Below are 57,671 nucleotides of genomic sequence, written 5' to 3'. Positions count from 1 at the left end.
CGACGGCATGGTTTGGCACCTCGATGTCGGCTCGTCGCATCCTGGGGCTGGAGTAGGTCCCAAGGGTTGGGCTGTTCGCCCATTAAAGCGGTACGCGAGCTGGGTTTAGAACGTCGTGAGACAGTTCGGTCCCTATCCGCTGCGCGCGCAGGAAATTTGAGAAGATCTATCCCTAGTACGAGAGGACCGGGATGGACGAACCTCTGGTGTGTCAGTTGTTCCGCCAGGAGCACCGCTGATTAGCTACGTTCGGAACGGATAACCGCTGAAAGCATCTAAGCGGGAAGCCGGCTTCGAGATGAGATTTCCATCCCTTCGGGGGAGAGGCTCGCAGCTAGACTACTGCGTTGATAGGCCGGATGTGGAAGAGGGGACTAAAGACCCTTGGAGCTGACCGGTACTAATAAGCCAATAATTTGATAACACACCAGTTTGAATAAGCTGCAAGCGTCCACTATGTGGTTCTCGACGTACGGTCGAGAACAACCCCGGCATAACAGCCGGGATCTATAACTGAAAAATATAGAATCGATCCATCGAAAGATGTTTCGGCGGCTATAGCGAGAGGGAAACGCCCGGTCACATTCCGAACCCGGAAGCTAAGACTCTCAGCGCCGATGGTACTGCAGGGGGGACCCTGTGGGAGAGTAGGACACCGCCGGACTTAACTTAGAAACACCAGAAAAGCCACCCCACGGGGTGGCTTTTCTGCTTTAACCCGCGAAACGCAGCCGACATCCGCAGGCCACCCGTCGGCCCCGCGCGACACTTACGCCGCTACGCACCAGGCACGCCTGGCGCGTAACGGCGCAACTGGCGCCCAACCCGCGGAGGTCAGCGGGAGGGGTCAGCGGGCGGGGACGGCGTCGAGGGCGTCGCGGTCGTTGTCGAGGTCGTCTGTGGCCGTCAGCACCTCGCCGTTGAGTACCTGGAGCGACCAGTCGGTGTCGTCCAGGCTGGCCACGGTCAGGGCCGCGTTTGCGATGGTGCCGACGAACTCGCCGAGGGCCTTCATCAGGGTCAGGCGGATCAGCGTGCCGTGGGAGACGACGATGATCCGGGCCCCGGGGTGCGCTGCGGCGAGCTCACGCAAGGCCTCGAGGCCGCGCGCGGCGACATCCGCTTCGGGCTCCGCGCCGATGAAGCCGCCGTTGCCGGTCGGACCGCCATCGATGCGCAGGGCGTCGAGCTCAGGGCCGGCGCTCAGGCCCTCTGCGGGACCGTAGTTGCGTTCCACGATCTCCGGGATGCGGCGGGTCACCGTGAGGCCGAGGCCGTCGGCAATGAGGTCGGCGGTCTCCGCGGCCCGGGACAGGGTCGAGGAGACGATGAAGTCCCAGTCGTAGTCCGCCAGGTGGCCGACAGCCTCGGCGGCCTGCGCGCGCCCGGTGTCGTTCAGCGGGATGTCCGACAGACCCTGGATCCGCATGGCGGCATTCCAGTCGGTCTGGCCGTGGCGGATAAGGGCGAAGGTCGTTGGTGAAGTCACTACTCCATTGTCCCCCGGCCGGGGACCCAACCGGGAATCGCCCAGGCGGCCCGGACCGTTCCGGACCGTCAGCGACGCACGGCAGCGCTGCGCCGGGCTGTGTCCGGGTGGAGACTGCGCGGGTTGCCGACGGGTCAGGCGGCGACGCTACGCGAGTTGCCGGCGGCCAGGCGGCGGGACAGCAGTGCGGGCGAGGTGACGGGAGCCACGACCATGCGCCACAGGGTGACGAGAGACCAGCCGAACATCACGATCAGGAGGCCGTTGCGCGCCGTCAGCAGCACGAGCGCCGACAGGTCACCGTTGACGAGCGGCATGTAGAACACCGGGAAGATCAGCGTGGTCAGAACGCCGATGGCGACCATCATGTACGCCGGCGCACGCCAGGCGTGCCAGCTGTGGCTGACTCCGACGATGACGACGGGCGCGAGCCACAGCATGTACTGCGGGGACCCGACCTTGTTGAAGATGATGAAGGCGCCGACGAGCGCGAGCGACCCGACGAGCAGGAGCTGCGAGACGTCGTGGTGACGGCGCAACGCGACCAGCATGAGCGTGACGATCGCCCCCATGGCGATGAACATCAGCGGGTTCATCAGGGAGGCGACGAGCGTTGTGCCGGGTCCGCTGACCTCGCGGGTGGCGATTGCGTAGTTCTGGTAAATGAACGTGTTCGGGTGGCCGAGGGCGGCGAGCCAGACCCAGGGGGTCGTGATCGGCGCTTCGAGCTGCATGGCCCGGTCGGACTGCATCGTGACGAAGCCGGTGATGTACTTGAGTCCGCCGAGAGCGAAGACCGTGGCGACGACGCCGGCTGTGACCGCGATGCCCGTGAGGATCACCGTGATGCGACGCCGGGACGCGACGACGACGGCGACGACGACGGCCGCCGGCCAGACCTTCACCCAGGTGGCGATGGTGAGCAGTGCGGTGGCCACGACCGGGCGACGGGCGAGGAGGACAAGACCCATGATCACGAGCGGGGCGGTGAGGCCCTCGAGCCGGAGCAGGCCGACGGGGCTCAGGACGAAACTGATCAGGAGGAAGAACCAGGCGGAACGGTAGCCGCTGATCTTGCGGCCGGCATCCGTGAGCACCATGACGGCCAGGGCGTTCAGTGCGGCCGTCATCAGGAACCACATCAGCTGGTATAACAGCGGACCGCCGAGGCCGGCGAACACGATCGGGAACAGGGCGCCGATCGGGTAGACCCACTCGACGTTGATGCCCATCCAGACGTGGTGCACGAGGCCCTGCTGGGCCCATGTGCGGTACAGGGGCAGGTCGCCGAGGACGTTGCCGGTCAGGATCGCGGGCAGGAGGGCCAGGAGGAACACGACGTGGATGGCGATGAAGCCGATCACGAGGGTGCGCGGGGTTTCCAGCCACAGGCGGCGGGCGGGCGTGAGAACGCGTCGGACTCGGTGGTCGACCTGGTCAAGAATGTAGGACATTTCACTCACCTCTGCAGACGGCCAAGAGCCCGGGAGGGCAGACTTCATCCAAATTATAGGTTTGTGCGCTGGGTTGCAAGACGGTTCTGCCCTGTTACCGGCCCTTCCTGCTGAGAGAGCTCACAGCCTGATGGCGGTCAGGAGAGCAGTTCGCGGATGTCCGCGGCCGTGAGCGCGGTTCCCCTGGCGCCGTCGGCGGAGAGCACGCTGTCGAAGAGGCGTGCCTTGGTGGCCTTGAGCGCCATGACCTTCTCCTCGATCGTGTTCTTCGCGACGAGCCGGTAGACGAACACGTTCTTGGTCTGGCCGATCCGGTGCATCCGGTCGACGGCCTGCGCCTCGGTCGCGGGGTTCCACCAGGGGTCGAGCAGGATGGCGTAGTCCGCCTCGGTCAGGTTGAGCCCGAAGCCTCCGGCCTTGAGGCTGATCAGGAAGACCGAATTGGTGCCGGTCTTGAACTCGTCGATCACCGCAGCCCGGTTGCGGGTCTTGCCGTCGAGGTAGGAGTAGCTTATGCCGGCGGCTTCGAGCCGGTTGCGGGCCCGGCCGAGGTACTGGGTGAACTGGCTGAAGATGAGGGTGCGGTGCCCGCCGGCGACGACGTCCTCGAGTAGTTCGAGGAGCGCGTCGAGCTTGGTGGAGGGGATTCCGTCGTACTTGGCGTCGTAGAGCCCCGCGTCGAGGCTGAGCTGGCGGAGCATCGTGAGGGAGCGGAAGATTTCGAAACGGTTCGCGTTCAGGTTCTCGATCAGGCCGAGCACCTTCTGCCGTTCCCGAGCCAGGTGGGTGTCGTAGACAGCCCGGTGCCGGGGGTTCAGGGTGAGCTCGAGCACCTGCTCCTGCTTGCTCGGCAGGTCACCGGCGACCTCCTCCTTGGTCCGGCGCAGCATGAACGGGCGGATGCGGCGGCGCAGCTGGGTGAGCCGTTCCTCGTTCGCATCCCGTTCGATGGGCTTCTGGTAGTAGTCCGCGAAGCGGGTGGGGCTCGGGAACAGGCCGGGCGCGGTGATCGACAGCAGCGACCAGAACTCCATCAGGTTGTTCTCGAGCGGGGTGCCGGTGATCGCGAGCTTGAACGGTGTGTCGAGGCGCCGGGCGCATTGGTAGGCCCTGGACGCGCGGTTCTTCACGAACTGGGCCTCGTCGAGCAGGAGACCGGCCCACGGCACCGCGTTGTACTCGTCGAAGTCGAGGCGGAACAGCGTGTACGAGGTGATCACGACATCCGCTTCGGCGTGCAGGGCTGCGATGCCCGTCGCCCGCTTGCGCGAGGTCTCCGTGACGGATGCGACGCGCAGGTCCGGCGCGAATCTCGCGCACTCCGCGGCCCAGTTCGAGACGACGCTCGTGGGCGCGACGACGAGGAACGGGTGCGCGGGTGCGTCGCTGTCGCGCCCGGCCACCGCGCGGCTGATCAGGGCGATCGCCTGCAGGGTCTTGCCGAGCCCCATGTCGTCCGCGAGGATCCCGCCGAGCCGGTGGTCGTGGAGGAAGCCGAGCCATTCCAAGCCGGACTGCTGGTAGCTGCGGAGTGTCGCGTGAACGCCGTCCGGCAGCGGGAGCGTCGGTACCTGTTCAACGTCGGTGAGCCCGGCGACGATGTCGCGCCAGCCGGCGGCCTGGCTCGTGACGACGCCGAGTTCCTGCAGTTCCTCCCAGAGATCGGCCTGGAAGGGGCTGATGCCGAGGGAGGTCGCGGATGGTTCCTGGAGGCTGCGGGCTTCCTCGATCAGGCGGCGCAGGGTGTGCAGTTCGGGCCGGTCGAGGCTGAAGTACGTGCCGCTCGGGAGGATGAGGATGTCCTGGCCGGTGGCGAGGGCCCGGAACAGCACGTCGAATGGCACGTCCTCTCCGTCGATCGAGACGGACACCGCGAGATTGAACCAGTCCCGGTCGTCCAGGCGCTCGCTCGTGCCGACGCTGATCACCGGGGCGGTGTCCGCCGCGCGGTAGTCGACCACGTCGCCGCTCTGCACGACGAGGACGTCGGGGAGTGCTTCGAGCCGCGGCACGACCCCCTCGAGGAAGTCGATCATGCCGGCGCCGGTGAGTTCGGAGTGCCCGGACAGCCGGGGCACCCCGCCGCGTCGCGGGGCGAGTTCGGCGAGGGGTGCGAGCAGTTCGTCGACGGACCGGAGGATCCGTGCCTCGGCGGCGGAGTCGCGGTAGCGGTGCTCTCCGGGAGCCGGCCGCAGTTCGAGGTCATATGCCCCGGCGGGGGTTTCGGTGCTGGTGGTGGTACCGGTGGCTGCCGGGCCCGCCTGGTAGCGCCATGCCCAGTTCAGGGCGATGCGGGCATCCGCCTGATGGCTGAGCGTGAGCGTGAGCGCGGGGCGCGGGCTTTCGGGCAGCTCGAACGAGTCGTCGCGGCTCGTGACGCGCGCACGGTCGCGGAGGTACGGGTAATACTCGGTGAGGAAGTCGGGCTCGTCGGCGGTGGGCACGTCGATGGACTGGCCGGTGGCGGCGAGGTTCCGCAGCTCCCTGCTGACCTCGACGGCGAGCGGCGCGAGGGTGAGCCTGCCCCCGGTCGGGTCCCCGGCGGGGGCATCCTGCCAGGTGTAGATGCCGTGCGCCGGGTCGCCCGTGAAACCGAACCGGCCGCCGGGCAGCCGGTGCCCGTCGAGTACGACGGTCGGGGTGAGCGCGAGGCCGCCGGGTGTGCGGCGGATGTCGAGCTCGAGTGATGCCGGACGCTCGTTGATGCGCACGGGATCCTGGGCGCCCGAGGTGGAGATGAGCGGGATACCGGCGGCCGTCGCCTCCTCGAGCAGGCCCCAGAGTGCCCGGTCCGGGAAGTCGTCGAGCTGGATCCACTGCGTCGCCGAGCCGTAATACGGGCGTCCGGCGAGGTGCAGGGCGTAGAGCGCGGACAGCACCCGCCGTTGGGCGCGCTGGGCGGTGCCCGCGGTCTGGGCGAGGTTGTCCCAGGTCAGGGCGCCGCGGATCCAGCGGCCCTGCTTGCCGAGCAGCATCGGCCGGGCGGCGAGGTGCCGCCCACCGGACTGGAACCGGGAGTTGACCGGGGCGAGCACCTGGAACTGCAACGCGAGTTCCGTCCCTGTCCGCGCGGCCGTCTCTCCGGGGGTGGGCAGGCCGCCGAGCGCGCTGCGCCAGCGCGGGACGGTCGGGGCGGGCGCTGCGGATGCTGCTGCGGGGGACTGGAGTGCATACAGGGCCGGCGGCGCGGAGCGCCTGCGGAAGCGGTCGACGTCGGCCTCGTCGGCCTCGATCGAGCCCGGATTCCCGCCGTTCCGGCTCGTGACGAGCAGGGCGGCGACATGCTTGCAGTTGCTCCGCATCGGGCAGGTGCAGAGCCCGGTCGCGCGCACCGCGACCCCGGCGGGATTCAGGACGAACGAGATGGTCACCGTGTACGGTGTGCGTCCGGTGCCGCGGACCTTTCCGGTGAGCCTCGTGCCCGAGTCGTCCCAGACTTCGGACAGGACGTGGCCGTTGCGCGCATAACGTTCACCGCGCGAAAAGGCCTGACTTCCGACGAGGAGGGCGATCTCGTGTGAGCTGAGAGAGTGAGCCATAAGGGGGAAGAGGGTTCCTTAGAAGGTCGAACCCCATTCTCCCACGGTGTGACGGTATCGGAGGCGACGGCGGCCTCCGATACCGCTCAGCGGGCGAGGAGTGCGGCGGCGCCGGTGGGTACCACGAGGAGCGGCACGGGAAGGGCATTGAGCATGCGGTGGGCGGTGATACCGAGGAAGATCGTCGTCGGCTGGGCGAGGCGGCTCGAACCGACGAAGGCGACTTCGTCCGCTCGCCACTCGATTCCCTCCACGGCGGACTCCACGTTCTCGCCGACGGCGACCTCGGTCGTGATGGCGCCCGGAGCAGGCAATCGCGTCGAGTAGTACTCGAGCACCGATTCGAGATGTGCCGTGCTCTCCGCGGCCCGGGACGCCTCGACAGCGGGCGTCGACTCGCCATGCTGGGCGCGCCGGGCGTCGACCTCGACGAGGGTGAGGAAGCGCACATCAACGCTGTGGCCCTCCGTGAACGCCAGCAGAGAATCGAGGAGAGTCGACCAGCCGGGCCGGGTGCCGATCGCGCAGGTGATCCGGGAGATCTGCGCCGGGGCGAGGTACCCGTGCGGCGCGAGGGCGACGGGCACGGGCGAAGCGTGCAGGAGGGCGTTTGCGACACTGCCGATCGTGTAGCGACCGCGGATGCCGTGGCGTGAGGCTCCGACGACGATCCGGTCGGAGTCGAATTCCGTGACGGCCCTCAGCAGCCCGTCGGAGGTCGCATCCGCCCAGATCAGGTGCGTCGTGGCCACGATGTCGGCCGGCACCCTCGCCGCGGCGCCGGCGAGCCATTCGAGGCCCTGGTGTTCGAGGAGCGCCTCGAAGTCGGAGCCGGAGGCGCGCAGCCGGGAGGGCGCGATAGTGGAGTGCGCCAGTACGAGGCACAGCCGCAGCTCGGCTCCGGTCAGCCGGGCGAGGGCGACCCCGAGTTCGATGGCATCATTGCCGCGATCGGTCGCTTCGTAGGCGACGACGTAGTTCGCTGTCCTGGTCACGCTGGATCTCCCTGGGTTCTCGGTGAAATATCGGTGGGGCTGGTCTGTGCGCTTCGTGGCCTGTGCTGCTCAATGCCGGTCAGTGCCGGTCAGTGCGGGTCGTGATGCTCATGTCCGTGCGCGTGTCCTGCGGCACTCGGCTGCACGTCGAGGGAGGGGTTGCGGTCGAAGAAGCCGACCGGCTTGAGCCAGAATGACACGGTGTCGGCCGGCATGACCGGCCACTCCTCCGGGCGGGTGATGTGGTGGATGCCGAAGACGTACCAGAGCACGACGTCGGTGTTCCGCACCGGTCGCCCGGCGCGGGTCCACTCGGCCAGGCCGTGGTCGACCGCGCTCTGGTTGACGAACTCGCCGCAGGGCCAGCGCTGCGTCTCGTCTCCGGGGGTGACCCACACCGTGTGCCCGATCACCTGGGCGCGCTGGAACACCGGCGAGGAGGGGTCGAAGAACGAGGGGATGGCGCCGCCCGGAACGAGCTTGTACGACACCGGGGTGCCGAGCCCGTTCAACGTCGCCTCGTTCACGACCTTCCAGCTGCGTTGGGTCGCCCAGTCGTAGTCGTCGAAGCCCTCGGTCTCGATGGGCGTGTTCCGCTGGGTGAGGGCGAGGCCGAGCGGATTCGCTTCGTCGATCGGCTCGACGCGCGTCTCGGAGCGGAACACCGTATTCTCGGTCCCGTCGATGTCGAGGTCCATCCGGGCGACGATGAAGTGCTGGTGGAAGGGGGCGTATGTGCGGGTGTCCACAAGGGTGCCGTTCGGATGTGGCTGGCCCGCGTCGAGGCTCGTGACGACCATGATCCCGGTCGCGCGCACCTCGCACTCCATATTGCCGTCCTGGTAGAAGCGCCAGTAAACGAGGTATTCGTAGTTCGCGACGGTGACGTGGAAGGAGACGACGAGGCGACGCATCCGTCGAACCTCCGATCCGCCGTCGTGGTCGACGTGCTTCCAGAGCACCGCGTTGTCCTCTTCGTGGATGCAGATGGCGTTGGGAATCGAGTACGGTTCGCCGGCGCTGTTGTGCAGAACGGCGTCGAGGTAGCGGATCTCGCCGAGGCAATCGCAGCCCAGTTCGAGTGAGGTCGTCATGAAGCCCAGGCCCCACTCGCCGATGTCGAAAGCCGTGCGACGGAAGTGGTCGACGCTCGGATCCCGGTAGGGCACGACCATTTCGGCGAAGGAGAGCCGGTTGGCGATCGGGCGGACGCGCTCGCCGTCCCGGTAGCTCACCTCGTGCAGCGTCATGCCCTCCCGGTAGTTGAAGCCGACCCGGAGCGACCAGTTCTGCCACTCGACCCGGTGGCCGGTGACGGTGAAGCTCGGCCCCTCAGCCTGCATGATGTCGAGCGGCCTCAGCGGAGGACGCCGGCTCAGGTCTCGGATGCGGGGAGGGATGAGGTGCGGCACGTATTCGCCCATCACGGCCGGGCGGTCGACCGCGAACGAGTCCTCGACGTCGAGGAGTTCCATCGTGTTCACGTCGATCACGAAGTGTAGTCCGCTCACTGGTCCCGCATAGGGGTTGGCGCCCGCCTCCGCGCGCACCCAGACGTCGGACCAGCCGATCCTCCTGCCCCGGAATCGCTCAGGGATGACGGCGTCACCGTAGGTCCAGGTGTCGATGAAAACGGTGTCGAGATCGGTGATGCCCCGGCGCGCGAGGGCGGCGACGACCTCCGGATGCGCGCGGAGAGCCGCATCCGCTTCGTCCCACTCGTCGACCGTGAAGTTGGCCTGCACGCCCGGCACCGTGGTCCAGTCGAGCAGGGCGTCTGCGCTGAGGGAGACGACCGCCACCCAGGTGCTGTTCTCGGCACGGTTCAGCACGACGAGCCTGGCGAGGCGCTCGGGGACCGCACCGGCACGATCGAAGGCGGACCTGGCGTGCCGGCCCGGCTCGACGAGTTCGATAGACGCGAAGCGCCAGCCCGGTCCGACACCGCGCTCGCGGGCGAGGATGGCTGCGGCCGCGGTGAACTCGTCGGCCGTCAGCGGGTCGAGGGGATGGAAGGTCATCGGGGCTCCTCATCATCGAAGGCGTGTCTCGGCGGCGCTGTCGCCTGCCGCTGTTTGCGGTCATTATGGCACCGGTACCGCCGGACGCGAGTGCTGGCGCCAAGCGTCGGCAGCCTCTAAACTTGAGTCGATGCGACTCAGCTTTTCCTGTCGGCGGGCTGTCGCACGAGAGAAAGGATCTTCCCATGCAAGCAGGCCAGCAGCCGCCCCAGGAAGAGGCGAAGTCTGCGCTCGAGAAGTACGGCGTGAACCTCACCGAGATCGCGAAGAGCGGCAAGCTCGACCCCGTGATCGGGCGGGACGCCGAGATTCGCCGCGTGAGCCAGGTGCTCACCCGCCGCACCAAGAACAACCCGGTGCTGATCGGCGAACCCGGTGTCGGGAAGACCGCCGTTGTCGAGGGTCTCGCCCAGCGGATCGTGGCCGGCGACGTAGCCGACTCGCTCAAGGGCAAGCAGCTCGTGGCGCTCGACCTCGCCGCCCTCGTGGCCGGGGCGAAGTACCGCGGCGAGTTCGAGGAGCGGCTGAAGGCCGTGCTCAAGGAGATCAACGATGCCGAGGGCCAGATCATCACCTTCGTCGACGAACTGCACACCCTGATGGGCGCGGGCGGCGGGGAGGGCTCTGTCGCGGCATCCAATATGCTCAAGCCGATGCTCGCCCGCGGCGAGCTGCGCCTGATCGGAGCGACGACGCTCAACGAATACCGCGAGTTCATCGAGAAGGACGCCGCCCTCGAGCGGCGCTTTCAGCCGGTGCTCGTCGACGAGCCGAGCGTGGAGGACACCGTCGCGATCCTGCGCGGCCTCAAGGAGCGCTACGAGGCGCACCACAAGGTGTCGATCGCGGATGCCGCGCTCGTCGCGGCCGCGTCCCTCTCGAACCGCTATATCACCGCCCGGCAGCTGCCGGACAAGGCCATCGACCTGATCGACGAGGCCGCGAGCCGGCTGCGGATGGAGATCGATTCCGCACCCGTCGAGATCGACGAGCTGCGCCGCAGCGTCGACCGGCTCAAGCTCGAGGAGCTCGCCCTCAAGAAGGAGAAGGACGACGCCTCCCGCCAGCGGCTCGAGAAGCTGCGGGCCGACCTGCTCGAACGTGAGGACACCCTGAAGGGACTGCAGGCCCGGTGGGACAAGGAACGCGCCTCGCTCAACCGGGTCGGCGAGCTCAAGACCCGACTCGACACCGCGCGGAGTGAATCGGAGCGGGCCCAGCGCGAGGGCAACCTCGAACGCGCCTCCCGGCTGCTCTACGGCGACATCCCCGTGATGGAACGCGAACTCGCCGCCGCCGAGCAGGCAGAGTCCGACGGACCGCGGATGGTCAACGACCAGGTCACCGCGGACGACATCGCTGCTGTCGTCGCCATGTGGACGGGCATTCCCGTCGGCCGCCTGCTCCAGGGCGAGACCGAGAAGCTGCTCAACCTCGAGGGCGAGCTCGCGCACCGGCTGATCGGCCAGAAGCGCGCCGTGCGCGCGGTCGCCGACGCGGTGCGCCGCAGCCGGGCCGGCATCTCCGACCCCGACCGGCCGACCGGCTCGTTCCTCTTCCTCGGCCCGACCGGCGTGGGCAAGACCGAGCTCGCCAAGGCGCTCGCCGAGTTCCTCTTCGACGACGAGAAGGCCATGGTCCGCATCGACATGAGCGAGTACGGCGAGAAGTTCTCGGTGTCCCGCCTGGTCGGGGCGCCTCCCGGCTACATCGGCTACGAGCAGGGCGGGCAGCTCACCGAGGCGGTGCGCCGGCGCCCGTATTCGGTGATCCTGTTCGACGAGGTCGAGAAGGCGCATCCCGAGATCTTCGACGTGCTGTTGCAGGTACTCGACGACGGCCGCCTCACCGACGGCCAGGGCCGTACCGTCGACTTCCGCAACACCATCCTCGTGCTGACCTCGAACCTCGGCTCGGCCTTCCTGATCGACCCGACGCTCAGCACCGAGCAGAAGGAGGAGGCCGTGCAGTTGCTCGTGCGGCAGACCTTCAAGCCGGAGTTCGTGAACCGGCTCGACGACATCGTCGTCTTCCAGTCGCTGTCGATGGGGGACCTCGGCCAGATCGTGGAGCTCATGATCGACCGGCTCGAGAAGCGCCTCGTGGAACGCCGCCTCGAACTGGCCGTGACGCCGAGGGCGCGCACGTGGCTCTCCGAACGCGGCTACGACCCGATGTACGGCGCCCGCCCGCTGCGGCGGCTCATGCAGACCGAGATCGACGACCGGCTCGCGACCGCGATCCTCTCCGGCAAGGTGCGCGACGGCGACACCGTGCTCGTGGACCTCGCGACCGATGGCGACTCCCTCACGGTCGCGCCTGCGCCCGCTGTGCCCGTGCCGCCGCATCCGCTCGACGAGGCCGACCTCTAGAGCGCTGGCGCCCTTATCACCGCGAGAGCGGGTGAGGCGTCGTTTTCGCAACCTGAAACCGACGATTCACCCGCTTTCGCGGTCAGCGGAACGGGGGCTGGGCGACGGCGTGCTGGCGAGGTCGGGAACTAGGCTCGGAGCATGCGTGCAACTGTGATCTATGGCGAGCGGGACATCCGCCTCGAAGAAGTACCCGACCCGATTCTCTCGACCGGCGGTGACGCGATCGTGCGTGTCGTCGCGGCCTGCGTGTGCGGCTCCGACCTGTGGCCGTATCGCGGCGTGCAGCCGACCACCGAGCCGCACCGGATCGGCCACGAATTCGTCGGCGTCGTCGAGGAGATCGGCGCAGACGTCACGACGATCAAGGTCGGCGACTTCGTCATCGCACCGTTCTACGACTGCGACAACACCTGTATCAACTGCCGGAACGGCGTGAGCACGTCGTGCCTGCACGGCGGCTGGTGGGGTGCGGACGACCGGCTCGGCGGCTTCGCCGACGGTGCCCAGGGCGAGCGCGTGCGCGTGCCGCACGCGGACGGTTCCCTCGTCGCGACACCGTCCCAGCCGACGGATGCCCAGATCCCGGGCCTGCTGACCCTCGCAGATGTGATGGGTACCGGGCACCACGCCGCGGTCTCCGCGGGAGTGACCCCGGGCAGCACCGTCGTCGTCGTGGGTGACGGCGCCGTGGGCCTGTGTGCGATCATCGCCGCGAAGCGTCTCGGGGCCTCGCGGATCGTCGCCATGTCCCGGCACGCCTCACGGCAGGTCGTCGCGCGCGAATTCGGCGCAACCGACGTGGTCGAGGAGCGTGGAGCCGAGGGCGTCGCGAAGATCCACGAGATGTTCGACGGCATCGGCGCGGACTTCGTGCTCGAGTGCGTCGGAACCAGGGAATCGATGGAGCAAGCGGTTGCGTCGGCCCGCCCGGGCGGAATGGTCGGTTACGTGGGCGTGCCCACCGGTGGCCCGATTGCGATGCAGCCCCTCTTCGGCCGTAACGTCGGGATCAACGGCGGCGTCGCATCCGTGCGCGGCTACATCGAGGAACTGCTGCCGGAGGTGCTCTCCGGGGAGATCAACCCGGGCCGCGTCTTCGACCTGGAGCTGCCGCTGGCCGACGTCGCCGAGGCGTACGCCGCGATGGACGAGCGCCGCGCGATCAAGGTCCTCCTCCGTCCCTAACCCGCCGTTCGCAGCGTTCCTGGCCGCGAGAGTACGGAAAAGGCCCCTTCACTTCGCGTGAAGGGGCCTTTTCCGTACTCTCGCGGGGGAGGTGGGGTGGGTTAGTCGTTGGCGAGCAGGAGCTCGGTGAGGGGCTTGCGGGTGCGCGGCGCGATCTCACGGGCGTAGAGCTCGGGGGAGAGGGCGTCGACGTCACCGAGGACACCGAGGACGGTCACAGAGACGACGGCCAGGTCGGACGTGAGGCCGAAGGCCTCGGCGATCGCCGCGCCGTCGATGCCGCCGAGCTGGTGGGTGTACAGCCCCTCTTCCTGGGCCTGGATGGTGAGGTGCGCGACTGCCTGGCCGAGGTCGTAGCGGGCCCACGGGTTCTCGCGGGTCTCGTCGATCGGCAGGTGCGCGATGTTCACGATGAGCACGGACGCGGCATCCGCCCAGGACTTGTTGAAGCCCATCAGGCCCTCGTATACCTTGGCGAAGCTCGCGGTGCCGCGGCGCGCGACGATGAAGCGGGCCGGCTGGATGTTGCTCGCGGACGGGGCCCAGCGGGCGGCCTCGAGAAGCGTGGTCAGGGTCGTCTCGTCGATGACCGCGGTCGGGTCGAAGCCGCGCGGGCTCCAGCGTCCGGAGAGCGCGGGGAGAAGGGGCGACGTCGTGTCGGCGGCGCGGCTGAGGGTGTCGGTGATGAGGGTCATGTGCCCGTCTTTCGTCTGGAGTGTGTGGGTGTCCGGGGCAACGCTGACCCGCTCTCTTCAACGCGCGAGCCGCGCCGTTATTCCATGCACACGCATACTGCGCGTCCGCGTGTCCCCGTGGGTCCCCGTGTGTCGCGAAAGCGGGTGAATCGCCGGTCTCAGCGCGGGACAACGACGATTCACCCGCTTTCGCGAGCCGGGCTGGGCTGGTGGGCTAGGCGGGGGTGGCGGCGATGAGGTTGTCGCGCACCTGGCGGCGGAGCACCTTGCCCATCATCGAGCGGGGGAGTTCCTCGACCTCGACGATGTGCCGGGGCACCTTGTACGCCGAGAGCCGGGTGCGGCAGTATGAGCGCAGGGCGTCGACGTCGAGCACGGCGCCGTCGGTGAGCACGATCGCGGCGACGACGTCCTCGCCGCCGTTCTTGCTCGCGATGCCAACGACGGCGGCGTCGGCGACGTCGGGGTGTGAGAGAAGAGCGGCTTCGACCTCGGACGGCGACACGTTGAACCCGCCGGTGATGATGAGTTCCTTGATGCGGTCGACGATGGTGACGAAGCCGTCGGCGGAGACGCGCACGATGTCGCCGGTGCGAAGCCAGCCGCCCTCGAGGAGCACCTTGGCGGTCTCGCTCGGCTGGTCCCAGTAACCGGAGAAGACCTGCGGGCCGCGCATGAGCAACTCACCCTCTTCCTCGACACCGCGGTCGATCGACGGGTCTTTTGGGTCGACGACGCGGATCTCCGTGCTCGGGAACGGCACTCCGACGGTGCCGGGGCGGCGGCTCGGGCCGATCGGGTTTCCGACGGCGATCGGCGAGGCCTCGGTCATGCCGTACCCCTCGACGAGGAGCCCGCCGGTGGCGGACTCCCAGCGTTCGACGATCGAGACGGGCAGGCTCATCGCGCCCGAGATCGAGAAGCGGATGCTGCGCAGGCTCACGTTCCGTTTCTCGGCAGCGGTGACCAGCCGGTCGTAGATCGGCGGGACCGCGGGAAGGAACGTCGGCGGGGTGTGCTTCGCGGCATCCAGCAGAAGGTTCTCGTCGAACTTGGGGAACATCACGAGCCGGGCCCCTGTCGCCATCGCGAAGGTGAGGCAGAGGGTGAGGCCGTAAGCGTGGAACATCGGCAGGACGGCGTAGAAGACCTCCTGGCCGGGGGTGAGGCCGGGCACCCACGCTTCGCCCTGGAGCGCGTTGGCCCGCAGGTTTGAATGGGTGAGGATCGCGCCCTTCGGGGTGCCGGTCGTGCCGCTGGTGTACTGCAGCACCGCGGTGTCGCCGAGGGCCGGTCGTGGGTGGTTGTGGCGGAGCTTGCGGGCGCGGACGAGGGAGGACCACTCGATGGCGTCCTTCGGCAGCTCGGAGACGGTGAGTGCGTCTCGCGAGGACCGGGCCTGCTTGATCGGCAACCGCAGGGCGAGGCGCTTGACGAGCGGCATCGCATCCGTGAGGTCGACGGCGACGACGGTGCGGAGTCCCAGGTCGGCCGGGAAGTCGCGCACGGTCGTGTAGACCTTGTCCCAGACGATCGCGACCCGGGCGCCGTGGTCTTCGAACTGGTGCCGCAGCTCGCGCTCGGTGTAGAGCGGGTTGTGCTCGACGACGATCGCGCCGAGGCGCAACACGGCGTAGAACGCGACGACGTGCTGGGGGCAGTTGGGCAGCACGAGAGCGACCCGGTCGCCGGGTTTGACGCCGAGGCGCATCAGCCCGTTCGCGACGCGCGAGATCTGCTCCCCGAGCTGGGTGTAGCTCGTGGTGCCGCCGAAGAAGTCGAGTGCGATCGCGTCGGCGTAGAGCCGGCAGGAGGCCTCGATCATCCCGACGAGGGTGTCGGAGGGGGCCGGGATGGTGCTCGGCACCCCGGGGGCGTACGAGCCGAGCCAGGGTTTGTTGGCGAAGGCGTTCATCGTTCGGCCGGTTCGGGGGTCGGCGCCGTGTCCTGGTCGCTCGCGAGTGCGCGAGCCGACTCGAGTTCGACCTTGAGGGCGGCGACGAAGGCGTCGATGTCGGCCTCCTCGGTGTCGAAGCCGCACATCCAGCGCACCTCGCCGGTCGCCGGGTTCCAGTCGTAGAAGCGGAACGCCTCCCGCAGGCTGTCGGCGACGCCGGGCGGCAGCACCGCGAACACGGCGTTGGACTGGGTGGGCTGGCTGAAGGAGACACCCGTGATCGAGCCGTCGGCGATGCCGTCGTCGAGGGCGGTCCGCAGTTTCGTGGCCATGGCGTTGGCGTGGCCGGCGTTCCGCAGCCAGAGGTCGCCATCGAGCAGCGCGATCAGCTGTGCCGAGATGAACCGCATCTTCGAGGCGAGCTGCATGTTGAGCTTGCGCAGGTAGACCAGTCCGGCGGATGCCTCGGGGTTGAGAACGACGATGCACTCGCCGTACATCATCCCGTTCTTTGTGCCGCCGAAGCTCAGCACGTCGACGCCGGCGTCGCGCGTGAACGCGCGGAACGGGACGCCGAGCGCCGCGGCCGCATTGGAGAGGCGGGCGCCGTCCATGTGCAGGGTCATCCCGTTCGCGTGCGCGTGGTCGGCGATGGCCCGCACCTCCCCGATGCTGTACGCGGTGCCGAGCTCGGTGGTCTGGGTGATCGAGACGACAAGCGGCTGGGCGCGGTGCTCGTCGCCCCAGCCCCAGGCCTGCTGGTCGATCAGCGCGGGGGTGAGCTTGCCGTCTGGGGTGTCGATGGTGAGGAGCTTGATGCCGGCGACCTTCTCCGGGGCGCCGCCCTCATCCGAGTTGATGTGCGCGGTCGAGGCGCAGATGACGGCGCCCCAGCGCGGCAGCATCGACTGCAGGCCGACTACGTTCGCGCCGGTTCCGTTGAAGACGGGGAAGGCCTCTGTGCCCTCGCCGAAGTGCCGCGCGAACACCTGCTGGAGGCGCTCGGTGTACACGTCTTCGCCGTAGGAGATCTGGTGGGCGCCGTTGGCCCTGCCGATCGCCTCGAGGATCTCGGGGTGCACCCCGGAGTAATTGTCCGAGGCGAAACCGCGCGAGGAAAGGTCATGGAGTTGAGTCACCCCTCCATCCTTGCGCATCCGGCTCCGCCGCCACTGTGAGATGTGCTCGCGGACCGTCGCTCGCGCATCCGCTCAGCCCCGGAGCGCCTCGCGGAAGGTGACCCGTGCCCCCATCCGGAGGAGTGAATTCGCGTAAATGCGGGAGCCGATCAGGATCACGAGCGCGGTGGAGGCGAGCAGGATCGAGAGCGAGAGCAGTGGCTCCCACCAGGCGGCTGTGCCGAGGAAGATCCGCATGGGCATGCCGACGGGTGCCGAGAACGGAATATAGGACATGATCGCGAGCACGGTGGGGTTGTCGTTGAACAGGATCACCAGGAAATAGGGAATCATCACGAGGACGAGCACCGGCGAGGTCGCAGAGCCGACATCCTCCTGCCGGGACACCATCGACGCCGTCGCCGCGAACAGCGAGGCGAGCATCACGAACCCGAACGCGAAGAACACCGCGAACCAGACCAGCGACGGGCCGATGTCGCCGAGCAGGACGTGCTGGCCGGTCACCGCCATGCCGATCGAGACGAGCAAGCCGATCGCGACGATCTGCCCGAAGGCCATGATGCTGTTGCCGACGACCTTGCCGGCGAGGAGCGCCCGCACCGGGATGGTCGTCATCAGGATCTCGACGACGCGGGTCTGCTTCTCCTCGACGACGCTCTGCGCGATCGTGGAGCCGAAGGTGATCGCCGACATGAAGAAGACGAGCCCGAACCCGATCGCGACGAGGTAGACGAGGCCCTCGCCCTGTTTCGATGGTTCCAGAAGGGTCACCTCCGGGCGGAGGCTCAGGACGCCGACGACCTCGAGCGGGGTCCCGGAGAGGGCGATCACCCGCAGGGGCAGCGGGTAGCCGGCCTGCAATTCCGCCGGCACGATCGCGGCGGTCACCGTGCCCGCACGCACGAGGGCCTCTGCGGCGGCGAGATCGTCGGCCTCGACGGCGGCCAGCGTGCCGGCCTGGCGCACGACCTGCGCGGCGGCCGACCCGACCACCGCGACCTTGGGCAGGGTCTGGTTCTGGCTCGCGAGACCGCCGGCCACGACGGACCCGATCGAGACGAGCAACAGGATGCCCGTGGAGATCAGGAAGGCCTTGCTGCGGAGCCGGGCCACGATCTCCCGGGTCGCCACAAGCCAGACGCTCTGCCGAAGCGTCGGCGCCGGATACCGGTCGGCCGTTCCCGAGCGATCGCTCACTGCACGACCTCCTTGAAGATGGAGGCCAGGCTCGGGCGCTGCCGGCTGAAAGTGAGGACCGGGCCGCGCTCGAGGGCCAGGCGGAGGACGGCCTGGCTCGCGGCATCCGTCTGGGCTTCGAAGACCGCGAAACCGCCGCTCACCTCGAGGACGTCGACGCCGGGCACCGTGCGGATCCAGCCGGCGTCGTCAGCCGTACGGATCTCGAAGCGCGGGCTGCTGTGCCGCTCGCGAAGTTCGTCGCGGGGGCCGTTCGCGCGGATCTCGCCGCGGGCGATGATGACGAGGTCATCGCAGAGGCGTTCGACGATGTCGAGCTGGTGCGAGGAGAACAGCACGGGGACGCCGCGTGCGGCATAGCTGCCGAGCACGCCCATCACGACCTCGACTGCGAGCGGGTCGAGTCCGGAGAACGGCTCGTCGAGGACGAGGAACTCGGGGTCGTGCACGAGGGCCGCCGCGATCTGCGCACGCTGCTGGTTGCCGAGGGAGAGCGATTCGACGAGATCGCCGCTGCGCTCGCCGAGGCCGAGGCGCTCGAGCAGCTCTGCGGTATTGCGCCGTGCGGATGCCGGGGGCAAACCGTGCAGGCGGGCCAGGTAGACGAGCTGCTCGCCGATCTTCATCTTGGGGTACAGCCCGCGTTCCTCGGGCATATAGCCGAACCGGCGGCGGTCGTCGGCGGTGAGCGGCACCCCGCCCTGCCGAACGTCGCCGGAGTCGGACGACAGCACGCCGAGGATGATCCGCATCGCGGTGGTCTTGCCTGCGCCGTTCGCGCCGACGAAGCCGGTCAGGCGGCCGTCGGAGATGTCGAAGCTCACGTCGGTCAGCACCTGCCGGGTGCCGAACCGCTTACTGACGTGCTCGATCGAGAGCATGCCCCTCCTCCGTATCCATGCCCACGCTAGCGCGCCTCTCCACTAAGTGTTGCCGGTGCGACGTGTTGCCGGTGCGACAAGAGCGGCCCCCGCGCGGGCCGCAGATGTTCGCAGCGGCAACAATTGTCGGGCGGGGCAGTCAGCCGAGGGGGATGCGCGTGTTGTTGACGGATGCCGCAGGCACAGCCCAGAGAGCGACGACCCGTTCGGCGAGCTCGGGTTCGAGGCCGTCGAGGGCGCGGACTACGAAGATCGCGGTCGCGGCGGTCTGACCACTCGGTGAGGCCGCCTTCGCGAAGCCGTGGCCGACGGCGCGGGTCCACGTTTCCGCCGCCGACTTCGCCGCGGCGTAGTTCGCACCGCCGGGGGCCGGCGCATCCACCGAGACCGACGAGACGACGGCGAGGCGGCCTGCCGGCGAGGCCAGCAGGTCGGCGTTGAAGGCGCGGCTCGTGTTGCGGAGCGTGGTCACGATATTCCGGTGCAGGAATGCCCAGTCCTCGTCCGACTGGCCGGCAAGGCCGCCGCCGCCGCGCCAGCCGCCGACGAGGTGAATGAGCCCGTCGACCATGCCGTGATCGGCATGGACGCGTTCGGCGAGGTCGGTGACGGCCGCACCGTCGGCGAGATCGCAGGTATACCAGAACGCGCCGGGCACGCTCGCGATGAGCCCGGCGAGGCGCTGCTGGTTCGACCCGACGACGATCACACGGGCGCCGGCCCCCGCGAGCGCCCCGGACACGGCCAGCCCGGCGGTACTCGTCGCGCCGGCGACGATCACGGTGCGGCCGGCGACGGCCTCGCCGGCAGGCCTGATCCCGCCGGCAGGACCTGTCCCGCCACCGGGGCCCGGGCCATCCGTGTGGTCGGCCGGCAGCCCGGTCATCGTCGGCCGCCCGGCCTAGTCGCGTCCGGTGATGCCGGCCGTCGACTCGATGACGGTCTTCATCTTCTTATCGAGCGCCTCGAAGAACATCGACAGCGGGAATTCGTCGTCGAGCACGAGGTCGGTGTACCCCTTCGGAGGTCCGGCGAGCACCTCGAGCGGGAGCCCGCGCGCCCAGGCCGAAGCCGGGTTCGGCGTGAGCGTCTCGGCGATCATCGCGTACGCGGCGAGCCAGTGCGCCTTCTTCGGCCGGTCGATCGAGGCCCAGTAGAGCTCGTCGATCCGGGCGCCGAGTGCGATCACGACGTCGGGGACGGCGTCCCAGTCGAGGCTGAGCGCGGTGTCCGTCCAGTGCAGCACGTGGTGCTGGTGCATCCACGCGAACAGCAGCTGGCCGCCGAGCCCGTCGTAGTTGCGCACCCGGCTGCCGCTGATCGCGAAGCGGAAGATCCGGTCGAAGATCACCGCGTACTGCACGAGGTTCGCGTGCCTGCGCGCCTCGGGGCTCGCGGTGTCGTCGCGCGCGATCGTGACCGACTCGCGGAAGGCGGTGAGGTCGCAGCGCAGTTCCTCGAGGGAGTAGAGGAAGAACGGCATCCGCTGCTTGATCATGAACGGGTCGAACGGCAGGTCACCGCGCATGTGGGTGCGGTCGTGGATGAGGTCCCACATCACGAAGTTTTCCTCGGTGAGGTGCTGGTCGTCGAGGAGTGCCGCGGCCTCGGCGGGCAGGTCGAGGCGGGTGATCGCGGATGCGGCGCCCACGACCCTGCGGAATCGGGCGGCCTCCCGGTCGGCGAAGATCGCTCCCCAGGTGAAGGTCGGGATTTCGCGCATCGCGACCGTCTCGGGAAAGAGCACGGCGGAATTGGTGTCGTAGCCGGGCGTGAAATCCAGGAACCGGATCGGCACGAACAGCTTGTTCGTGTACTGCTGCTCGAGTTCGGCCACGAACTCCGGCCAGATGACCTCGATCAGCACAGCCTCGACCAGGCGGCTCGTGCTGCCGTTCTGGGTGTACATCGGGAAGACGACGAGGTGGCGGATGCCATCGGTCCGGTGCTGCTGCGGCTGGAACTGCATCAGGGAGTCGAAGAAGTCGGGCACGCCGAAGTCCTCGTTGGCCCAGCGGGCGAAGTCGCGGTCGAGCGCCGCGAGGTAGCCGGCATCGTGCGGGAAGCGCGGGGCGAGCTCCTCGACGGCGGAACGAATGTCGGCGACGTGCGCGGCGGCATCCGGCCGGTCGGTGGCCTCAGGGACCGAACCGTCTGGGGCCTGGATCGCCTGCATCGCCGAGGCGGCGGCCTTGAGCCGCACCCACGCCGGGGAGGTGGTGAGGTTCGGGGTGTCCTCGAGAACCTCGGGCTCACCGACCAATGCTTCTGCACTGTAATTCGACATGGGAACCTCCCGTCCTCGTGAATGCCGCGGTCGCGGCGCTGTCTGGGTTGTGCGTGTGGTGCGGGGTGAACGCGCCTGTGTGGCGTTCGGTCCAGCGTATCCGGGCTTCAACGGCGTTTTACTGCGGAAGAGCGCAAGAATTCGTCGTGTGCTTGCTGCTTCTCGCCGAGGATCGCCGTTTGTGCCCGGTGACCGTTGTGCGCCGGCGCAACGCGGCGGGAACGGCAACTCTCGATGTGCACGGCGGATGTCGGGGGACGAGTCCGCGCTGAGGCTGCCGTGATCGAATTTGGTGCTGAGATGTGCACAAAATTCGTGTACGTTGCTAATGATGTGTGAATATCCACACGAACTTCTCAGCCGGCCCGCACGGTCGCCCTGAGCTCTGCCCGCGGGAGTCACACGTACCGCATCCACACCAGAAGGAGACCAAGGTGGCGTCAAAACCTGCTGCAGACATTGTTCAAAGTATTGGAGGTGCCGGGAACATCGTGGGCCTCACCCACTGCGCCACCCGGCTTCGCTTCCAGCTCAAGGACGCATCCGGAATCGACCAGGCGGCCGTCGAGGCCATCCCGGTGGTTCTGGGCGCCGTTCCCCAAACCGGCGACCGATACCAGGTCGTTATCGGCGGTGCGGTTGAGACCGTATACAACGAGATTTGGGCGCTACCCGAAATGAAGAAGATTAGTGCCGGCGACTCCATCGCTGACATGAAGGCCGCGGGGAAGGCGAAGGGTCCGCGCGGCAAGTTCGCCGGGCTCGACACGTTCTTCGAGGTTCTGTCGGACTCGTTCCGGCCGATCCTCGGTGCGCTGCTGGGCGCGTCGCTGTTCATTACATTCATGGCCTTGATGGCGACCCTCGGTGTCATCCCGGCCTGGAACGCGCCCGGCGTCACCCTTGATCCGTCCTGGCAGTTCGTGAACCTGATGTGGCAGGGCGTCTTCGTCTTCCTGCCGCTGATGGTGGCATACAACGCCTCCAAGCGGATGGGCGCCGACCCCTGGGTCGGCTTCGGAATCATGGCCGTCGTCATGCTCCCCGGCTTCACGGCCCTGGGCAAGACCGATGGTGCGGCGTCCGTTTTCGGCGGCCACGCATCCGTCGTGCAGATCTTCGGACTGCCGTTGACGGTATTCGACTACAGCTCGCAGGTGTTCCCGCCCCTGCTGATGGCCGGAGTGCTCGCCGCCCTGACCGTGCTCTTGAAGAAGATCATCCCGTCCAGCGTCCAGCTGATCTTCGTGCCGTTCATCAGCATGCTCATCATGATCCCGCTGACCGCCTTCCTGATCGGCCCGATCGGTGTGTACGGCGGAGCCGGTCTCGGTAACTTCCTCAAGTCGATCAACGATTTCTCGCCGTTCATCTTCGCGGTTGTCATCCCGCTGGCCTACCCGTTCATGGTTCCGCTCGGCCTGCACTGGCCGCTGAACGCGATCATGCTGCTCAACATCCAGTCCCTCGGATTTGACTTCATCCAGGGCCCGATGGGCGCCTGGAACTTCGCGTGCTTCGGTGCGACCGCCGGTGTGCTCTTCCTCGCCATTCGCGAGAAGGACCGCTTGATGAAGCAGACCGCGACAGGCGCTCTCGCTGCCGGTCTCCTCGGCGGCATCTCCGAACCGTCTCTCTACGGAATCCATCTCCGCTTCAAGCGCATCTACCCGCGCATGCTCATCGGTTGCCTCGTCGGTGGCGTCATCATCGGGCTCGGCGGCGGCGTCAAGACCAGCGCTTTCGTCTTCACCTCGCTGTTGACCATCCCCGCCTTCAACAACATCCCGCTGTACACGATCGCCATCGCTGCAGCCTTCTTCACCGCGATGATCCTCGTGATCCTCTCCGGCTACCAGACGCCGGAGCAGAAGGCGGAAGTTGCCGCCCAGGTTGCGGACGATGAAGCCGCAGCGAGCATGAAGTCCGCACACGTCGCACCCGTCGCAGCACCGGTTTCCGCCGGTACCGCGCATGCGGCTACGGCGACCGCACCGAGCACAGGAACGGCGACCGCACTGGCCACCCTCCTGGCCACGATCGGTTCGCCCGTCGCCGGTATCGTCGTTCCGCTCGACGAGGTTCCTGACCCCGTGTTCAGCAAGGGAATCGTCGGGCCCGGCGTCGGAATCGATCCGACAGAGGACACCGTGTACGCCCCGGCAGCCGGAAAAGTCCTCGTCGCCCAGCCGACCGGGCACGCCTTCGGCTTGCTGCTTGACAGCGGCGTCGAACTGCTCATCCACGTGGGCATCGACACCGTGAACCTGGCCGGCAAGGGCTTCGACGTCAAGGTCGCCGCGGGCGACAGGGTCGAAGCAGGCACCCCGCTGGTGACCTTCGACCGCGCGGTCATCGAAGCGGCGGGCTACTCGCTCGTCACCCCGGTGCTCGTGACGAACGCCCGGAAGTTCGGGCCCGTCGAGCCGGCGGCCTCCGGCCACGTCCAGGTCGGAAGCCCGCTCCTGACGGTCGCCGAGAAGTAACGGTCGTCATGCGCTAGGTCGCTTCACCGTTTCACCGTTTCACCGCACAAGGCGGGCAGAGAACTCTCTGCCCGCCTTGTGTTTTTTGTCAGGGGCGCTCAGGGGCGGATACCGCGCGCAGTCGCCAGAGCGAGGTCACCTCTGCGGCCCTCGCCACGTGCAGCGGGTCGTCGGCGTCGACGGCCTTCCGGTGCACGGGCTTCGTGTCGAGTCGAGCGACGACCTCGAGACCGGCGTCGTCGAACTGGTCGAGCAGGGCATCCCTGGATCGCAGCCCGAGGTGCTCGGCGATGTCGGAGAGCACGAGCCAGCCCTCGCCGCCGGGTGCGAGATGTCCGGCGAGGCCGCCGAGGAAGCCCTGCAGCATCTGCCCGTCGGGATCGTAGACGGCGTGGTCGGTTGCGGTGATGGCGGCGCCGGGGATCCACGGCGGATTGCAGACGATCAGGTCGGCGAGTCCCGCAGGGAACAGGTCGGTGTCCTCGATCGTGACCGTCTTCGTGAGGCCGAGCCTGGCCACGTTCTCGCGCGCACAGGCCAGCGCGCGCGGGGCCGTGTCCGTGCCGATCACGCGATCGAAGCCACGGCCGGCGAGGATCGCGGCGATCACGCCGGTGCCGGTTCCGATGTCGAAGGCGGTGCGGGAGGCATCCTTTGCCGCGCTCGTGGTCCCGGTCGCAGGGGTCGCGGTCGTCGCGGGAAGCGGTGCGGCGAGCACGAGGTCGAGGTACTCGCCGCGTACGGGTGAGAAGACGCCGTAGTGCGCGTGGATGCTGCCGCCGAGCGCCGGGACGACGACGCCCCTCACCCGCCACTCGTGGGCGCCCATCACGCCGAGCAGCTCGCGCAGTGACGTGACCGTCGCTGTACGGCCGGCCGGGCCGTAGGTCTCGAGGCAGGCGGCTCGGGCACCGGGCGCGCGACGCAGGGCGATCGTGTAGTCGGCGTCGAGCGGAATGAGCACGAGGCCGAGCAGCCGGGCGCGCTCGTGGGCGTCGGCTCTGGTTCGTTCGAAGAGGGCCGCCGGGCCGCGGCGCGGCGGATGCGTGCGGCGGCGGGCGGTGTCGATGTGGTCGATGCGGCGGGCGAGCGCGCCGAGCAGCTGCCGGGCGTTCTGGAAATCGCCGGCCCACAGCATCCCGGTGCCCGACTTGGCGAGGCGGTAGGCCACGTCCGCGGTCATCCGGTCGTCGGCGACCACGACGGTCTCGGGTGCGGGCCAGTGGTTCTCTGAGTACCAGCCGGTGAGCGGGGGCGACGGATGCGTGAGGTCGGTGGGCTTCTGCGGCGTGCGGGACATGGGGTCCGCTCCTGTGACACGACACGTCGGCGCCAGGGCCTCCGACGCTCGTGCGCGCGGGACTCGTCCCCCCGGACGAGTGCCGACGGTCTCTCCTGAGTATCGCAGCGTTCGGAAGGGAACGGGGCTGGCGAACGGGGTTGTGCGGCAGGGGTGTTGACAGCCGGGACGGGGGCCGCCTAGTATGGAAACGATTCCATGGAATCGTTTCCACGACGCAGGGCCCAATCACACAATGAGGTGAGCATGATGAACGCGATCACGATCCGCGAGGTCGCAGCGCTCGCCGGCGTCTCCGTCGCCACCGCCTCCCGGGTGCTCTCCGGTAACCCGGCCACCTCGCCGACCTCGAGGGCCCGCGTCGCCTCGGCCGCAGCGGAACTCGACTTCCGGCCCAACGCCCAGGCCCGCGCGCTGCGCGGAGCCAGGACGAACGCCCTCGGCCTCCTGGTTTCCGACGTGCGGAACCCCTTCTTCGCCGACCTCGCCCACACCGTCGAACAGGCGGCCAACCTGCACGGCTACGTGACCCTGCTCGGCAACGCCAACGAACGCGCCGACCAGCAGGACCGGTACCTCGACACCCTGATCTCGCGAAGGGTCGACGGCATCATCCTCGCCCCCGTCGGGGAGGGGAGCGACAGCATCCGCTCCCTCATCGCCCGTGAGATCCCCACCGTCTTCGTCGACCGCACGATCGCGGGCATGGACGCGCCGAGCGTGACGACGGACGGAACCACCGGCATCCGCCAGGCCGTTGAACATCTCGCTGCGGGCGGCCACACCCGGATCGGCTACATCTCGGGCCCGCAGGAAAGCTCGACCGGGCGAGACCGGTTCGCCGCGTTCACCCGGTGCGTCACCGAGAACGGGCTGGGCGCCGACCCCGCACTCGTCTACTTCGGCGACTACCAGGCGGCCAGCGGATCGGCCGGTGTGCACGCCCTGCTGGGCCTCCGCGAGCCGCCGACCGCCCTGCTCGTTGCCGACAGCCTGATGGCCGTCGGCGCCATCGCCAGCCTGCACGACCGCGGGGTGCTGCTCGGCGTCGACCTCGCCATGGTCGCCTTCGACGACGTCGAGTGGTTCGCGCTGCTCAACCCCGCACTGAGCGTCATCTCGCACAGCGTCGCCGACATGGGCCGCACCGCCGTGGACCTGCTTCTGAGGGTCATCGACGGCGGCACCCCTGCCTCGGTCGTGCTGCCGAGCGAACTGATCGTCCGGGCGTCGTCGGCACCGGCCGGAACACCGGGAACACCGCCCGCCCGGCGCCCCCAGCACCCACAGCCAGTCATAACAGCGTAAGGACGCACTGAAATGAATCCACAACCCCTGGTCACCCTGCAGAACGTGGGCAAGACCTTCGGCCAGGTGACCGTCATCAAGGACGTCACCGTGAGCGTCTACGCCGGCCACGTACAGGTGCTCCTCGGCGAGAACGGCGCCGGGAAATCCACGCTGATCAAGATGATGGCCGGGGTATACCAGCCCGATTCCGGCGACATCGTGGTCGACGGCGCCGTCGCGACGCTCCCGACGACGCGCGCGGCGGAGGACCTCGGCATCGCCACCATCCACCAGGAACTCAACCTCGTGCCGACCATGAGCGTCGCCGAGAACGTGATGCTCGGGCGGATGCCGACCAGGCACGGCATGGTCGACCGGCGCGCCCTCCGCAACCGGGCGCGTGCCGCCCTGGCCCTGATCGGTCTCGACGTCGACGTGGACACCCCGGTCGGCGAGCTCGGCATCGCCAAGCAGCAGCTCGTCGAGATCGCCAAGGCGCTCAGCATCAACGCGCGCATCCTCATCCTCGACGAGCCGACGGCCGCACTCACCCGGCACGAGACCCAGGCGCTCTTCGCCGTGATGGCCGACCTCCGGCGCCGCGGCGTCGCGATGCTCTTCATCAGCCACCACCTCGACGAGATCGCCGAGGTCGGCGACACGGTCACGGTGCTGCGCGACGGCGAATTCGTCGCCGAGGTGCCGGCCTCGACACCGGAAGCGGAGCTGGTGCGCCTCATGGTCGGCCGCAACATCGAGGACCAGTTCCCCCGCCGCGCCCCCGTGCTCGCCGAACCGGCCGAGATCCTCGCGGTCGAGAACCTCAGCGCGAGCGGCTCGTTCAGCGACGTGAGCTTCACCGTGCACGCCGGTGAAGTGCTCGGGATCGCCGGACTCGTCGGCGCCGGTCGCACCGAACTGATCCGGGCGATCGCGGGCGTCGACCACTACGACTCCGGCACCGTTGTGGTGCGCGGGCACCGCCTGCCGAAGGGCAACATCCCGGCCGCGATCGCCGCGGGCATCGGCCACGTGCCCGAGGACCGCAAGGGACAGGGGCTCGTGCTCGGGGCATCCGTCAACGACAACCTCGGCTACGCGACGCTCGCGTCGACTGCACGCCTCGGGCTCGCGGACTTCACCGGTCAGCGGCGCAGGGCCCAGGCCGTCGCCGAGAAGCTCCGCATCCGGATGCACACCATCGACCAGCCCGTCGGCGCACTGTCAGGCGGCAACCAGCAGAAGGCCGTCTTCGGCCGCTGGATCATCGCCGCCTCGACCGTGCTGCTGCTCGACGAGCCCACCCGCGGCGTCGACGTCGGCGCCAAGGTCGAGATCTACGAGCTCATGAACGCGATCACGGATGCCGGTGGCGCGATCGTCATGGTCTCGAGCGAACTCCCCGAGGTCCTCGGCATGAGCGACCGCATCCTGGTGATGCGGGACGGCCGGATCGCCGGCGAGCTGAGCGCCGCGGACGCCACCCAGGACGCCGTGATGACCCTCGCCGCCCGGGAGGCGGGCAGCACCGAGATCGACGCCATCGTCGACGACATCGAATCCGACGAACCGATCGACGGACCGATCAACGAACCGATCACCACGACGACCGACGGCGACCTCGCCGCCGTCACCCCCGACAACGCACCGACCCACGAGAAGGAATGACACCGATGTCCACGACTACCCTGGCGCCGGCGCGCCGCCGCGTCGACTACAAGAAATTCCTCGCCAACAACGGAGCGCTCGTCGGCCTCGTCGTGTTGTGCCTCGCCCTCTTCATCGCCACCCCGGACTTCCTGACCGGGCAGAACCTGCTGAACATCGGCATCCAGGTCTCCACCGTCGCCGTGCTCGCGTTCGGGATGACCTTCGTCATCGTCGCGGGCGGCATCGACCTGTCGGTCGGCGCGGTCGCCGCGCTCGCGGCCATGGTGTCCAGCTGGCTCTTCGTCGCCGCCGGGCTTCCCGGCTGGCTGACCCTGATCGGCGGGCTCGTCACCGGGCTCCTCGCCGGAATGGTCAACGGCCTCGCGAACGCCTACGGCAAGCTGCCCTCGTTCATCGCGACCCTCGCGATGCTGAGCGTTGCCCGCGGCCTCACCCTCGTCATCTCCGACGGCCGCCCGATCAAGACAGCGCCCGAGGTTTCCTTCCTCGGCGGAAACCTCGGACCCATCCCGATGCCGATCGTCGTGCTCCTCCTTTCGGCCGTCGTCGCCTCCTTCGTGCTCAACCGCACCGTGATCGGGCGGTCGATGTACGCGGTCGGCGGCAACGCCGAGGCGGCGCGCCTGTCTGGGTTGCCGGTCAAGCGCATCCTCGTCACCGTCTTCGCCCTCGCCGGCCTGTTCGCGGCGCTCGCCGGGCTCCTCCTCGCCGGCCGGCTCGACTCCGCGCAGCCCCAGGCGGCGGCCGGCTACGAGCTCGACGCCATCGCGGCCGTCGTCATCGGCGGCGCATCGCTCTCTGGTGGCCTCGGCAAGATCTCGGGCACCTTCGTCGGCGCGCTCGTGCTCGTCGTGATCCGCAACGGCCTCAACCTGCTGAACGTCACCTCGTTCTGGCAGCAGGTCGTCATCGGCCTCGTGATCGCCCTCGCCGTCGGCGTCGACGTGCTGCGCCGCAAGACGCGCAACAGCTGAGCACTATTCCTCCGCACCCGCACTTTCTCCCTTTCCCTCCATCGCTCAAACCAAAGGAACACACAATGAAGTCGTCCTCTTTCCGCAGAATCGCCGCCGTCACCACCGCAGCTGCCCTCATCCTCGTCGGCACGACCGCGTGCGGCCGGGGCGGCGGGGACTCGGCATCCGGCACCAAGATCGTGCTGGCCGTCTCCACCCTGAACAACCCGTTCTTCGTCGAGCTGCGCGACGGCGCCCAGGCCGCCGCGACCGCCGCCGGTCTGCAGCTCAACATCGTGGATGCCCAGAACGACTCGGCGACCCAGGCCAACCAGCTGGCCACGGCCGCATCGAGCGGGGCCAAGCTCGTCATCGTCAACCCCGTCGACTCGGATGCCGCCGGCTCGGCCGTCAAGGCGCTCAACACCGCGAACATCCCGGTGATCGCCGTCGACCGCACCGTCAACGGTGCAACCGTCGCCTCCCTCGTCGCGAGCGACAACGTCGCAGGCGGCAAGCAGGCCGCGATCGAACTCGCGACCGCGATGGGAGAGAAGGGCAGCGTCATCGATCTGCAGGGTGTCTCCGGAACCAGCGCGAGCCGCGACCGTGGCGCCGGCTTCGAAGAGGGCATGAAGGCCTACCCGAACATCACCGTCGTGGCCAAGCAGACCGCCAACTTCGACCGCGCCACCGCACTCGACGTGACGACGAACCTGCTCCAGGCCCACCCCGAGGTGACCGGTGTCTTCGCCGAGAACGATGAGATGGCCCTCGGAGCCGTGCAGGCGCTCGGATCCCGCGCCGGGACCGACGTCAAGGTCGTCGGCTTCGACGGAACCACCGACGGACTCGCCGCGATCACAGCGGGCACCCTCGCCGCCACGATCGCCCAGCAGCCCGCCGAACTCGGCAAGCTCGCCATCGAACTGGCCGTCAAGACCCTCGCCGGCGAGAAGGTCGACGCGACCGTCCCCGTCGAGGTCGTCACCGTCACGAAGACGAACGTGGGCGACTTCACCAAGTGAGTTCCTTCACCCCCACCGCTGACGGCGGCCCGATCGTCGTCGTCGGCTCGATCAACGTCGACCAAGTCATGGTCGTCGAGCGCCACCCCGCGCCAGGGGAAACCCTGATCGCGCGGTCGATGGAATTCCTGCCGGGCGGCAAGGGCGCCAACCAGGCCGTCGCAGCGGCCCGGCTGGGCGCGCACGTCAGCCTCGTCGGCGCCACCGGGAGCGATTCCGTCGCCGGGCTCACGATGGCGCTCCTCGAGCGGGCCGGCGTCGACCTGTCCGCCGTGTCCGCCATCGACGGCCCGACCGGCCTCGCCCTCGTCACCGTGGCCGACGACGGGGAGAACACCATCGTCGTCGTCCCCGGGGCGAACGCCGCCGTGGGGGCGGATGTCGTCGGTGACGCCGCCGACCTCATCGCGCGGGCTGCCGTCGTCGTGCTGCAGGGCGAGATCCCCGCCGCCGGCATCGAGGCGGCCGCCCGCCTGGCCACCGGCCGGGTCGTGCTCAACCTCGCTCCCGTGATCGCCGTCGACCCCGCCACGATCCGGCGGGCCGACCCGCTCGTCGTCAACGAGCACGAGGCCGCACTCGTCCTCGCGCTCGTCGACCCCGGCACGGACATCCCCCGTGGGGACGCCGAGCTCGTGGCCAGGCTCCGCGCCTGGGGCGTTCCCGCCGTGGTGCTGACCAGGGGAGAACAGGGTGCGATCTGCTCCGATTCCCTCGGCACGACCACGGTTCCCTCGCCCCGGGTCGCAGCGGTCGACTCCTCCGGCGCCGGCGATGCCTTTGTCGGGGCGCTCAGCGGACGGCTCGCCGCCGGCTCGAGCCTCCTCGACGCCGTGCGCCTCGCGGTCAGGGTCGGCGCGTTCGCGGTGCGCACGCTCGGCACCCAGCAGTCGTATCCCGGCGCGGACGACGAACTCCCCGAGGTGGAGAAGTGAAGCGGACCGGCATCCTGAATGCCGACCTCTGCGGCGCCCTCGCCCGACTCGGGCACACCGACCTGGTCCTGGTGGCCGATTGCGGCATGCCGATCCCGGCGGGGGTGCCGGTGGTCGACCTCGCACTCGTCCACGGCATTCCGCGGTTCGAGCAGGTCCTCGATGCACTCACAAGCGAAATGGTGTTCCAGCACTGCATCGCCGCCGAGGAAGCGGAGGGCGCCCCGGCGGGTGCCTGGCTGGCCGAGCGTTTCGACGGGATCGAGTACATCAGCCACGAGGATCTCAAGGCGCTCTCCGCGTCGGCCAAGCTCTTCATCCGCACGGGCGAGGCCACGCCGTACGCGAATGCGGCCCTGGTCTGCGGGGTGTCATTCTGAGCCACGGCTCGGGAGATCGACGTGGTCCGCCGAAACGGCCACACTGAAGGGGCCGGGGAATTCTCCCCGGCCTCTTTTCTCACCCCATCGGTTGCGCCCGGCAGAGGATCACCGCATGAAGTTCGTTCTGGCACCCGACTCCTTCAAGGAATCGATGACCGCGGCGGAGGCCGTGGCCGCTATGGAACGCGGCGTCCGCTCGGTGTTCCCTGATGCCGTGTGCATCGCCGCTCCGATGGCCGACGGCGGGGAGGGAACGGCCGACGCCCTCGTGGCCGCGCTCGGCGGCACACTCGTCACGGCCGAGGTGCAGGATGCGCTCGGACGAACGGTGCCGGCGACCTATGGATTCGTGGCCGCCGAGGAGCTGGCGGTCGTCGAGATCGCCGCGGCCGCCGGCATCCACCTCGTCGCGGTCGTCGACCGTGACCCCCGGATCGCGAGCACCTTCGGGGTCGGCCAGCTGATCATCGACGCGCTCGACCGGGGCGCACGCCGGTTCATCGTCGGGCTCGGCGGATCGGTCACCAACGACGGCGGGGCGGGCATGCTTCAGGCGCTCGGCGCGAGACTGCTCGACGTCGACGGCGCTGAGCTGCCCCGCGGAGGCGCAGCCCTCGCCCGCCTCGCCCGGATCGACCTGTCCGGGATCGATCCGCGACTCGCGGGCACGACCTTCGGGATCGCGTGCGACGTGACCAACCCGTTGCTCGGCCCGGGCGGGGCCAGTCGGGTGTTCGGACCCCAGAAGGGTGCGGATGAAACGGCCATGGCCGAGCTCGATGCTGCCCTCGGCGCCTTCGCGTCCGTCGTCACGTCGACGACGGGGCGCGAGGTCGCCACGGTCGCCGGTGCCGGCGCCGCCGGCGGGCTCGGAGCGGCCTTCCTCGCCTTCTTCGACAGCACGATGCGGCGCGGCGTCGACGTCGTGATGGAGGCCTCCCACCTCCCCGAGTCGATGGCGGGCGCCGACATCGTGTTCACGGGAGAGGGCAGCATCGACGCCCAGACCCTGGGCGGGAAGACTCCGCTCGGCGTCGCGGAGACCGCGGCCAGGCACGGGATTCCGGTGATCGCCTTCGCGGGACGGGTCGGGGAGGGCGCCGAGGCGCTCTATGGGCGCGGGTTCGCCGCCCTCATTCCGATCGTCCCTGGCGTCTGCACCCTGGAGGAGGCGCTCGCCGCCGGCGCGGCCAACCTCGAGAAGGCCGTCGCGACCACCTGCCGCCTGCTCACGGTTCCGCAGCACTCCCGGCCCTGACTCGCGGCATCCGCAACTCTCGGGGACTAAGTGCCGCCGTCGGCGGTGAGCCGGGCCGCGGCCGGCAGTGCGGCGGCGGAGTCGAGGTAGTGGCCGCCCGCCGAGAGCGGGTGCCGCGGGACCGCACCCGTGGGATCTTTGGCCAGGTCGGCGGCCGTGAAGCGATAGACGAGCGGATGCCCCGTCGGCAGATTGAGCCGGTGGATCGCGTGGTCGTCGAGGCCGTCCAGCAGCGCGCAGTACGCCCGGAGCGAGTTTCCGTGGGCGACGACGAGCACGGTCTGGCCGAGGCGGAGGCACGGAACCGCCCGTTCAGCATGGAACCGGCCGATCCGGGCCATGACCTGGCTGAGCGCCTCGGTGCGGGTAAGTGCTTCGGCAGGGAGTCCGCGGAACAGGGGTGAATCGCGAGCGGCCGCGAAGGCCTCGTCGTCGAGGGGCGGCGGAGCGGTGTTGACCGACCTGCGCCAGGCCAGGAACTGGGCCTCGCCGAATTCCGCCCGCACGTCGGCCTTCGAGCGACCGGTCAGGGCTCCGTAGTTGCGCTCGTTGAGTCGCCAATCAGCCAGCGGGGCCGCGGGGTGTGGTCGCAGCTCCTCGACCAGGATCTCGGCCGTTCGCCGGGCCCGCTGCAGGGCTGAGGTGAACACGGCGTCGGGGTGGAGGCCGGCCGAGGCCAGCAGCCTGGCGGCTGACCGGGCCTCTGCCGCCCCCAGATCGGACAGCGATGCGTCGAGGACCCCGGTGAACAGGCCGGAGGCATTCGCCGTGCTCTCGCCGTGCCGCAGGAGCACGAGAGTGCCGGGAGTGCGGGTGCTCACTGGCCTGTCCTCTCGGCGTTCCGACCGGGACGCTCCTGTCAGGCTATCGCCCGGCCGCGCCCGGCGCGGTCGTGCTGGGCACGGCCGTTCCGGGACGGACGGCTCAGAAGTCGAAGCCGCCGCCGAAGTCCGCGCCGAAGTCGCCGCCGGTGTCGGCCCCCGTGTCCGCACCGGCATCGGTGCTCGTGTCGTTCGCGGTGTCTCCGCCGGAATCGGTCCCTGAATCGCTCGCTGCGGCATCCGTCGGCCCCGGGTCCGGCAGGAACGCGCTCACGAGCGCGGACCCGATCACGTAACCCGCGACCGTGCCGAGGATGGTGCTGCCGACCATGCCGCCGAACCCCAGGCCGCCCTGGCCCTGGCGGCCGAGGGTGCGTTCGAGGGTGCCGGGCTCGCGGAGCTCTGCACGGGTGGCGGCCTTCGCGAGCGTCGCGGGCGCGGCGTCGGCCGGGCGTTCGCTCGGTGTGGCGTTCTCGGTGAGGCGCTGGAAGAGCAGGTCGCGCTGCTGGTCGGTGAGCTTGGCGAAGGCCTCGGTGTGCACCTGCTCGATGGTCTCCGGCGGCGCCGTGCGCAACAGGTACTGGTAGCGCTCGACGGCGCCACGCGCGGTGGGCGCGGTGCGGGCCTGCGCCGTGCTGCCCTGTTCGTCGCGGCCGAAGGGGCGGTCGAGGAATCCCATGGTGTGCTCCTGGTCAGTCGTCTTGTGAATCGTCGATCGGTTGCGTCCACGATGCCAGCGGGGGCTGGGTATGCACTGGGCTTCCGGGGCGCTCCCCAGGATGGCGGCTCCCGGACCGGCGGCGATGATGAATGATGGAGGCATGACTCGAACCGTTTCCGGAGCCCGCGTGCTGATCACCGGCGCTGCCAGCGGCATGGGCCGCCTCTACGCCGAGCGGGCCGTCGCAGAGGGGGCGCGGGCGGTGATCCTGTGGGATCGGGACGCCGCCGCTCTCACCAGGACGGCCGCTCGCCTCTCCGAGGGTGCCACCGGCTCGACCGCGGTGTCCCCGTACGTCGTCGACATCGGAGACCTGGGTGCGATCGCGCAGACAGCCCAACGCGTGCGCACGGAAATCGGAAACCCGGACATCGTGATCAACAACGCCGGGATCGTGCGCGGCGCCTTCTTCTGGGAACACGACAACGGCGACGACACTCGCCCCACCATGCAGATCAACGCCCTCGCCCCGATGTACATCGCCCGCGAGTTCCTGCCGGGGATGATGAGCACCAACGGCCGGGAATCGCGGATCGTGAACATCGCCTCGGCGGCCGGCCTGCTCTCCAACCCGAGGATGAGCGTGTACGCGGCATCGAAGGCCGCCCTGATCGGCTGGAGTGATTCCCTGCGGCTCGAGCTCGTGCAGCAGGGTTTCAGCCGGGTCAAGGTCACCACGGTGTCGCCGAGCTATATCTCGACCGGCATGTTCGACGGCGCTCGCGGGCCGCTCCTGACTCCCATACTCACACCGGAATACGTCGTCGACCGGGTCTGGCGGGCCATGCTCGCCGGGACTCCGCAGGTGACCATGCCGTGGACGGTCGGTCTCTCGACAGTGCTGCGGGGCATCCTGCCGCTGCCGGTCTGGGATCTCGTGGCCGGCCGCGTCTTCGGCGTCTACAACACCATGGACGACTTCGTCGGCCGTCGCTGACCGTCCAGGCGGGTCAGGGCAGCAGGACGATCTTGCCGCGCGGATGCCCGTGCTCGCTGAGCTCCTGGGCTGCGGCGGCCTCGGCGAGCGGGAAGAGCGCCGCGATCTCGACATCGAACCGGCCGGCGGCCGCCAGCTCGGTTGCGAGTCGCAGGCCCGCTGCCCTGAGCTCGACCTGCTCGGGGGTGAGCGGAACCGGGCTGCCGCCTGACCAGGCCTGGATGCCGAGCTCCGCCGCCTTCCGGCCGACCACGATCGTGCCGATCCTGCTGCGGTCGGCGACGAGCGCGAAGGAAGCCTCGAGGGCCTCGTCGGTGCCCGCGGCATCCAGGACGACATCGACGCCCCGGGGAGCCACCGCACGGATCCGATCGACGAGACCGGGTCCGTACACGAGCGGGATCGCGCCGAGTTCGGCCAGCCGGGCCTGATTCGGCTCGCTCGCCGTCGCGATCACGGTCGCGCCGTCGAGCAGGGCGAACTGGATCGCGGCCTGTCCGACGCTGCCCGAACCGCCGTGGATGAGCAGGGTGTCTGCCGATCCCAGTCCGAGGGAGCGGAGCGCCTGGTACGCCGTTCCGGCCGGAATGCCGAGGGCCGCGGCCTCCGTCCAGCCGAGTCCGTCCGGCTTCCGAGTGAGCTGCGCGGGGGTCGACGTCAGGTGGCTGGCATAGGCACCAGCGGCGCCGAGCACGATCACGGCGTCCCCGACCGACCAGCCGGTCACGCCGGCGCCGACCTCGACGATCCGGCCGGCGGCGTCGGAGCCTGGCCGCCTCGGCGTCGTGATCGGGCCGGTCGGGCGAATGGCCCTGCGGATCTTCCAGTCGATCGGGTTCACGCCCGCCGCCCTGACCGCGACCACGACCTCCCCGGCGGATGCCCGGGGCTCGGCCACCTCGACCAGCTCGAGCACCTCTGGTCCACCGAATTCGCTGTACTGAACGATCTGGGCCATGGGGTCTCCTCGAGTCGGTGGAGGGCGGAATGACAACCCCCTCTCGCATTTTGACACCTCTGCGCCTCCGCAATAGTCTGGGCATCAGCTTGGAAACGTTTCCACTTGACGCAGTCCCGGCAGGGCAGGGGGTGCAGTGATGGTCACGATCACCATCAAGGACGTTGCCGCGCTCGCCGGCGTGTCCGTCGCGACGACGTCCCGGGTGCTCTCCGGAAACCCCGCCACCTCGGCAGACGCCCGCTCCCGGGTGCAGGCGGCCGTCGCAGAGCTCGACTATCGACCGAACGCCCAAGCCAGGGCGCTCCGGTCCACCCGCACGCACTCGATCGGCCTGCTGGTGCCGGATGTCCGGAACCCGTTCTTCGCGGACCTCGCCCACACGGTCGAGCAGGCCGCCCTCGTGCACGGTTTCGTGACGCTGCTCGGCAACGCGAACGAGCGGAAGGACCAGCAGGACCGGTACCTCGACAACCTGATCGCCCGGCGCGTCGACGGCATCATCGTCGCGCCGCTCGGTGACGGGAGCGGCAGCATCCGCTCGGTCGTCGGACGGGAGATCCCGGCCGTCTTCATCGACCGCACCATCGAGGGCATCGACCTGCCGAGCGTGACGACGGACAGCGACACCGGGATCCGGGAAGCGGTCGATCACCTCGCCGCGCTCGGACACACCCGGATCGGCTACATTGCCGGGCCGCAGTCCACCTCGACCGGCCGTGAACGCCACGCGAGCTTCGTGCGGGCCGCCGGCGACCGGGACCTCAGCCTCGACCCAGCGCTCATCGTCTTCGGCGACTTCCAGCCCGAGAGCGGCTCGGCCGCCGTGCGCACCCTGCTCGCACTCAATGAACCGCCGACCGCGCTACTGGTCGCGGACAGCCCGATGGCGTTCGGCGCGATCGGCGCGATCCAGAAGCTCGGCCTCCGGATCGGCACCGACGTTGCCCTGGTCTCCTTCGACGACATCGACTGGCTCGCCCTGCTCGACCCGCCCGTGAGCGTCGTCGCGCACAGTGTCGCGGACATGGGCCGGATCGCCGTCGACATGCTCAGGACCGTGATCGACGGCGGCACGCCCGAGTCCGTGCGCCTGCCCAGCCGGTTGATCGTCCGGGGCTCCTCCGCGACTCCGGTCGATCCCGCTAGGCTCGGCGCGTGACCGAATCCTTCCGTTCCCTGTTGCGCTCCCTGCCGGACTTCCCGGCCTCCCTCCCGCCCTTCGACGCGAAGGCCGCCGAGTCCGATCCCGCCCTGCTCTTCCGGGCCTGGCTCGCCGCCGCCCTCGCCGCGGGGGTTCCCCAGCCGCACGCCTTCAGCCTGGCCACGGCGACTGCCTCCGGCCAGCCGTCCTCGCGGATGCTGATCCTCAAGAACATCGACGAGGCCGGCTGGCACTTCGCGAGCTCCGCGACCTCGCGCAAGGGCTTCGAGCTCAGTGAGAACCCGCGCGCGGCGATGAACTTCTACTGGCCGCAACAAGGCAGGCAGGTGCGCGTGGTCGGTTCGGTGATCGAGCTCTCGGCCCAGGCATCCGCGCAGGACTGGGACGAGCGCCCCGGCGCCGACGGCCGGCCCAACCCGAGCTGGCGGCTCTACGCGCTGCAGCCGAGCGAGATCGAGTTCTGGCAGGCGAGCGCCGACCGGAACCACGTGCGCTACCGGATCGAGCTGTCGAAATGACCGCCGCTTCTTCGAAGAAGTCGCCGAAGAAGTCCGGCTGGACTGCCGCGGACATCCCCGACCTCCGGGGCCGCACGATCATCGTCACGGGAGCAAACTCGGGGCTCGGCTTCGTGACGGCGTCCGAGCTGGCCGGGCACGGGGCATCCGTCACGCTCGCCGTACGTGATCTCGCCAGGGGCGAAGACGCCGCGCGGCGCATTCTGGCAGGGCTGCCAGCCGACCGGGCAGCGGATGCCGCTGTTCGGGTGCGGGCGCTCGACCTCTCCAGCCTCGCCTCGGTTCGGGCCTTCGCGAGTGCGTGGCTCGCCGAGCACCCCGAAGGACTCGACGTCCTCGTCAACAACGCGGGCGTGATGAACGTTCCAGAGCGCCGGACCGCCGACGGATTCGAACTGCAATTCGGCACGAACCACCTCGGCCACTTCGCCCTCACCGGGCTGCTGCTGCCCGGCCTGCTCGCCCGAGCCGCGGCGGTCACCGGCCCGGACGCGGTCACCGGCCCGGATGCCGGCCGAACGGCCCGGGTCGTCACGCTCTCCTCCACACTGCACCGGCGCGGCCGGATGAACTTCGACGACCTGATGGGCGCCCAGAAGTACAAGGCCTGGGCTGCCTACGGCCAGAGCAAGCTCGCCAACCTGCTCTTCACCAGCGAACTGCAGCGCCGGGCCGACGCGGCAGGGGCGCCCCTGCTCGCCGTCGCCGCCCACCCCGGGTATGCCCGCACGAACCTGCAGTCCGTCGGTGCAAGCATGCGCGGCAACAACAACGGCTTCGAGCGCCGGCTGACGGATCTCGCCAACCGGGTCCTCGCCCAGCCGGCCGAGATGGGGGCGCTGCCCACGCTCTACGCCGCGACCGAGCCGGGGCTCGCCGGCAACACCTTCGTCGGGCCGGACGGCTTCGGCGAGCAGCACGGCCACCCGCATCCGGTCGGGCGGTCCGAACGGGCCGGCAACCACGCGGATGCCCTGCTTCTGTGGTCGGAAAGCGAACGCCTGACCGGGGTCACCTTCGATCTCGGCTGACAGCCTCAGCCGGCACCGGGTGTCTACGGGCACAGCCCGGATCCATCAGGGCCGTCAGCGGAGCGACGAGATGCCGAGCGCGATCTGCTTGAGGTTCCGGATCCGCTGCTCGTAGCGGGCAGCGAGCACGATCAGCAGGGTGCCGCCGATGCCGAGCCACAGCCACCAGGCGACGGCCTCGTAGGCGAGCGCGATCCACGGCCACAGCTGGGCGAGACCGTGCACGAGCAGCACAACGGCGCCCAGCACGAACGGCGCTTGCAACCGCTGCCACAGGCCGGCCAGCAGCACGACGACCGCGAGTACCCCGAGCCCGACGACCCGCCAGAGCGGGCTCTCGGTCACGTCGAGCAGCAGCGACGGACCGAGCAGCACGAAGAGGCCCGGCGCGAGCCACGGCCAGCTCCGCGCCGACGGCGTCGCCTCGAGGTGCAGCCAGCCGCTCGTGACGAGCGCGAGGGCGAGCGGAACGCTCACGATCTCGATCGGGTGCGGCACGCCGTGGCCGTAACCGGCGAGCACCGCGACTCCGCCGGCGGCGATGGCCAGCCAGGCGACCCAGCGGCCGGCTCGGCCCGGGTCGAGCTGGAATACGGTGAGGTGCACCGCGGAGAAGGTCCAGGCGAGCAGCACCACGCGGATCGTCGCGAGAGGCGCATACCCGAGTGCGGCGACTTCGGCCCCGAGCACGCCGGCCATCGCCAGGATCACGAGACCGTAGCCGAGCGCCGATGTCGCGGCATCCGTGGCCGGCACCCGTCGCGTGCCGGTCCGCACCGGGCCGGGCGTCGAACCGGTGAAGCGGATGCCGTCGCGCGCGTCGCCATCGACCATACCGGTCGGCGGGTGGTCGCCGACCGCCGCGGGGAGACCAGCGACGGTGCCACGGCGGGCCGCGGCCGCGAGGGCGATTCCGGTCGCGGCCACGAGGACGGCCGCGGGCAGCAGCCAGCCCTCGAGCCGGGAATCCGGCCCGGCCGGAACGATGTCGAGGAGCGGGCTCACTCGGTTCAGGGTGGTGAGCAGCACGGCCACGAGTCCGGCGGAGACGGCCGGCCAGGCCAGCGGACGCCACGCCGGTGTCGCTGTGAGCGCGGCGCCGCCGATGGCGAGCGCGCCACCGAAGACCAGCAGGAGGATCGGGCGGAGCAGGGACCCGTCCGGTGTCGGCGGGATCGTGGCGCTCGGGAGCACGGCGAGCAGGAGGCCGGCCTGGATCCAGAACCGGGTCGACCGTGCCGCGCCCGAGTCCGCGGCCGTGGCCGGAACGGGGCTGCGGAACAGGCCGGCGGCGAGGAGGCGCCCGGTGACGATCGCGAGTCCGACGGGCACGGTCACGATCTCGAGCGGAACCGGGACGCCGTGCAGGCAGCCGCCGAGCAGTGCGAGACCGGCACCGCCGAGGGCGACCCAGGCGAGAGCGCGGCCATCCCTGGTGTGGTCCCACCGGATCAGACCGACGTGCGCTGCCGCGCAGGCGAGGGCGAGCAGCACGACGCGCGGAGCGGCGAGCGGGGTCTCGTCGGGGGCCGATGCGGCGAGGCTGATGACCTCGGCAAGTGACCCGAAGGTGACGGCGACCGTGAGCAGGCCGTATCCGGTGCGCACGGCGAGCCGGGCCGTGACGTGGGAGGCCCCGGCGCCCGAGGCCTCCCCGAGCATCCGTCGCCCGGAGCGTGCGCTGAGGATGCCGGCGGCCAGGAGGACCAGCAGTGCGGGCAGGAGCCAGGCTTCGACGATGAGGCCGGCGTCCCCGGGTGAGCGGAGGAGCGCCGCGATCCGGCCACCGCTCGTCACGAGCAGCCCGAGGGCGCCGCTCGCCGCGGCCGCGGCGAGGTACCCGGACCGCGGCGGGGTCCAGCGCAGGGCGCAGGCCGCGAGGAGCAGCGCGGCCGAGGCGCCGGCGACCGCGAGCGGGCGGGCGAGCTGGCCGGTTCCGGCGACAAGCGCGAGGGGCACCAGCGCGACGAGCAGCCCGGCGAGGGTGAGCCAACCGGCGACGGGGCTCCCGGCCGTCCTGCGGTCGACCTGTCCGAAGCGGCGGATGAGCGCGGCCAGCACGAGCAGGACCGCCGCGACGGGCAGTACGTGGGGTTCCACGGCCTCGGTGCCTGACCGGAAGAGGCCGAGCCAGAGGCCCGCGATTCCGAGGCAGAGGGCCACCCAGCCGAGGTGGCGTCGCGGGGAGTGCGAGCCGAAGAGCCCGTCGGGAGCGATCGCGGCCAGGAGCGCCGCGAGGCCGACGAGGAGGAGCGCGACCCAGCCGAGCGGGCGGCTCGTGGCGATCGCGGCGATCGTTGCCGGGCCGAGGACGAGCAGTGCGCCGACCTCGAGGGCGAGCCGGTCGGAGGGGCCGCGGGACACCGTCCCGGGCGGCGTTCCTAGCGCGAGCGACCCGAGCGTGAGCCCGAGGGCGCAGCAGAGGATGGCGGCGGTCGGCGCGGCGATGTCTGCGACGGTGGTGGGGGCATCCGCTGCCCGGAGGACGGCGCCGAACAGCAGGAACAGCACCGGGGCGAGCCCGACGAGCGCGGTGAGTCGCTCGATGGGAGCGGCGGCGCGGTTACCGCGGAGGGTGAGCCAGAGCACGGCGGAGGTCAGCAGCAGCGCAGTCTGGATGATGCCCGCTGCCGGTTCGGGCTGCAGCAGGACGGCGCGGCCGGTCGGGTCGAGGGCGGCGGCGAGGTCCCCGACGGGCAGGGCGAAGGCCAGGATCGTGGGGGCGAGCAGCGTCCGGAACGCCCAGCGGCGCTCGGTGGGCTGCACCCAGCGGGGCAGCGGCACCGCGAAGAAAAGCTGGAGCAGCGCGGTCGCGAGGGTGAGGCCGCGCAGCTGGTCCACGAGCAGCACGGTCGCCGGCGGCCGGGCGCCGAGAGTGAGCGCCCACGCCGCGACGACGGCGGCGAGCAGGGTGAGCAGGATCGCGCCAGCCAGGAGCGCGCCGCGTCCCTGTTCCCGCCCGCTGTGCGCGGGGCGGTCGGGGGTTCCCGCGATGTGGGCTTCCTGGACGTTTCCGAGCAGGCCGCGGGCGACGACGAGCGAGAGGATGCCGGTGGCTGTGCCGATCCACCAGGTGTCCGACCGCGCCCAGCCGACCAGGAAGCCGAGGGATACGCTCACGATGACGAGGGTGAGCACGATGGGACGGAGGGAACCGAGCGGCAGCCGGTCGCGCTGGTGCGCGAGCAGTGCGAACAGCGCGCCGCCGCCCAGCAGCCCGAAGAGCAGGGTGACTAGCCATACCGAGCCGGGGAGCTGCCCCGCGAACGGGACCGCGAGCACGAGAGTAGCCGCGAATACCGCCGCGACCAGGCGCGCGCGGGCGTGCAGCAGCCCCCCGGCGCGCCAGATGACGGCGGCAAGGGCGCCGGCTGCGACGAGGGCGCCGAGGGCCCAGGGACTGTTCGGGCCGACCGGGTTGTCCAGCTCGTCGAACCAGGAGAGGAGCGGGTTGAACGGCGTGCCCGGGTCGCTCGCGAACACGGTCAGGCCGCGCACGAGCGCGACGCCAAGCGGCCACGCGGCGCTGGAGACCGTCCCGAGGGCGAAATAACCCGTGGCGAGGGCCGCGGTCAGGGCCGCGACGCGCCCGGCGGTGCGCCGCGGACCGGCGGCGCGGTTGGACAGGAACTCCAGGCCGAGCGCGAGGGTCAGCGCGACCAGCAGGGGTGCCGTGACGAGCAGCGGGATGCTGGTGGTGCGGATCGCGACGACAAGGGCGACCAGGGACAGGGCGAGTGCCGCGAGTGCCGAGCAGAAGCAGGCGAAGGCGAGCGAGCCCGCGCCGGGGCCGGGCTGCGCAGGACCGGGCCGTGCGGGGCTTGGCTGGGCGGCGGAGGATGGTGCGGCGCCGGCAGGGGCCGGAGGTGCCGCGCGGACCCCGAGGATCGTGACCGCGTGCGCGGCGGCGACGAGCGCGACCGCGCCGAGCAGCCAGAGCGGGGAGAGTTCGCTGCCCGTGTCCACGAACGGGGCCGTTGCGAGGGCGCCGAGCAGCGACACGACGGCGAAACCGAACACGATCGCCCGCTCGGGCGCCCGGTCGGCGCCGGGCCAGCGCCGCAGCGGCGCGGCGGTGCCGTTCGGAGTCGGCGCCCGGGTGAACCGGTGGATGAGCGCGCCGACGGATGCCCCGAGGCACGCGAGGTAGACCCGGGTCAGGCCGTCCTGTCCGACCGCCGCGGCGGAGACGAGCAGGCCGAGCCCTGGTGCGGCGGCCGCGAAGCCGGCGACACTCGCGACCCGCAGCCTGGACACGGCGTGCCAGGAGAGGAACAGCCCGGTGCAGACCAGGAGCGCCACCCCCCAGTAGCCGTCGGACTCCACTGCGCCGAGCCCGAAGAGGTCGTTCTGCCGGAGGGACCAGGCGTCGAGCAGCACGAGCACGACTGCGAGGGCGCCGATGCCCTCCGCCGTGACCCCGAGTCCGCGGCGCCTGAGCACCGCGGCCGTGACCAGGGCCCCTGCCGTGAATGCCCCGACGATGAGGGAACGCACGAGGAGCCCGGCGAAGATCCAGGCGACCGTGAGGAAGAAGATCGCGGCGACCGACACGAGCGTGATCCCGACCACGAGCAGCAGGATCTGCACGCTCGACCGTTTCGGCGGGAGCGAGGGGTCCCGCGGCGCCGGTGCCGCCTTCGGGGGTGCCGCCAGCGGCGGGGACTGGTGGGGCGGCGTGGACAGCGCGGGCGCGGACGGGGAGGGCGTCGGCGTCCCGTGCGCGGACGGAACCGGCACCGATGGCGCGGTCGAAGCCCAAGCCGCGATCGGGACGGCCAGGGGGGCAGTCGCCGGCGGTTGGGGGAGCCAGGGCAGGGGAGGCGCCGGAGCCGGCCTGGTCGGCGTGTGCTGCACCTGTTGGGCGGCGGCCCGGGCCCGGGCGGCGTCGAAACGCAAGCGCCCGATCAGCGCGACGCGCCGGTCGAGCAGTTTCGCGGCATCCGTTGACACGGCCAGCAGCTCGGCGGCGACCGGATGCCGCAGGTCGAGCCCGCAGGACGGGCACCCGTATGGCGCGAGCGGGGTCTGGCAGGCCGGGCACAGGGTCGTGTCAATCAGGTCGCGGAGCGAGCCGGGCCAGAGCACCGTGCCCGCGTGCTGTGCGAATGGATCGGGTGCGGCTGAATCGCCGCCGGCCGGGTCTGACATCGTTGCCCCTCGCTTGACGTGGACTGCCCCCACAGGTTAGCGTCTCGCCACCCGTTGGCGGGATGCCCCGTTCGGCCTGTGGACAACCGCTCCCGTCTCCGCCCGCGGCCTATTCAGCGGATGCTCCGAGCGGGGGGAGCGGGCACGGTGCAGCTCGGGGGCGGGGCTAGAGGCCGTTCGAGGTGAGCCAGTCGAGGAGCACGCGCTCGAACTCGTCGGGGAGTTCGACGCTCGGCAGGTGCGCGGCGTCGTGGAAGGTGCAGCCGCTCGCGAAGGGCAGCGTCGACAGCAGGTACTCGTAGTGGGCGAGCGCGGGCGTCACGTCGAACTCGCCGACCGTCACGAGCGCGGGAACCTCGATGTCGATCACCCGGTTGCTCGCGGGCGGTTCGAGCGGGATCGGGATCGGGTGTTCCTCGGCGTGCACGACATTGACCCGGTTGAGCGCGTAGGCCGTCGACACGAACCCGGGGTCGAGGGCCTTCTCGTCCCTGATCGGACCGATCGCCCACAGCGCGACCTCGAGCCGGGCGAGCCGGTGCCAGTCGCGGGCGTCGAACGCCTCGTCGAGTTCGTCGAAACGGGCGTCCTCGAGCTCGGTGAGCTCGACCTCGGGGAAACCGCTCGGACCGGACCCGATCGTGACAAGCCCGGCGACCCGGTCCGGGCTCTCGAGGGCGATGTCGATAGCGATCGACCCTCCGCGCGAGCAGCCGACGAGGGTCGCGGACGCGATGCCGAGATGATCGAGCAGCGCGACGGCATCCGCCCGGTTGGAGAACGCGATGTTCTCGGTCGTGGTCTGCCCGAAGCCGCGCGCATCGAACCGCACCACGAAATGCCTGGCGGCAAGAGCTGCGACCTGGGGGTCCCACATTCGCAGGTTCGCGATGCCGGCGTGCAGCAGCAGGATCGCCGGCGACGACAGCGCACCTTTGGTCTCGTAGTACATCGACGCACCCGGAACGCTGAGATGAGGCATGCTTCGAGCGTACGGCTGTGGCGTGACCACTGGCAAGACTCGCGCTCTCCTGCAGCAGAACTGTCCCCTAATCTGGGAGTAATGAGCGGCGTCCTGGTCGGGTTCTCCATCATCGGATTCGTGATCCTGGTGGGCTACCTCATCGAGCGTGCGGGGTTCGCGGGCCCGACGGCTGGGTTCGTGCTCAATCGGGTCGCCTTCTTCGTGGCGATGCCCGCGCTGATGTTCACGGTGCTGAGCCGCACGGATGTCCGGGTGCTGTTCTCCTGGTTCCTCCTGACCACTCTGTGCACCGTCCTGGTCATCGCTGCCGTCTCCCTGGTGGCAGGCAGGCTCCTCGGCCGCCGCCCGGTCGCGGAGACCGTGCTCGGCGTCGCGGGCTCCAGCTATGTCAACGCGAACAATATCGGCCTGCCCGTTGCGATCTACGTGCTCGGCAGCGCGCACTTCGTCGCCCCGGTGCTGCTCCTGCAACTTCTCGTCTTCGCCCCGATCGTGCTCGGCATCCTCGACGTCTCCACGAGCGGCCGGGCCTCGCTTCGGGCGATCCTGACCCAGCCGTTGCGCAACCCGATGATCCTCGCCTCCCTGTCCGGGCTGCTCGTCGCCGTGTTCCGGATCCAGATCCCCGATGCCGTGTTCGCGCCCCTCGACATCCTCGGCGGGGCGGGCATCCCGATGGTTCTCCTCGCCTTCGGCATGTCCCTGCACGGCGAGAGGGTGCTGCGGCCCGGGTCAGGGCGCAAGCAGGTCGCGCTCGCCGCGGTGCTCAAGGTGGCCGTGATGCCCGTCGTCGCCTGGGTCCTCGGCCGGTTCGCGTTCGGCCTCGGCCCGATCGAACTGTTCGCGGTCGTGACGGTCGCCGCCCTGCCGACCGCGCAGAACGTCTTCAACTTCGCGGCCCGGTACGACCGCGGCATGGTCGTCGCCCGCGACACCGTGCTCGTGACGACGATCGCCGCCATCCCGGCCTTGCTCGTGATCGCGGCCCTGCTCGCGCCGGTGGCCTAGAGCTGCGGGCGGCGGTAGGCGGATGCCGGCGGCCGGGTCAGCCAGGGGCGGAGCCACCGGGTGATCCACGGCATCACGAGCAGCGTCATCGTGGGCGCCATCACGAGGGTCGTCATCAGGATGCGGGGCACGATCGGGTAGCCGCCCCACTCGGGGATCGCCAGTGTGACGAGGAAGGTGAAGACCACGTTGCTCGGGAAGAAGCCGAGGCCGATCGCGACGGTCTGCTTCCACTGCGAGGGCTGGTAGATGCCCGAGTCGGAGCCCTCCTGCGGGGTGTCGAACCAGCCTTCGATACCGGTGCGCTTCTGAACGCGGGCGTCGAGGATGTAGTCGACGCCCTGGGCGAGCCACTCGGCGCGCTCATCGGAGCCCTCCCAGGCATCCAGCGAATCGGAGTTGTCGAAGCGGTAGAGCATGTGCCAGCTGAGCGAGTCCTCGCTCGTGCGCACCCAGCCGGAGCCGAGGAAGCCGGGGAACGCGCTCGCGAGGTCCATGCCCTGCTGGGCCCAGTGGGTCGCCTCGGCTATCCGGGTGGGCTGCACCCGACGGGTGATGGAGACGGTGACGGAATCGGACGGTCCGGCCGCCGCCGGATTGCCGTCGTTCCCCGGCGATACGGAAAACATGTCTCCAGTATCCCCGACGGCCACGTCATCCGGCGAGGGGTCAGAAGATCATCGGGCGGTCGTCGTCCTCGTCGTCGAGAGTGAGGTCGACGACGACGGGCACGTGGTCGCTCGGTGCGTCGCCCTTGCGTTCGTTGCGGTGGATACTCGCGGCGGTGACGAGGTCGGTGAACGCCGGTGAGCCGAGGATGAAGTCGATGCGGAGGCCCTCGTTGCGCGGGAACCGCAGTTGCTTGTAGTCCCAGTAGGTGAAGCCCTCCGGAACGAGGGTGCGCACGGGGTCGGTCAGCCCTGCGGCGGCGAAGGCCTCGAAGGCGGCCCGTTCCGGCGGAGAGATGTGCGTCGAGACCCCGGGGACCAGCGTCGGGTCACCGACGTCGGAGTCGAGGGGGGCCACGTTCCAGTCGCCCATCAGCGCGAGGGCGAGATCGGGGTGGGCGGCGAGTTCGGCGCGGGTGTGCTCGTCGAGCTTCGCGAGCCAGTCGAGCTTGTACGTGTAGTGCGGGTCGTCGAGCGCGCGCCCGTTCGGCACGTAGAGGCTCCAGAGTCGCAGGTCGTTGACGGTGACCCCGAGGGCCCTGGCCTCGAGCGGCAGCCCGGGGCCCTCCTGGCCCTTGAGGAAGCCGGGCATGCCGGAGAAGCTCGTGGCGACATCCGTCATGGGGTGCCTGCTCGCGAAGGCGACGCCGTTCCACTGGCTGAGGCCGTGGATGGCGAGCTCGTAGCCGGCCGCCTCGAAGATGTCGGAGGGGAACTGCTCAGGCTTGCACTTGATCTCCTGCATGGCGAGCACGTCGATGTCCTCGCGCACGAGCCAGTCGACGACACGGGCGGAGCGGGCTCGGATGGAGTTGACGTTCCAGGTGGCGATGCGCATGCGCCCAGCCTATTTGACGGATGCCGGCTTCGGGCCGACCTGCGCGGCCAGCGCCGCGAGCACATCCGCCGGGGTTGCTGCCGCCTGCAGTGAGGCGCGGAAGGCGGGCTTCATCAGGGCTCGGGAGAGCTGGGCGAGCACGGTGAGGTGCTCGGTTCCGGCTGCCGCCTCCGGAACGGCGATCAGGAAGATCAGCGTGGCCGGGGTGCCGTCCGGCGAGTTCCAGTCGACGCCGTGCCTGCTGCGGGCGAAGGCCAGGATCGGGGCGCTCACGCCGTTCGACTTGGCGTGGGGGATCGCGATGCCGTCTCCGACGGCCGTGGTGCCGAGCTCCTCGCGGGAGAGGGCCGCCCGGATGACGACGCCTGCGTCGGTGACGCGACCGGTCGTGCTCATCAGGCCGACGAGGGCGCGGATCGTCGCGTCCCGGTCAGTCTCGGCGGGGTCGAGCACGATCGTGCGTTCGTCGATGTAGTCGAGCACCGTCTTCGGGGCCGGGGCCGGGGCCGGGGCCGGGGTCGATGCCGGCACTGTCTGCGGCACTGGCGAGACGGCTGCCTGCGCGGCGGCGGACTGGGACGCGCGGCGCTCCGCCGTGCGCGCGGACATGCCGAGGAGCAGCAGGGAGACGAGGGCGGTGACGACGGCGCCGATGAGCAAGGCCGCGAAGTACATCGGTACCCCGGAGACGGCGCCGAAGACGGCGACGATCGGGCCACCGTGCGGCACGGAGTCGGTGACCGCGAAGAGGGCTGCGATGCCGCCGGCGGCGGCTCCGCCGAGCATGTTCGCGGGAATGACCTGCAGCGGCTTGGCGGCGGCGAGCGGGATGGCGCCCTCGGTGATGCCGAAGAAGCCCATGAACAGGGCGGCGATCCCGGCCTCACGCTCCGGCTTGGAGAAGTAGCGGCCGCGGATCAGGGTGGCCAGGCCCATCCCGAGCGGCGGAACGGCGATCGCCGCGGCGACCATGCCCATCGGGGCGGGGTTCCCGGTCGCGATCAGGGCGCTGCCGAAGAGGAACGCGGTCTTGTTGACCGGGCCGCCCATGTCGAAGGCGACCATGGCGCCGAGGATGAGACCGAGCACGATCGCACTGCCGCCCTGCAGGCCGGTGAGGAATGTGGTCATGGTGGAGAAGACCCAGCTGATCGGCCGGCCGAGGGCGAGCACGAAGGCGCCGCCGACGATCACGGTGGTGAGCACCGGGATCACGAGGATCGGCATGATCGGCTTGATATACCGGTGCACGGGGATCTTCTTGATGCCGAGGGCGACGAAACCGACGAGGAACCCGGTGACGATGCCGCCGATGAATCCGGCGCCGGACTCGGAGTGGTAGAACGACCCGGTCGTGGCGATCCAGCCGCAGATCATGCCCGGCGCGAGCCCGGGCCGGTCGGCGATCGCGTAGGCGATGAACCCGGAGAGGATCGGCACCATCAGGGTGAAGCCGAGCACGCCGATCTGGTTGATCGTCAACCAGAAGCTGCCCTCCGGGATGACGAGACCCTTCGGGGTCGCCTCGCCGCCGAGGGAGAGCGAGATGGCGATCAGCAGCCCGCCGACCACGACGAACGGGATCATGTAGGAGACGCCGTTCATCAGGGCGCGGTACAGGGTGCCGCCGAAGTCGGACCTGCCGGTGGTCGATGCGGGGGTTTCCCCGGCCGAGCCGTCGGGGCCGTCGCCGGCCGCGGACGGCGCGGCGGCGAGGGCCTCCCGGATCAAAGCGGCAGGGCGGTGGATGCCGTCGGCCACCCCAACGGAAATGATCCGCTTGCCCGCGAATCGTGACGGGTCGATCCTGGTGTCTGCTGCGATCACGACGGCGTCGGCACGGTCGATGTCGGCCGGGCTGAAGGCGCCTTCGACGCCGACGGAGCCGTGCGTCTCGACCTTCATGTCGTAGCCGAGTTCCGCGGCCGCGGCCGCGAGCTTCTCGGCAGCCATGTAAGTGTGCGCGATGCCGGTGGGGCAGGCCGTGATCCCCAGGATCAGGAGTCGATGTGGTGCTGTTGTCGCGGTGAGGGGTTCGGGCATGGCTCGAGAGTCCTTCCGGGCCGAGGTCGACCGGAATCTCCGTGAACACCACAGCTCAATCTCATAAGCTTAACTAACTTTATTTCGCCCCGCGAACGAGGGTGGCTCGTGAGGTGTCGCACATCGACGTTCGCGGGACGTGGGAACCTCGATCTGCGACACCTCGGGAAGAGCCGGGACCTCCGGGCGGTTACGGGACGTGACAGGATCGAAGGATGAGCGGAAAGCGGGACCGGTGCGCGGCGAACTGAGCATTTTCGCCCTCGAGGGGATTCCCGAGGTCGCGGCGGGCGATGACCTCGCCGGGCTGATCGTCGCGGCTTCCGGAGTCGCAGCGGGCACCCGGCTGCGTGACGGCGACATCCTCGCGGTCACGAGCAAGATCGTCTCCAAGGCCGAGGGTCGCCTGCGCGCGGCGGCCGATCGCGAGCAGGCGATCACCGACGAGACCGTGCGGGTCGTCGCGACCCGCGCGTACCCGGGCGGCGTGACCCGCATCGTCGAGAACCGGCAGGGCCTCGTGATGGCCGCGGCCGGCGTCGACGCGAGCAACACCCCCGAGGGCTTCGTGCTGCTCCTCCCGGTCGATCCGGATGTCTCCGCCCGCGCCCTCTGCGCCGGGTTGCGTGCACGCACCGGGCTTCGGCTCGGCGTGATCATCACCGACACCGCTGGACGCCCCTGGCGCGAGGGCCAGACCGACATAGCGATCGGCGCGGCCGGTCTCGCCGTGCTCGATGACCTGCGCGGCACGACGGATGCCGCCGGCAAACTCCTCAACGTCACCGCTCCCGCCGTCGGCGACGAGATCGCCGGCGCCGCCGACCTCGTCAAGGGCAAGGCGAGCGGCAACCCGGTCGCCGTGATCCGGGGGCTCGGCCGACTGGTCCTGCCGCTCCCGGCCGCGGAGACTTCCGATGCTGCGCTCGCGGGCACGGATGTCGCCGCGACCGGCGCCGCCCTCAGCGAGGCTGCCCGCCGCGGTACTGTCGACCGCGGTACTGTCGACCGCGCTGCCGTCGACCGCGGAGCCGCCGTCCTGTTGCGCCCGAGCGAGACCGACATGTTCCGGCTCGGCAGCGCTGAAGCCGAGGCCCTCGGCTACGCCAGGGGCTATGCGGCCGGAGTCGCGGCCGGACGGGCACCGGGCGCGAATGACGCCCCGCACGTTTCCGCCTTCGTGGAAGCCGACCGGCCGTGAGCTGGGTGGTCGTGGTTCCGGTCAAGGGAAACCCCGGCGCGAAGACGCGCCTCGGCGGCCCTGGTCGAGGCCGCGCCGAGCTTGCCGACGCCTTCGCACTCGACACCGTCGCTGCGCTCCTCGCTGCGGCCCCGGTGCTCGGCGTCTTCGTCGTCACGGGCGACCCCGTGCTCGGCGCGCGCCTCGCTCGCCTCGGCGCGCACATCGTCGCGGAGGGCCGGGTGGCGACCGGCCCTCCTCAAGCGGATGCCCGGCATCCGCGTGCCGCGTCTGCGCTCGCCGACCCCGCCGACCCCGCCGACCCTGCCGACCCACTCAACCGGGCGATCCGGGTCGGGCTGGCCGCAGCAGAGGCGGCTTTCCCCGCCGCGCACCGCGCCGTCGTGACGGGAGACCTGCCCGGGCTCAGTCCGGCCGACGTCGAACAGGCGCTTGCGCTCGCCGCGGGACACGAGCGGTCGGTCGTGCCGGATGCGGACGGGACCGGCACCACAACCCTGCTCGCCCTCGCCGGGGCGCCGATCAGCCCACGGTTCGGGCCCGGGTCGCGCGCGGCGCACGAGGAGGGGGGCCACGTGCCGCTCACGCTGCCGGTCGGCTCCGGAATCCGCCGCGACGTCGACACCCCGGCCGACCTGGCCCTGATCGAACGACTGGGCGCCGGACCGCACACGTCCGCCCTCTTCGCCGCAGCATCCGCCGCCCCGCAGGACTCGCCCTTCCCTCCTCCCGCACCCCTGCTTCCGTCCCCCGATCGCCCCATCGAGAAATGAGCATCATGCTTCCTCTGAAACTCGGATACAAGGCCTCCGCCGAGCAGTTCGCCCCGCGTGAGCTGGTCGAGATCGCCGTCGCCGCCGAGCGGCACGGTTTCGAATCGGTCGCGGTGAGCGACCACTTCCAGCCCTGGCGGCACACCGGCGGCCATGCCCCGTTCTCGCTGGCCTGGATGGCGGCCGTCGGGGAGCGCACGACGCGGGTGCAGATCGGCACCTCGGTGATGACGCCGACATTCCGGTACAACCCCGCCGTGATCGCCCAGGCCTTCGCGACACTCGGCTGCCTCTACCCGGGGCGGATCATGCTCGGCGTCGGAACCGGCGAAGCCCTCAACGAGATCGCGACCGGGTTCCGCGGCGCAGGCGCCCAGGATTGGCCCGAGTTCAAGGAACGCTACGCCCGGTTGCGCGAGTCGATCGCGCTGATGCGCGCGCTCTGGTCAGAGGACAAGGTGAGTTTCGAGGGCGAGTACTACAGTACCCACGACGCGAGCATCTACGACCGGCCGGAGGGCGGCATCCCGGTCTACATCGCCGCGGGCGGACCCCTTGTGGCGGGCTATGCGGGACGGTCGGGGGACGGCTTCATCTGCACCTCGGGCAAGGGGATGGAGCTCTACACCGAGAAGCTGCTGCCGGCGGTCGCGGCCGGCGCGGAGAAGGCCGGGCGGGATGCGGCCACGATCGACCGGATGATCGAGATCAAGCTGTCCTACGACACCGACCCGGCGCTCGCGCTCGAGAACACCCGGTTCTGGGCCCCGTTGTCGCTCACGCCAGAGCAGAAGCACGACATCACCGACCCGTCGGAGATGGAGGCGGCCGCGGATGCACTGCCGATCGAGCAGGTCGCCAAGCGCTGGATCGTCGGTTCGGACCCCGACGAGACGGTCGCGGCGATCGGCGAGTACATCGACGCCGGCTTCAACCACCTCGTCTTCCACGCCCCCGGCCACGACCAGGAGCGGTTCCTCACGGCCTTCGAGCGCGACTTGGCCCCCCGCATCCGCGCCCGCGCCTGAGCCGCGCCCGCGCCTGAGCCGCGCCCACCGGTGCTGGGGCGTCGACCGGGCTAGGGCTGGGGCTGCTCGGGCTTCTTGAGGTTGGCGCTGATCGCGAGGGCCTCGAGCACGGCGGCAGGGGTCTGCGCGGACTGGATCGCGGCGCGGAACGCCGGCTTCGCGAGGCAGCGCGAGAGCTGGGACAGCACCCGGAGGTGTTCGGTTCCCGCCGAGGCCTTGGGTACGGCGATCATGAAGATCAGGGTCGCCTTCTCGCCGTCCGCTGAGTTCCAGTCGATGCCGTGCTTGCTGCGCGCGAAAGCGAGCACCGGGGCGAGGACGGCGTCGCACTTGGCGTGCGCGATCGCGATGCCGTTGCCCATGCTCGTAGTGCCGTGGGTCTCCCGTCGAAAGGCGGCCTGGGCGACGCGCCCCACGTCGGTGATCCGCCCGGTCGTGCTCATCATGCCGGCGAGGGTGCGGATCATCCGGTCCCGGTCGGTCTCGTCGACGTCGAGCACGATGGTGCGCTCGTCGATGTAGTCGAGCACGGTCTTCCGGCCGGTCGACACCGAGCCGGTTGAGGTGGTCGGCAGGATCGGGATCGCCGTGGTGAGCGGCATCGTCATCGTGGCGAGTTTTCGCTTGGGGTGCGGCGTGCTGATGACCACGGGCTCATGCCTCGCGTGCACCAGGGACGGCGCCGGGGCGGATGCGGCGGCTGAGGCGAGAGCGGATGCGCCCGGCGTTGCGGCCGAAGCGGGAGCGCGGGCGGCATCGGAGCCGGGTGCGGTCGTCCGGGTGCTGCCGGGGGCGTTCCCGACGGTGGTCGGGGCCGCGCTGGCCGGGTGGCCCGGGGTACCCGTGGCATTCGAGGCCGCGCCGGACGCGTCAGTCGTGTTGGTCGCGCCGGACGCAGTGGAGGCGCTGGCTGCGCTGCGGCGTGCCGAGCGGTGCCGCACGACGATCAGAACGATCGCGACGGCGGCCGCGACGATGATGGCGCCAACGATGAGCGCGGGGACGTATGCCGGCATGCCGGGGACAGTTCCGACGACGGCGGTGATCGAGCCGCCGTGCAACGCGGAGTCGAGATGTGCGGGCATGACAGTAGGGTCCTTCCGGTAGGCCGACCGGAATCGAGCGCTGAACCGGGGGCAAATTAGTTAGCTTGAAGAATAATTAGCCTGACTTAGTGTATCCCCCGCGCAGGTGATGCGATCCGGAACAATGTTGCCGCAATTTCTGCCGTCGTGTCCAGGTCGTGCATCCAGAGGGGTACCGCGAGTGAGCGGATGCCGGCGGCCGCGAGAGCGGGCAGCGCCGCGGTATCCGTTTCGTCCACGAGCCAGCCGTCGAGGATGCCGCCGGTGGACCGGGCGCCGTAGTGCAGCCCGACGGCCGCAGCGGTCGTGGCGACGCCGATGGTCTGGAGGCACGCGTCGGCCATGCCGCGGACGGCGGCTCCCGCGATGATCGGCGAGACGCCGACGACGCGGGCCGGCGTGGACCGCAGGGCGTCGCGGATGCCCGGGATCGCGAGGATCGTGCCGATCGAGACCACGGGGTTCGACGGCGGCAGGATCACGAGGTCCGCCGCCAGGATCGCCTCCAGCACGCCCGGCGCGGCCTCCGCCGTGTCGAGTCCGCGCTGAACGAACTGGGTGACCGGCACTGACGCACGATACCGGACCCACCATTCTTCGAAATGGATCAGGTCCCCGGCGTGGTGCTCGTCGGCATCCGCTGCGAGGCGCGCATGGGTCTCGACGGGCTGGTCGCTCATCGGCAGGAGGCGGGCGCCTGGCTGCCAGCGCTCGCAGAGGAACGCGGTGGCCTCGCTCAGGGTGGAGCCGGAGCGCAGCAGGTCGCTGCGCACGATGTGGGTCGCGAGGTCGAGGTCGCCGAGCGTGAACCAGGACCAGCCGCGCCCGTACGCCGCGATCTCGGCCGAGGTGCGGCGGGACTCGTCCGGGCGGCCCCAGCCCTGCTCCTCGTTGATGCCACCGCCGAGGGTGTACATCACGGTGTCGAGGTCGGGGCAGATCCGCAGTCCGTCGAGCCACATGTCGTCACCGGTGTTGACGATGACCGTCACCCGCGCGGAGGGATCGCTCGCCGCCAGATAGTGCAGCAACCCCCGAGTGAACCGGGCCCCGCCGATCCCGCCCGCCAGTACCGTGATCTTCGTCATGTCCCTATCCTCCTGCTGTCGTCCTGCTGCCGCGAAAGCGGGTGAATCGTCGTTTTCGATGGGTCATAACGACGATTCACCCGCTTTCGCGAACGGGCGGGGTGGGGGGTGAGGGGGCGAAGAGCAGGGACGGATGCCCGCCGCGGGGGTGCGGGACGACGAAGCTGTCCACCCCGTAGACCGCGGCGATAAGCGGCGGAACCAGGACTTCGGCGGGGGTGCCTGCGGCAACCAGGCGGCCGTCGGCGAGCAACAGGATCTGGTCGCAGTATGCGGCGGCGAGGTTGAGGTCGTGCAGGGCGAGGACGGCGGTGAGGCCGAGGTCCCGCACCTGAGCGAGCAGGCCGAGCTGGCCGCCGATGTCGAGGTGGTTGGTCGGCTCGTCGAGCAGGAGCAGGCTCGGCCGCTGGGCGAGCGCGCGGGCGATCTGCACCCGCTGCTGCTCGCCGCCGCTCAGGGTGCCCCAGCTTCGGTCGGCGAGGTCGGTGCCGCCGACCTGGACGAGCGATTCGGCGACAATGCGCAGGTCCTCGGCGCCGTCGAAGCCGCCGAAGATTCCGGTGCGGTACGGAATACGACCGAGGAGAACGACCTCGCGCACGAGCAGATCGATCGTGGGGCTCGCGTGCTGCTCGAGGAGGGCGATCCGGCGGGCGGTGTCGCGTCGGCCCAGGGTCGCCAGGGGTGCGTCGTCGAGGGTGATCCGCCCGCTCGTCGGGGTGTGCAGGCCCGCGATGAGGCGCAGCAGTGTGGACTTTCCCGCGCCGTTCGGGCCGAGCAGGCCCGTCACTGAGCCGGTCGGAATGATCGCGGAGACGTCGTTCAGGATCGTGCGCCCGCCGACGCGGAACGACACCCGCTCGATGACTACACCCATGAAACGGACTTCCGGCTCTTGATCAGCGCGATGAACACCGGAACCCCGATCAGGGCGGTGATGATCCCCACCGGCAGCTCGCGCGGGTCGAAGACCGTGCGGGCGAGGGTGTCCGCGATCAGGAGGAACACCGCGCCGTATACCGCGACAAGCGGCAACAGCCTGCGATGCCCCGGCCCGCTGAGCCCGCGCACGAGGTGCGGGAGGATCAGCCCGACGAACCCGATCGCACCGCTCACGGCGACCATCGCCCCGGTCAGCAGCGCCACCGTGCCGAGGAGCGCCCACCGGGTGCGGTCGACGTCGACTCCGAGCGCGGCCGCTGCGGTGTCGCCGAAGGCGAAGGCGTCCAGCCGGCTCGCGGCGAGCACGAGCCCGGTGCCGGCGAGGAGGAGTGCGCTCCCTGCGATGAGGACCGTGGCCCAGGAACTGCCGGCGAGGGAGCCGAGCAGCCAGTTCAGGATCTCCCGGTAGGAGTCGCCCTTGGCCGACCAGAAGATCACGAAGGAGGTGCCCGCCGCGCCGAGCTGGGCGATCGCGAGGCCGGCCAGCACGGCCCGGCCGGGCGTGATCGTTCCGCCGACCCTGGCGATGGAGAGCGTCGCGATGAGCGCGGCGAGTGCGCCGGCGAAGGCGGCGAGCGGGAGTGCGACCCCGACGCCGAGAATCACGACGCAGACCGCGCCGAGCGACGCCCCGGAGGACAGCCCGAGCAGGTACGGGTCTGCGAGCGGGTTGCGGGTCACGCTCTGCATGACCGCGCCGCTCAGGGCGAGGCCCGCGCCGACGAACGCCGCGGTCAGCACCCGCGGGAGCCGCAGCTGCCAGACGATCGCGTCAGTGAGGACGGGCACCGTGCCGGAGTGCGGGAAGCCGAGGTGCGCCGCGAGGCTGCCCGCGACATCCGCCAGGCTCACCGGAGCGGGCCCGATCGTCACGGCCAGCGCGGAGACGAGCACGAGCGCCGCCAGGGCGAGCGCGAGCCACAGCCCGAAGCGACCGTTCCGGCGAGCGGATGCGGCCGGCCGGGTCCGTACCGCCACGGAGCCCGTGCCCGCAGTCACCGACTACTTGCTCAGCGAGTTGAGGTCGGCCAGTTGGTCGATCGTCGTTGCCGCGGCCTCGACGTTGCGGATGCCGGCCTCCGTCGAAGCGAACGGGAGGGTGATGTACCGCTTGTTCTTCACCGCGGAGAGGTTCTTCGTCGCGGGGTTGGTCTCGAGGGTCTTGATCTTCGACTCTGCCGTGTTCCAGGTCGCGTCGACGAGCACGATCACGCTCGGATCGGCAGCGACGACGGATTCCCAGCCGACGGAGGTCCAGGTGTCCTTCACGCTCGCGAAGACGTTCGTGAGTCCGGCGGCATCCATGATCATCTGCGGCGCACCGATCCCGGCACCGACGTACGGGCTGTCGACGCCGCTCGAATACCAGAGCGCCGAGGTCTTCGTCGTCGCGGGGGAGAGCGTCGTGAGCTCCTTGCGCTGGGTGGCGACGAGCCGTGCGGCTGCCTCTGGGGCCCCGAAAACGGCGCCGGCCTGGGTGATCTCCCCGAAGACGGTGTCGAAGGTGAGCGGGTTGGGCTGGTCGGCGCCCTTGCAGGCCGACGGCGAGACGTAGCTGCCGATGCCGACCGCGGCGAGGGTGTCGCGGGTGCCGACACCGTCAGTGGCGAAGTTGGACTCCCACCCGCCGAAGATGAAATCAGGGTTCAGGGCGAGCACGGCCTCCTGGCTGGGCAGGAAGTCGCTGACGACCTTGAGGTTGGTGCCGATCGAGCTGAGCGCCTGCGGGAGCGGACCGTCGAGGAACGCGGTTCCGACGATCTTGTCGCCGAGGCCGAGCGCGAGGAGAAGTTCCGTGGCCGAGGACTTGATCGACACGATCCGGCTCGGGGCCTTCGTGACCGTGACCGTCGCGCCGCAGTTCTCGATCGTGAGCGGATAGGCCGGCTTCGCCGTCGGGGTGGCGCTGGCCGTGACCGCATCCGGGGCTACGCCCGCGGGAGTCGGGCTCGTGGTCGCGCAGCCTCCGAGCAGGACGGCGACCGCCGTGGCAGCAATGAACGCCGGCCAGGCGCGAAAAGCGCGGGGCCCGCGGAAGAACGGGAGACGTGTCATGAGACCTTCGGTGGCCGGGCGGGACGTTTTGAATGGTACCAGCGCCGGATAACGGTTTCGCTGAGTGCTTGCCTCCCGGCCTGTTGGGCGACAGGATGATCCACACGCACTCAGCTCGCCCGGACGTTTCGGCGGACGTTTCAGGTATCTCGCAGTACTGACTTGGTGGAGGCAGACATGTCCGACGGATCCAA

Annotated in this window: 45 protein-coding genes and 2 rRNA genes (2 of these 47 running past the window's edge); 21 read left to right on the top strand and 26 right to left on the bottom strand. The window is 70.0% G+C overall.

Annotated features, from left to right (window positions below):
- Together RCH22_RS15795 and rrf are read left to right on the top strand one after the other, a co-directional pair.
- Positions 1-424 (top strand): 23S ribosomal RNA (locus tag RCH22_RS15795) (it extends 2,705 nt beyond the left edge of the window).
- Positions 425-547: 123 nt separating this feature from the next.
- A 5S ribosomal RNA gene (gene rrf / locus RCH22_RS15790) occupies positions 548-664 on the top strand.
- A gap of 183 nt (positions 665-847) precedes the next feature.
- On the opposite strand, the gene RCH22_RS15785 is transcribed toward rrf, so the two are convergent.
- The 5 genes from RCH22_RS15785 to RCH22_RS15765 form a co-directional block, all read right to left on the bottom strand.
- On the bottom strand, positions 848-1,489 hold the full coding sequence (locus RCH22_RS15785) for a histidine phosphatase family protein (RefSeq protein WP_327014646.1): 642 nt from the start codon (positions 1,487-1,489) through the stop codon (positions 848-850).
- 134 nt (positions 1,490-1,623) lie between these two features.
- Entirely contained in the window at positions 1,624-2,943 is a 1,320-nt protein-coding gene (locus tag RCH22_RS15780) for a glycosyltransferase 87 family protein (RefSeq protein ID WP_327014645.1), read from the bottom strand.
- 137 nt (positions 2,944-3,080) lie between these two features.
- A complete protein-coding gene (locus tag RCH22_RS15775; RefSeq protein ID WP_327014644.1) occupies positions 3,081-6,482 on the bottom strand; it encodes an SNF2-related protein in 3,402 nt (1,133 codons plus the stop codon).
- An 86-nt stretch (positions 6,483-6,568) separates the two neighbouring features.
- Positions 6,569-7,477 carry a universal stress protein gene (locus tag RCH22_RS15770; protein ID WP_327014643.1) on the bottom strand — a complete coding sequence of 303 codons (909 nt, stop codon included), beginning with the start codon at positions 7,475-7,477 and terminating at the stop codon, positions 6,569-6,571.
- 89 nt (positions 7,478-7,566) lie between these two features.
- Positions 7,567-9,498: a primary-amine oxidase gene (locus RCH22_RS15765; protein ID WP_327014642.1), complete on the bottom strand. Its 1,932-nt coding sequence runs from the start codon at positions 9,496-9,498 to the stop codon at positions 7,567-7,569.
- A 185-nt stretch (positions 9,499-9,683) separates the two neighbouring features.
- Between RCH22_RS15765 and RCH22_RS15760 the strand changes: the two genes are divergently transcribed.
- Together RCH22_RS15760 and RCH22_RS15755 are read left to right on the top strand one after the other, a co-directional pair.
- Positions 9,684-11,870 carry an AAA family ATPase gene (locus RCH22_RS15760; RefSeq protein WP_327014641.1) on the top strand — a complete coding sequence of 729 codons (2,187 nt, stop codon included), beginning with the start codon at positions 9,684-9,686 and terminating at the stop codon, positions 11,868-11,870.
- Positions 11,871-12,011: 141 nt separating this feature from the next.
- The gene (locus RCH22_RS15755; protein ID WP_327014640.1) at positions 12,012-13,058 is read left to right on the top strand and encodes a zinc-dependent alcohol dehydrogenase family protein; all 1,047 of its coding nucleotides are present in this window, start codon (positions 12,012-12,014) and stop codon (positions 13,056-13,058) included.
- A 101-nt stretch (positions 13,059-13,159) separates the two neighbouring features.
- Here RCH22_RS15755 and RCH22_RS15750 read toward each other — a convergent pair whose 3' ends face one another.
- The 7 genes from RCH22_RS15750 to RCH22_RS15720 form a co-directional block, all read right to left on the bottom strand.
- Positions 13,160-13,753, bottom strand: coding sequence for a nitroreductase family protein (locus RCH22_RS15750; RefSeq protein WP_134446166.1), 594 nt, complete (start codon positions 13,751-13,753; stop codon positions 13,160-13,162).
- A gap of 214 nt (positions 13,754-13,967) precedes the next feature.
- Positions 13,968-15,668 (bottom strand): long-chain-fatty-acid--CoA ligase, encoded by a 1,701-nt coding sequence (locus tag RCH22_RS15745; RefSeq protein ID WP_327014639.1) that lies wholly within the window; start codon positions 15,666-15,668, stop codon positions 13,968-13,970.
- Positions 15,665-16,789, bottom strand: coding sequence for a low specificity L-threonine aldolase (locus tag RCH22_RS15740; protein WP_327014638.1), 1,125 nt, complete (start codon positions 16,787-16,789; stop codon positions 15,665-15,667). Before RCH22_RS15740 ends, RCH22_RS15745 begins: the two co-directional genes overlap by 4 nt.
- Positions 16,790-16,861: 72 nt before the next feature.
- A complete protein-coding gene (locus tag RCH22_RS15735; RefSeq protein WP_327014637.1) occupies positions 16,862-17,986 on the bottom strand; it encodes an ABC transporter permease in 1,125 nt (374 codons plus the stop codon).
- Positions 17,983-18,867, bottom strand: a complete 885-nt coding sequence (locus RCH22_RS15730; RefSeq protein WP_327014636.1) for an ATP-binding cassette domain-containing protein — start codon at positions 18,865-18,867, stop codon at positions 17,983-17,985. The genes RCH22_RS15735 and RCH22_RS15730 overlap by 4 nt, the downstream gene beginning before the upstream one ends.
- A gap of 139 nt (positions 18,868-19,006) precedes the next feature.
- On the bottom strand, positions 19,007-19,753 hold the full coding sequence (locus RCH22_RS15725; RefSeq protein ID WP_327014635.1) for an SDR family NAD(P)-dependent oxidoreductase: 747 nt from the start codon (positions 19,751-19,753) through the stop codon (positions 19,007-19,009).
- 15 nt (positions 19,754-19,768) lie between these two features.
- Positions 19,769-21,154: a DUF6421 family protein gene (locus tag RCH22_RS15720; protein WP_327014634.1), complete on the bottom strand. Its 1,386-nt coding sequence runs from the start codon at positions 21,152-21,154 to the stop codon at positions 19,769-19,771.
- Positions 21,155-21,588: 434 nt separating this feature from the next.
- Between RCH22_RS15720 and RCH22_RS15715 the strand changes: the two genes are divergently transcribed.
- Positions 21,589-23,640 carry a glucose PTS transporter subunit IIA gene (locus RCH22_RS15715; protein ID WP_327014633.1) on the top strand — a complete coding sequence of 684 codons (2,052 nt, stop codon included), beginning with the start codon at positions 21,589-21,591 and terminating at the stop codon, positions 23,638-23,640.
- Positions 23,641-23,728: 88 nt separating this feature from the next.
- Here RCH22_RS15715 and RCH22_RS15710 read toward each other — a convergent pair whose 3' ends face one another.
- Complete coding sequence (locus RCH22_RS15710; protein ID WP_327014632.1) at positions 23,729-24,940, bottom strand: class I SAM-dependent methyltransferase; 1,212 nt, start codon at positions 24,938-24,940, stop codon at positions 23,729-23,731.
- A gap of 246 nt (positions 24,941-25,186) precedes the next feature.
- On the opposite strand from RCH22_RS15710, the gene RCH22_RS15705 reads away from it, so the two are divergent.
- The 7 genes from RCH22_RS15705 (at position 25,187) to RCH22_RS15675 (ending at position 32,461) form a co-directional block, all read left to right on the top strand.
- Entirely contained in the window at positions 25,187-26,248 is a 1,062-nt protein-coding gene (locus RCH22_RS15705) for a LacI family DNA-binding transcriptional regulator (RefSeq protein WP_327014631.1), read from the top strand.
- A 12-nt stretch (positions 26,249-26,260) separates the two neighbouring features.
- Entirely contained in the window at positions 26,261-27,898 is a 1,638-nt protein-coding gene (locus RCH22_RS15700) for a sugar ABC transporter ATP-binding protein (RefSeq protein ID WP_327014630.1), read from the top strand.
- 5 nt (positions 27,899-27,903) lie between these two features.
- Positions 27,904-28,875 (top strand): ABC transporter permease, encoded by a 972-nt coding sequence (locus RCH22_RS15695; protein ID WP_327014629.1) that lies wholly within the window; start codon positions 27,904-27,906, stop codon positions 28,873-28,875.
- A gap of 65 nt (positions 28,876-28,940) precedes the next feature.
- The gene (locus RCH22_RS15690) at positions 28,941-29,885 is read left to right on the top strand and encodes a substrate-binding domain-containing protein (RefSeq protein WP_327014628.1); all 945 of its coding nucleotides are present in this window, start codon (positions 28,941-28,943) and stop codon (positions 29,883-29,885) included.
- Positions 29,882-30,820, top strand: a complete 939-nt coding sequence (locus RCH22_RS15685) for a ribokinase (RefSeq protein WP_327014627.1) — start codon at positions 29,882-29,884, stop codon at positions 30,818-30,820. The genes RCH22_RS15690 and RCH22_RS15685 overlap by 4 nt, the downstream gene beginning before the upstream one ends.
- Complete coding sequence (gene rbsD, locus RCH22_RS15680) at positions 30,817-31,200, top strand: D-ribose pyranase (protein ID WP_327014626.1); 384 nt, start codon at positions 30,817-30,819, stop codon at positions 31,198-31,200. The genes RCH22_RS15685 and rbsD overlap by 4 nt, the downstream gene beginning before the upstream one ends.
- Positions 31,201-31,315: 115 nt before the next feature.
- Positions 31,316-32,461 carry a glycerate kinase gene (locus RCH22_RS15675; protein ID WP_327014625.1) on the top strand — a complete coding sequence of 382 codons (1,146 nt, stop codon included), beginning with the start codon at positions 31,316-31,318 and terminating at the stop codon, positions 32,459-32,461.
- A 26-nt stretch (positions 32,462-32,487) separates the two neighbouring features.
- Here the strand turns inward: RCH22_RS15675 and RCH22_RS15670 are convergent, their stop codons facing one another.
- Both RCH22_RS15670 and RCH22_RS15665 read right to left on the bottom strand, forming a co-directional pair.
- Complete coding sequence (locus tag RCH22_RS15670) at positions 32,488-33,282, bottom strand: 2,3-bisphosphoglycerate-dependent phosphoglycerate mutase (protein ID WP_327014624.1); 795 nt, start codon at positions 33,280-33,282, stop codon at positions 32,488-32,490.
- Between the two features lie 103 nt (positions 33,283-33,385).
- Positions 33,386-34,105 carry a hypothetical protein gene (locus RCH22_RS15665; protein ID WP_327014623.1) on the bottom strand — a complete coding sequence of 240 codons (720 nt, stop codon included), beginning with the start codon at positions 34,103-34,105 and terminating at the stop codon, positions 33,386-33,388.
- Between RCH22_RS15665 and RCH22_RS15660 the strand changes: the two genes are divergently transcribed.
- Positions 34,104-34,940 carry an SDR family NAD(P)-dependent oxidoreductase gene (locus tag RCH22_RS15660; protein ID WP_327014622.1) on the top strand — a complete coding sequence of 279 codons (837 nt, stop codon included), beginning with the start codon at positions 34,104-34,106 and terminating at the stop codon, positions 34,938-34,940. The genes RCH22_RS15665 and RCH22_RS15660 overlap by 2 nt on opposite strands.
- 13 nt (positions 34,941-34,953) lie before the next feature.
- Here RCH22_RS15660 and RCH22_RS15655 read toward each other — a convergent pair whose 3' ends face one another.
- The gene (locus RCH22_RS15655; protein WP_327014621.1) at positions 34,954-35,898 is read right to left on the bottom strand and encodes an NADP-dependent oxidoreductase; all 945 of its coding nucleotides are present in this window, start codon (positions 35,896-35,898) and stop codon (positions 34,954-34,956) included.
- A 139-nt stretch (positions 35,899-36,037) separates the two neighbouring features.
- On the opposite strand from RCH22_RS15655, the gene RCH22_RS15650 reads away from it, so the two are divergent.
- From RCH22_RS15650 to RCH22_RS15640, 3 genes are read left to right on the top strand one after another with little or no spacing between them, the layout of a single operon-like run.
- Positions 36,038-37,060: a LacI family DNA-binding transcriptional regulator gene (locus tag RCH22_RS15650; RefSeq protein WP_327015549.1), complete on the top strand. Its 1,023-nt coding sequence runs from the start codon at positions 36,038-36,040 to the stop codon at positions 37,058-37,060.
- Positions 37,057-37,581, top strand: coding sequence for a pyridoxamine 5'-phosphate oxidase family protein (locus RCH22_RS15645; RefSeq protein WP_327014620.1), 525 nt, complete (start codon positions 37,057-37,059; stop codon positions 37,579-37,581). The genes RCH22_RS15650 and RCH22_RS15645 overlap by 4 nt, the downstream gene beginning before the upstream one ends.
- Complete coding sequence (locus RCH22_RS15640) at positions 37,578-38,612, top strand: oxidoreductase (protein WP_327014619.1); 1,035 nt, start codon at positions 37,578-37,580, stop codon at positions 38,610-38,612. Before RCH22_RS15645 ends, RCH22_RS15640 begins: the two co-directional genes overlap by 4 nt.
- A gap of 54 nt (positions 38,613-38,666) precedes the next feature.
- Here RCH22_RS15640 and RCH22_RS15635 read toward each other — a convergent pair whose 3' ends face one another.
- A complete protein-coding gene (locus RCH22_RS15635) occupies positions 38,667-43,763 on the bottom strand; it encodes an SCO7613 C-terminal domain-containing membrane protein (protein WP_327014618.1) in 5,097 nt (1,698 codons plus the stop codon).
- A 166-nt stretch (positions 43,764-43,929) separates the two neighbouring features.
- On the bottom strand, positions 43,930-44,745 hold the full coding sequence (locus RCH22_RS15630; protein ID WP_327014617.1) for an alpha/beta hydrolase: 816 nt from the start codon (positions 44,743-44,745) through the stop codon (positions 43,930-43,932).
- Between the two features lie 81 nt (positions 44,746-44,826).
- Between RCH22_RS15630 and RCH22_RS15625 the strand changes: the two genes are divergently transcribed.
- A complete protein-coding gene (locus tag RCH22_RS15625; RefSeq protein ID WP_327014616.1) occupies positions 44,827-45,756 on the top strand; it encodes an AEC family transporter in 930 nt (309 codons plus the stop codon).
- Here RCH22_RS15625 and RCH22_RS15620 read toward each other — a convergent pair.
- Genes RCH22_RS15620 through RCH22_RS15610 form a run of 3 tightly spaced genes read right to left on the bottom strand, consistent with a single transcriptional unit; the run spans position 45,753 to position 49,305 of the window.
- A complete protein-coding gene (locus RCH22_RS15620; protein ID WP_327014615.1) occupies positions 45,753-46,385 on the bottom strand; it encodes an antibiotic biosynthesis monooxygenase in 633 nt (210 codons plus the stop codon). The genes RCH22_RS15625 and RCH22_RS15620 overlap by 4 nt on opposite strands.
- Before the next feature lie 40 nt (positions 46,386-46,425).
- Complete coding sequence (locus tag RCH22_RS15615; RefSeq protein ID WP_327014614.1) at positions 46,426-47,262, bottom strand: exodeoxyribonuclease III; 837 nt, start codon at positions 47,260-47,262, stop codon at positions 46,426-46,428.
- Positions 47,263-47,271: 9 nt separating this feature from the next.
- On the bottom strand, positions 47,272-49,305 hold the full coding sequence (locus tag RCH22_RS15610; protein ID WP_327014613.1) for a fructose-specific PTS transporter subunit EIIC: 2,034 nt from the start codon (positions 49,303-49,305) through the stop codon (positions 47,272-47,274).
- 247 nt (positions 49,306-49,552) lie between these two features.
- Between RCH22_RS15610 and cofE the strand changes: the two genes are divergently transcribed.
- Genes cofE through fgd form a run of 3 tightly spaced genes read left to right on the top strand, consistent with a single transcriptional unit; the run spans position 49,553 to position 52,307 of the window.
- Positions 49,553-50,506 carry a coenzyme F420-0:L-glutamate ligase gene (cofE, locus tag RCH22_RS15605; protein ID WP_327015548.1) on the top strand — a complete coding sequence of 318 codons (954 nt, stop codon included), beginning with the start codon at positions 49,553-49,555 and terminating at the stop codon, positions 50,504-50,506.
- Entirely contained in the window at positions 50,503-51,279 is a 777-nt protein-coding gene (gene cofC / locus RCH22_RS15600) for a 2-phospho-L-lactate guanylyltransferase (protein WP_327014612.1), read from the top strand. Before cofE ends, cofC begins: the two co-directional genes overlap by 4 nt.
- A gap of 5 nt (positions 51,280-51,284) precedes the next feature.
- Positions 51,285-52,307: a glucose-6-phosphate dehydrogenase (coenzyme-F420) gene (gene fgd, locus RCH22_RS15595; RefSeq protein ID WP_198413456.1), complete on the top strand. Its 1,023-nt coding sequence runs from the start codon at positions 51,285-51,287 to the stop codon at positions 52,305-52,307.
- A gap of 50 nt (positions 52,308-52,357) precedes the next feature.
- Here fgd and RCH22_RS15590 read toward each other — a convergent pair whose 3' ends face one another.
- The 5 genes from RCH22_RS15590 to RCH22_RS15570 form a co-directional block, all read right to left on the bottom strand.
- Entirely contained in the window at positions 52,358-53,392 is a 1,035-nt protein-coding gene (locus RCH22_RS15590) for a fructose PTS transporter subunit IIA (protein WP_327014611.1), read from the bottom strand.
- Positions 53,393-53,478: 86 nt separating this feature from the next.
- Positions 53,479-54,480 (bottom strand): 2-phospho-L-lactate transferase, encoded by a 1,002-nt coding sequence (gene cofD, locus RCH22_RS15585; RefSeq protein ID WP_327014610.1) that lies wholly within the window; start codon positions 54,478-54,480, stop codon positions 53,479-53,481.
- 76 nt (positions 54,481-54,556) lie between these two features.
- Complete coding sequence (locus RCH22_RS15580) at positions 54,557-55,357, bottom strand: ABC transporter ATP-binding protein (RefSeq protein WP_327014609.1); 801 nt, start codon at positions 55,355-55,357, stop codon at positions 54,557-54,559.
- Positions 55,348-56,346 (bottom strand): putative F420-0 ABC transporter permease subunit, encoded by a 999-nt coding sequence (locus tag RCH22_RS15575; protein WP_327015547.1) that lies wholly within the window; start codon positions 56,344-56,346, stop codon positions 55,348-55,350. The genes RCH22_RS15580 and RCH22_RS15575 overlap by 10 nt, the downstream gene beginning before the upstream one ends.
- 78 nt (positions 56,347-56,424) lie before the next feature.
- Positions 56,425-57,477: a putative F420-0 ABC transporter substrate-binding protein gene (locus RCH22_RS15570; protein WP_327014608.1), complete on the bottom strand. Its 1,053-nt coding sequence runs from the start codon at positions 57,475-57,477 to the stop codon at positions 56,425-56,427.
- Between the two features lie 177 nt (positions 57,478-57,654).
- On the opposite strand from RCH22_RS15570, the gene RCH22_RS15565 reads away from it, so the two are divergent.
- Positions 57,655-57,671: the 5' end (the start) of a nitrilase-related carbon-nitrogen hydrolase gene (locus RCH22_RS15565; protein ID WP_327014607.1), read on the top strand. The gene runs 895 nt beyond the window's last position; the window shows 17 of its 912 coding nt (coding positions 1-17); its start codon is at positions 57,655-57,657; the stop codon falls past the right edge of the window.

Source organism: Cryobacterium sp. GrIS_2_6 (genome assembly GCF_035984545.1).
Taxonomy (GTDB): domain Bacteria; phylum Actinomycetota; class Actinomycetes; order Actinomycetales; family Microbacteriaceae; genus Cryobacterium.
Note: the sequence above shows the minus strand (reverse complement) of the source record. Positions and strands in the feature narration are given on the sequence as shown.

Coding starts and splice junctions, on each gene's coding strand:
- RCH22_RS15750 (WP_134446166.1), bottom strand. CDS start 13,753: ATGACCCTCATCACCGACACCCTCAGCCGCGCCGCCGACACGACGTCG.
- RCH22_RS15650 (WP_327015549.1), top strand. CDS start 36,038: ATGGTCACGATCACCATCAAGGACGTTGCCGCGCTCGCCGGCGTGTCC.
- RCH22_RS15725 (WP_327014635.1), bottom strand. CDS start 19,753: ATGACCGGGCTGCCGGCCGACCACACGGATGGCCCGGGCCCCGGTGGC.
- RCH22_RS15630 (WP_327014617.1), bottom strand. CDS start 44,745: ATGCCTCATCTCAGCGTTCCGGGTGCGTCGATGTACTACGAGACCAAA.
- RCH22_RS15625 (WP_327014616.1), top strand. CDS start 44,827: ATGAGCGGCGTCCTGGTCGGGTTCTCCATCATCGGATTCGTGATCCTG.
- RCH22_RS15700 (WP_327014630.1), top strand. CDS start 26,261: ATGAATCCACAACCCCTGGTCACCCTGCAGAACGTGGGCAAGACCTTC.
- RCH22_RS15780 (WP_327014645.1), bottom strand. CDS start 2,943: ATGTCCTACATTCTTGACCAGGTCGACCACCGAGTCCGACGCGTTCTC.
- RCH22_RS15590 (WP_327014611.1), bottom strand. CDS start 53,392: ATGCCCGCACATCTCGACTCCGCGTTGCACGGCGGCTCGATCACCGCC.
- RCH22_RS15570 (WP_327014608.1), bottom strand. CDS start 57,477: ATGACACGTCTCCCGTTCTTCCGCGGGCCCCGCGCTTTTCGCGCCTGG.
- RCH22_RS15690 (WP_327014628.1), top strand. CDS start 28,941: ATGAAGTCGTCCTCTTTCCGCAGAATCGCCGCCGTCACCACCGCAGCT.
- RCH22_RS15675 (WP_327014625.1), top strand. CDS start 31,316: ATGAAGTTCGTTCTGGCACCCGACTCCTTCAAGGAATCGATGACCGCG.
- RCH22_RS15730 (WP_327014636.1), bottom strand. CDS start 18,867: ATGCTCTCGATCGAGCACGTCAGTAAGCGGTTCGGCACCCGGCAGGTG.
- RCH22_RS15745 (WP_327014639.1), bottom strand. CDS start 15,668: ATGAACGCCTTCGCCAACAAACCCTGGCTCGGCTCGTACGCCCCCGGG.
- RCH22_RS15760 (WP_327014641.1), top strand. CDS start 9,684: ATGCAAGCAGGCCAGCAGCCGCCCCAGGAAGAGGCGAAGTCTGCGCTC.
- RCH22_RS15580 (WP_327014609.1), bottom strand. CDS start 55,357: ATGGGTGTAGTCATCGAGCGGGTGTCGTTCCGCGTCGGCGGGCGCACG.
- RCH22_RS15775 (WP_327014644.1), bottom strand. CDS start 6,482: ATGGCTCACTCTCTCAGCTCACACGAGATCGCCCTCCTCGTCGGAAGT.
- RCH22_RS15710 (WP_327014632.1), bottom strand. CDS start 24,940: ATGTCCCGCACGCCGCAGAAGCCCACCGACCTCACGCATCCGTCGCCC.
- RCH22_RS15615 (WP_327014614.1), bottom strand. CDS start 47,262: ATGCGCATCGCCACCTGGAACGTCAACTCCATCCGAGCCCGCTCCGCC.
- RCH22_RS15655 (WP_327014621.1), bottom strand. CDS start 35,898: ATGGCCCAGATCGTTCAGTACAGCGAATTCGGTGGACCAGAGGTGCTC.
- RCH22_RS15665 (WP_327014623.1), bottom strand. CDS start 34,105: ATGCCTCCATCATTCATCATCGCCGCCGGTCCGGGAGCCGCCATCCTG.
- cofD (WP_327014610.1), bottom strand. CDS start 54,480: ATGACGAAGATCACGGTACTGGCGGGCGGGATCGGCGGGGCCCGGTTC.
- RCH22_RS15755 (WP_327014640.1), top strand. CDS start 12,012: ATGCGTGCAACTGTGATCTATGGCGAGCGGGACATCCGCCTCGAAGAA.
- RCH22_RS15635 (WP_327014618.1), bottom strand. CDS start 43,763: ATGTCAGACCCGGCCGGCGGCGATTCAGCCGCACCCGATCCATTCGCA.
- RCH22_RS15720 (WP_327014634.1), bottom strand. CDS start 21,154: ATGTCGAATTACAGTGCAGAAGCATTGGTCGGTGAGCCCGAGGTTCTC.
- fgd (WP_198413456.1), top strand. CDS start 51,285: ATGCTTCCTCTGAAACTCGGATACAAGGCCTCCGCCGAGCAGTTCGCC.
- RCH22_RS15695 (WP_327014629.1), top strand. CDS start 27,904: ATGTCCACGACTACCCTGGCGCCGGCGCGCCGCCGCGTCGACTACAAG.
- RCH22_RS15765 (WP_327014642.1), bottom strand. CDS start 9,498: ATGACCTTCCATCCCCTCGACCCGCTGACGGCCGACGAGTTCACCGCG.
- RCH22_RS15705 (WP_327014631.1), top strand. CDS start 25,187: ATGATGAACGCGATCACGATCCGCGAGGTCGCAGCGCTCGCCGGCGTC.
- RCH22_RS15640 (WP_327014619.1), top strand. CDS start 37,578: ATGACCGCCGCTTCTTCGAAGAAGTCGCCGAAGAAGTCCGGCTGGACT.
- RCH22_RS15660 (WP_327014622.1), top strand. CDS start 34,104: ATGACTCGAACCGTTTCCGGAGCCCGCGTGCTGATCACCGGCGCTGCC.
- RCH22_RS15620 (WP_327014615.1), bottom strand. CDS start 46,385: ATGTTTTCCGTATCGCCGGGGAACGACGGCAATCCGGCGGCGGCCGGA.
- RCH22_RS15610 (WP_327014613.1), bottom strand. CDS start 49,305: ATGCCCGAACCCCTCACCGCGACAACAGCACCACATCGACTCCTGATC.